Below are 42,258 nucleotides of genomic sequence, written 5' to 3'. Positions count from 1 at the left end.
ATGGTACTACACTTGTTGTGGGAGAGTATGTCGCCGCCTTCTTATAAAGAGCAATTCTGATAAAGAATTGCTCTTTTTTTATTGTTTGAAGTTGTAGGACTGCTTGGAAGGGAGAAGGACGAGTTGGAGGGAGAGTAGGAGAATTAAAAAGAGCGGACTAAAAAAACAATATCTTGATTGCTAATTGCTAATAGTTTTGTATCTTTGCCCCAAAATCAATTATGCAATAATGTTGAAGATTAAATTACTTATTATATACTTACTTTTAGTTATCTCTCAGGCAGTAGCACAGGTGACCTCTCCTAATGCTACCTATAACAATGTGGATATCACTACTGTGAATGTGGATAACTTGAGTGATGCACAAATTAAAAATTATTGGGATCGCGCTCAAGCACAAGGTTATTCATTAGACCAATTCGTTGCTTTGGCTCGCAGTCGTGGTATGCAAGAAACGCAAGTAATGAAGCTCAAGCAGCGCATTATGCAACTCAGCACTTCTTCTGATATTAAAAACAAACTTAAAGAAAACACAAAAACAGGTAGACGCCCGGCTGAAGGTGATGATATTTTTGGTTATACCGGCAAAGAAAATAAAGATTCTATCACTACTAAACAGAAAAAGGATTCTATATTTGGAATGAGTTTCTTCAAGAATCCTAAAATATCTTTTACTCCTAATCTCAATATGGCAACTCCCGACAACTATCAAGTAGGTCCGGGTGATGAACTACTCGTGGAAGTTTGGGGGGCGACAGAAGGTTCTTTTAAGCAAAAAGTAGATGCTGAGGGGAATATATTCCTAAATGGTATCGGGCGCATTCACGTGGGAGGACTTTCGTTCAGTGAAGTGAAGGCTAAGATTAATTCACAGCTCAAGCGCATTTATTCTGGTATTTCGGCTCCTGAGGGTAGTTATGCGAAAATTTATACAGGGGTAACCATTAGTCAGGTGCGTACAGTAAAGGTGAATATCATAGGCGAAGTGGCAGTTCCTGGAACTTATTCGCTTAGTTCGCTTTCAACAGTGCTTAACGCATTATATGCTTGTGGAGGCCCTTCAGAAAGTGGTTCGTTTAGGGAAATAAACATCTTTCGTGGAGGTAAAAAAGTTGCTACTTTTGACGTGTATAATTTCCTAATAAATGGTTCAGAAAAAGGCAATATAGGTCTTAAAGACCAAGATGTGATTATTGTACCCCCATATAAAAACCGCGTATGGGTGGACGGGAAAGTAAAACGACGTGGTTTTTATGAGACTTTAGACAATGAGACGCTGGCGAACCTTATCACCTTCTTTGGAGGTTTTACCTCTGATGCTTTTACCAATACTTTGGTATTAGAGCGCATTAAAGATGCTAAACGAGAAGTAAAAGAGATTCCTTTTGCTGATATTTCAAAAGTAAAAATGCAAAATGGTGACCGCCTAAATGTACACGCTATTACTGATGAATACCATAATAGGCTCAGTATAGGCGGAGCGGTATATCAGCCTGGGGTATACGAGTTTAAAGAGGGGATGACGGCTTACGACTTACTCAACAGAGCTAACGGTGTGAGAAAAGATGCTTCCTTGAATAGAGGTCTTATCTTCCGCACTGAAAACCGTGTAGATTACCAAACACTTAGTTTTTCGGTAAAAGACCTCATAGAAAAGAAAAATGATATTCCACTAAAAGACAATGATAGTATTCATATTTTCTACAGAGATTCTCTTCAGTACAAACGCTTTGTAAAGGTAGAAGGAGCTGTAAATAAGCCTAAAGAATTACCTTTTATGGACAATATGACAGTGGAAGACGTGATTTCGTTGGCAGGAGGTTTGGCTAATGGTGCAGACCCTTCGATGATTGAGGTATTTAGAGAAACTAACGATGGTAATTTTCAGAAACTAAGTCAAGCCTTTAAAGTATCGTCTAACCACCAGTTAGAGCCCCAAGGAGAACGACTTACCTTGCAACCTAACGATGTAGTATCGGTACGTTATATCAAAGGATTTACTCCTATGCAAACTGTAACGGTAATGGGAGAAGTGCTCTACCCAGGTGTTTATAGTATTCAATCTAAAGACGAACGTGTTTCGGATTTATTAGAACGTGTGGGCGGTTTTACTCCCTTTGCCTATAAAGAAGGACTTACTCTTGTGAGAAAGAAGACAGATGAGGGTGATATTCAGCAAGAAGATTTCTTAAAAGAACTCATTGAGATTGAGAACGACACGAGCAGTAGCACTTCGAATAAAACACTAAGAAGAGTAGCTAAAAAAAGCAATGAGTATCGCATAGGGCTTGATGTAAAAAAGATATTAAACCGAAAACACAGCAAATATGACCTCTTGCTCAATGACGGAGATATGTTATTAGTCCCTTCAGAAAAACAAACTGTGGAAATTAGAGGAGAAGTATTAGCGCCTTCATTAGTGCGTTATGAAAAAGGAGCTTCTATACATCAGTATGTCAGTAGTGCAGGAGGCTTTGCCAGCAGAGCGAAGAGGAGTGCTATTTATGTGATGTATGCCAATGGAGATATAAAGGCAACACGCACCTCTCTATTCTTTAAAAACTACCCAAAAATAGAGCCTGGGGCTATTATTATAGTACCTTCAAAACCCGAAAAACAACGTCTTACAACCGGAGAAACGGTGGGTATCATTTCGGCTATTACTACTATGGGAGTGTTAATTTATAGTGCTTTTAAAAAATAAGTATGGAAAATAATCATCACAATACGATAAGAGAAGAAGATGAAATTGATTTGTTACAGCTTATCAATAAGCTTTGGAGGGCTAAGAAATCAATTGCTGTATTTACGTTGATATTTATGGTTATAGGGGTATTAGTAGCCTTATTTTCGGCTAAAGAATATACCGCTACCACTATTATGGTACCACAAGCAACTGATAGCAAATCGACAGGAGGATTGGGGGGACTTGCAGCTATGGCAGGGATTAATTTAGGAGGAAACAATGCAGATGCTATTCCACTTACTACCTACTCCAAGATTATTGAAAGTGTTCCGTTTAAAAAGAAATTAGCACAGACGAAGCTTACATTTTCAGGTATTCCTAATCCAATTACCTATGAGCAATATTGTAAAAACTATGCGAAACCGAGCATTTGGAGCAGTGTGATGAGTATTTTCCGTTCAAATCCTTCTGAACCGTCTATTAAGATACAAGACACCACTCATATTACGAGTATTAGTAGAGAGGAGAGGGCTATTCTAAATAGTATCGATAATAATATCAAGTTGAATTTAAACGAAAAAGAGGGTTATATTACGCTATCGTATGCAATGCCTGAAGCACTTCCTGCGGCACAAATGTTGCAAAGTGCGCAACAGTTATTGCAAGAAACAGTAACTGAGTTTAAATTGCAAAAAGCAAAAGAAGAGTTCGACTTTGTACAACAACGTTTTATCGAAGCTGAAAAAGATTTTAAGGCAAAACAATATGCTGTGGCAGGTTTTCAAGACCGCAATCGTGACCTTTTTAGCAATTTGCCTCAAACGCGTTTGCAACAACTACAAGCTGAGTATAACTTAGCTTTTAATGTATATACTGAATTAGCTAAGCAACTTGAAACCAAACGTATTAAGATGAAGGAAGACCAACCAATATTTACCATTATTGAGCCTGTGAGCGTACCTAACGAACGTTCTAAACCTAAACGAATGATGATTATTGCCATTTGGACGTTTGTAGGACTCATTATAGGAATAGGTAATGTTTTTCTAAAAGACTTTAGACAACAACTTAAATCTAATAACGACTAATGACTAACAACTATATTATCTTTGATATGGACGGGGTGCTATTAGACAGTGAACCAATGCACCAAGAGATTATTTATGAGACTTTTCAGCTGAAAGGTATTCCGTTAGACAAGGCGTATATACAAACTCTCACGGGAATGTCGGCTTTTCCAATGTGGGAAAAGGTAAAACGCGATGCCCAGCGAACAGAAAGTGTAGAGGAGCTAATGCAGTTTCACCGCGATTACTTTTTTAAACGATTACCCGAAATGAAAGTACCTTTAGTGCCTCACATAAAAGAAGTGTTAGAGAAATTTAAGAATGAAGGAAAACACCTATCATTAGCTTCTTCATCTGGACGCAAACTCATTGATATTTTTACTCAACAAACAAATATAGCACACTATTTTGAAGTGATAATGAGTGGCGATGATGTGCAATACAGCAAACCTAATCCCGAAATATTCCTAAAGGTAGCCCAATGGTATGGATTACCAGCAACACAATTTACAGTGATAGAGGACAGTACCAATGGCGTGAAAGCTGCCAAAAGTGCTAATATGAAATGTATAGGTTTTGACAACCCGCTATCTGGCGGACAAGATTTAAGTCAAGCTGACCTACTTATCCATTCAATGCAAGAACTTTTATGACAAACAGTAATATACAACTCATAGAATGTGTAACGATAGCCAATGAGGATTATTTACAATCTTTATTGGCTGTTGGTTTTTATGGTCTTGCCCTCAGAGCCGAGCTACACCCTTTAGTTTGTCATTTAGATTTTTCAAATACCCAAACTAAAATTCTGCTCTTAGACGACGAACTGCCTGCTATTGCAAAACAAGGTATTACTATTAGCAGTTTAGCTACTGCCTACCGATCTGGTACTACGCGTTTTTATAGTGCTATCAAAGGTTATGGTGGCTATCTTCCTACTGAAAAACTCCTCACCTTCTTCCAAGCCCAACACCTCCCTACGGGTATAAACCTGCTCGCTTTTGAGAGTGCTTATAACGAAGCGCTACATCAGGTAACAGGTAATAGGTAACAGATAACAAGTAAAGCTGGATATGAGAGTAAGTTTAATAGCTTTTATCAATTTTTTTTACTTTCTCCCTAAAATCGAAATCCCTATAGCACAATCTAAACAGCGTTTGGATAGGCAATAGTGTTTGTATTGTTGTAGAAGTACTTGGGTATCGAAAGCAGTGGCAACAGAGACTCCTAATTGTTGGTATTGAGTGATAATGCTGTTGCTCTCAGCTGTCATTGTTTTAAGTTCTTCGATGAGAGATTCACTCACGTCCTTGCCTAAACTTTGGTAATAGGTATATTTGAGTGGAATGAATACATTTATCCAAATAAGTGTGATGAGACTCGTACTGATAGGCTTTTTTACTTTTTTAGAAGTCTTGGTAAAGGTATAGTGGGTTTCCCAAAATTCGGAGACCCCTACGGCAAAGAGTTTTTGGATACTTTTGAAATCATTCACTTCAAGGATTTGTGAAAACAAACCTTCATTTAGTTCGTATAGCTGTGCGAGTTGCGAGAGTCGGATAGTGGGAAAGCCTTGCGGACGCAAACCGGTGAAATGTATTTTTACTACGGGTGCAGAAAGGTTGTATTTCTGTTGTAGGTAGTGATAATTTTGCAATAGCTCACGTGGATAGGTGAGTTCAGTTTCTTCGGGGAGTAAGCCTGCTTGCCCCAATAGTAGTGCTTCTAAATACAAGGGGTGTGAACGCTCTTTGCGGATAATAGCAAAATCGAGATGTTTGCCCAATTGCAGGAAGGCTTCGCCGTTTACAGTACCTCCAAAAGACTTGAGAAGCATACAAAAAAGTACTTTCTCCCAATCGAAATTGGCAGCTTTCCACAACTCGTTTACAACAGTGGCTTTTTCTTCTAAACGTTCCACTAACAAACGCTCATTCCACGAAAGCAAAGTAATGGCAGGTATAGTGGTATATTCTTTTTCACAAGGAATAAACTGGTAGTGTGAGGCTACAGTCGTATTGTATCGCTCTAAGAGTTCGGGGGAGATAAGGCCTCGGAGTTCTAAAGTGGGAATAGGCTGGTTGTTAGCATCGAATACTTCTATATCGTGTTCCCAAACTACGTGCAGAATCACATTGCGATAGGCAGGATCACTCTCGTGACCGTGCACATACCAATGTGATGATTTGAGATGCATTTCTACATTACCTGCCCATTGCTGCTCACCTATAAGCAGTTGGGCACTTTGGAAATCGGGACCTGAAAGAGAATTATACTCACCAAATGAGAGAATTTGCAAGCGCTCTCCTGTAGTAAGTACAGTGCTGAGAGGTACTTTTTTGTATTTCCATAGGTAGTGTAAGAAATCTTCTTTCATTTTGTTTAGGTAAGAGATAAGAGATAAGAGGTAAAGCCAGCGAGAACTCAGAGTTGGATATGTGAGTAATAGATAACAAGTTTAGGTAGCTTTTGAGGATTGTCCCCTTTCGGGGGTTCGGGGGTTTTTTAACTTCTTTTCCACAAATAGAAAGAGAAAATAATAAAGAGTAGCTAAGAGTGTACCGAAAATCCAACCTACCAATACATCACCTGGGAAATGCACGCCTAAATAAATACGGCTATAACTTACAATAATTGACCAGCAGAGCAATAGAGTGACGATATATCGGGCGTTTTTTCTAAGCAAGTAACTAAAAAATACGGCTATTGCCATTGTATTGGCAGCGTGTGCTGAAAAGAACCCATACTTACCACCGCAAATCACCATTCGCATTTGTCCGATAAGACTCTCATCGTGACAAGGGCGCAAGCGCTGGAATCCGTACTTGAAAACGTTCGCCAACTGGTCGGTAGTGGTGATGAGAAGGGCGATGAATACCAAGATGAGCAACACTCGTTTCCAATGGAAATACTTGAAACACAAGTATAACAAAAAAGCGTAGAGGGGGATAGACGAGAGTTCATTGGTGATTACTAACCAAAGGCTATCGACTTCGAGTGTCCCCCAACTATTGAGGGAACAGAGCAATTGCTTATCCGTTTCTATAAGGTATTCTAACATTATTTACGTTTTTTCTTCTTTTTAAAAGCTTGTTGGAGAGCTTCAGCAGTCTTTTGTTTGCGACTTTCTCTTTGTCCTTTTTTGCGATTTCTACTCTCATCGTTGCCGTGTCTTCTACCGTCATCATTTCCGCGTTTGCGTCCGCCACGGTCTCTGCCAGCTCCTTTGGTAGAGAGTTCTACATTGATAAAGCGACCGTCCATTTGGAAGTCGGTAAAGGTGCTCATCACCAAATCGGAGAGGTCGGCATCGGTATTGAAGAAAGAGAAACTGTTCTTTACATCTACTTTGAAAACATCATCACGACCTAAATTAAGGGTTGCTTTGAGGAAATCTTTGAGAGATTTCCAGTCGTAGCCATCGCGTTCACCTATGTTGATGAAATAACGCACTTCATCGCTATTACCCCCACTGCGACTTTCGCGCTCGTTCTCTACCGATAAGTTTTCGGCATTTTTATAATAATTGAAGAAACGCGTAAACTCTACTGAGAATATTTTCTTGATGAGCTCTTCACGATTTACTTCTTGCAGTTCTTTATAGATAGCTGGCAAATAATCGTCAATGGCAGGATTTACTTCTGTATTTTTGAGGTTGTTAGCCAAGTGATAGAGCTGTATTTCACAGATTTCCATACCCGACGGCAATTGTTTCTGCTCAAAAGGTTGCCCTATCATCTTTTCGATAGTTTTTATTTTCTTCACCTCACTTTTTGGCAAAATTACCATCGAAATTCCCGATTTACCAGCACGACCTGTACGTCCACTGCGGTGGTTGTAGGTTTCTATTTCATCGGGCAATTGGTAGTGAATTACGTGAGTGATATCGTCTACATCAATACCGCGGGCTGCTACATCGGTAGCGACGAGCATTTGTATTTGGCGTGCGCGGAAAGATTTCATCACCAAATCACGTTGATTCTGACTCAAATCACCGTGAAGGGCAGCAGCATTGTAGCCGTCTTCGATGAGTTTTTCGGCTACTGCCTGCGTATCACGTTTGGTTCGGCAAAATACTACCGAGAAGATATCAGGATTAGCATCGGCGAGGCGTTTTAGGGCTTGGTATCTATGGCGACCGCTCACTATATAGTACTCGTGTTGCACGGTGTTAGTAGCCTGATTGCGAGTTCCTACTGTTATTTCGATAGGTTTACGCATAAACTTGCGCGCTATCTTAGCCACCTCGTTAGGCATAGTAGCCGAAAAGAGCCAAGTACTTTTTTCTTGAGAGGTATGCGATAGAATTGCGGTAATATCTTCATAGAAGCCCATATTGAGCATTTCGTCGGCTTCGTCGAGCACACAATAGTTGATATGACTGATATCTACGAAGTTACGGCGTATCATATCTTGCATACGCCCAGGAGTAGCCACGATAATTTGTGCGCCTTTTTTGAGGCTACGCGCTTGTTCCTCAATACTTGCGCCGCCATATACCGCCACTACGTTCACCTTAGGGAGGTACTTAGCATAATTGCGGAGTTCAGAAGCGATTTGCAAGCAGAGTTCGCGTGTAGGCGAAAGGATAAGCCCTTGGGTTACACGGCTATCAGTATCGATAAGTTGGAGGAGAGGAAAGCCAAAAGCGGCTGTTTTACCAGTACCTGTTTGGGCTAAAGCTACCATATCAGCACCATTTGCCAAAAGAGTAGGAATGGCTTTTTGCTGAATTTCAGAAGGAGTTTCAAAGCCCATATCGCTGATGGCTTTGAGGATAGGTTCATCAAGACCTAATTGTTCAAATAAATTCATTAATACAATTTGTAAATTAGCAAATTGGCCAATTTGCTAATGTATTTTAAAGCGCAAAGGTACAACAATATTTTCAATTGACAATTGATAATTGACAATTAAGAAGAAAAAACTTTGCCAAAGGTGCGAGCCGCACAGGCAGGAAACTTTGGCAAAGTATAATAAATAATTTATATTGTGTTTCTGCTTATTTTTTTATGAAAAAGGAAACAATCAAGAGAATTATTGCAATGGACATTATTGCAAACCCTGCTACGCGAAACCCCTTATAAAAAAACGTTTTATCTTTATCGTCTACTATCTGGTGTTCACTGGGAGTTTCGGGCAAATAAGCTACTGTAATACTCTCGCCTGCTCGATAATTGGTTTGACGGCTACCACTATGAGCCCCAAAATAGGTTACACAAAAAGTATGAGCCGAATTAGCATATTTCAAGTTTATAGGGGCGTTTGAGTTTAGAACAAGAGGTTTTACAATATAAGTATTTTCTCCTACAGTATACTTATAGACTACATAAGTCCTATTATTAAAACCAATACCCCCTATACCTTGACTGCCTGATTTGACAATTTCTAATACTTCTCCTTGTGCTTTCCCTTGATATAGTTTTTTGTTCTTTTCGGTAATTCTTTTGTTAATCTCAGCAGTAACCAAGAATACAAGCGCAAACAGAAAGAATATGCCAGAGCTTAGCAACATTCCCATTTGGTTGTTCATTTGGTTGTCCATTACCTTAGTGATCTATTTATTGGATACTAAAATCCACTCTCCGCTGTTTATTAGGGGATCAGCTTGTTTGAACTTGAGCTCTTTGCGTTCACCGGTGCGGATGTTTTGGATTACTACCTTATCGTTACGACCAATTTTAGGTTGTTCGCGTACGATGGTTTCTACTACCGAACGGCGCTGTGAGGCTTGTTGCCCTACTTCACGGGCGCGTTGCGCCATTTCATCGCTGTTGAGGGCTTCTTCCTTATTGGTTTGATAGCGTTCACGAGTGCGTTGTGGCGCGTGGGCTTCCTGTACGGGTGGATTTTGAGTAGGCAATTCGGCTTTGAACAAGAAAGAAATAATCTCTTTGTTTACCTTATCGACCATAGCTTTGAACAACTGATAGGCTTCGAACTTATAGATGAGTAGTGGGTCTTTCTGTTCGTGTACCGCTAATTGTACAGATTGTTTAAGCTCGTCCATACGGCGGAGGTGCGTTTTCCACTCCTCGTCGATGATGCCAAGGGTAATATTCTTCTCGAAATCGCTTACGAGTTTCTTACCTTGGGTTTCGTATGCCTCTTTGAGGTCGGTTACGATGTTGAGCATCTTTTCGCCATCGGTGAAAGGCACGACGATGCGCTCGTAAGTATTATTAGGATTTTCGTATACCTCTTTAATCACTGGAAAGGCTTGAGCGGCACTGCGTTCAGCTTTTTCCTGATAGTGTTTGAGCGCTTCGTGATACAAGGTGAAAGTAAGGTCGTTTGGCGATTGTTTAGCAAATTCGGCTTCTGAAATTTGTGTTTTCAGTGAGAAATATTTGATGAGCTCGAAAGTGAAATTCTTGTAGTTATTTCCACCTTTGTTGTTTTCTACTATATTCTCGCAAGTATCAAATATCATATTTGCCAAATCCACTTTTAGGCGTTCACCTTCAAGAGCGTGGCGACGGCGTTTATAAATTTGCTTGCGTTGTGCGTTCATCACGTCGTCGTACTCTAACAGACGTTTACGCATACCGAAGTTGTTTTCTTCTACCTTTTTCTGAGCTGCCTCGATGCGTTTGGTCATCATAGAGTGCTGAATTACATCGCCTTCTTTGTGACCTAAGCTGTCCATTAGTCGGGCGATACGTTCAGAACCGAAGAGACGCATTAGGTTATCTTCGAGAGAAACGAAGAAGAGTGAGCTACCAGGGTCACCTTGACGACCAGAACGACCGCGCAACTGACGATCGACACGGCGAGAGTCGTGGCGTTCGGTACCTATAATTGCCAAACCTCCTGCAGCTTTTACTTCGGGAGTTAACTTGATATCGGTACCACGTCCCGCCATATTGGTTGCGATGGTTACCACACCACTATGTCCGGCTTCGGCTACGATTTCAGCTTCTTTTTTATGCAATTTCGCATTCAACACATTGTGTTTCACCTTGCGCATTGTAAGCATACGGCTGAGGAGTTCGGACACTTCTACAGAAGTGGTACCTATCAACACAGGACGACCTGCTTCGGATAGTTTTACTACCTCATCGATTACGGCGTTGTATTTCTCGCGTTTTGTTTTATAGATAAGGTCGTTGTGGTCTTTACGAGCAATAGGACGGTTCGTAGGGATTTCCATTACATCGAGTTTATAGATTTCCCAGAACTCACCTGCCTCGGTGATAGCAGTACCCGTCATACCCGCTAACTTGCTATACATACGGAAGTAGTTTTGCAAGGTAATAGTCGCATAGGTTTGGGTAGCTGCCTCAATTTTCACATTCTCTTTGGCTTCAATCGCTTGGTGCAAACCATCGGAATAACGACGACCGTCCATAATACGACCTGTTTGTTCATCGACGATGAGCACTTTGTTATCAATTACTACATACTCTACATCTTTTTCAAAGAGAGTGTAGGCTTTGAGCAATTGGTTAAGCGTGTGAATGCGTTCGCTTTTTACGCTAAAATCTTGGAATAATTTATCTTTTAGTTTAGCTTCTTCTTCAATAGGAAGACCTTGGTTCTCGATATTGGCAATTTCTACCCCAATATCAGGTAAAACAAAGAAATCTTTATCGCCATCGTAGGCAATATCAGCAAAACCTTTATCAGTAAGCTCGATTTGGTTATTTTTCTCATCAATCACGAAGTACAATTCGGCATCTACCTTTGGCATTTCGCGATTGTTATCCTGCATATAGTAATTTTCTGTTTTTTGGAGCAGTTGTTTTACCCCTTCTTCGCTGAGGAACTTGATGAGCGCTTTGTTTTTAGGCAAACCACGATACACGCGCAAGAGTTGGAATCCCCCTTCTTTGGTATCCCCTTCGGCGATGAGTTTGCGGGCATCGGCTAATACTTTGGTGAGGTAAGTACGCTGTTTGTTTACCAAATTTTCTACTAAAGGTTTCAGTTCGTTGAACTCGTGCAATTCGCCTTTAGGGGTAGGACCTGAGATGATGAGCGGTGTACGAGCATCGTCTATCAATACAGAGTCGACCTCATCGACAATGGCATAGTTGTGAGCGCGTTGTACCAAATCTTCGGGGGTGTGCGCCATATTGTCGCGGAGGTAGTCAAACCCAAATTCGTTGTTAGTTCCGTAGGTAATATCGGCGTTGTAAGCACGGCGACGGGCTTCGGAGTTAGGTTGGTGATTGTCGATACAATCCACGCGCAAACCGTGGAATTCAAATAAAGGTCCCATCCAAGCACTATCTCGGCGTGCCAAATAGTCGTTCACGGTTACCAGGTGCACTCCATTCCCCGTTAGGGCATTGAGGTAGACTGGCAAGGTAGCCACAAGGGTTTTACCTTCCCCTGTTTGCATTTCGGCAATCTTGCCTTGGTGAAGGGCAATACCTCCAATGAGCTGTACATCGTAGTGTACCATATCCCAAGTAACATCTTTACCAGCGGCGTCCCAGTGGTTTTTCCACACGGCTTTATCACCCTCAATCGTCACATAGTCGTGGGTAGCCGATAGTTCGCGGTCGTGTTCGGTAGCTGTTACGGTAATTGTTTCGTTATTAGCAAAACGACGGGTAGTTTCCTTCATAGTAGCGAAGGCTTCGGGAAGAATCTCGTTCAATACCTTTTCGGAGACTTGATAGGCTTCGCCGTTGAGTTTATCTATTTCGGTATAGAGGTCTTCTTTAGCGTCGATATCGTCGGTAGCGTTTGCTTGGACTTCGAGTTCGGCTATTTTATTATCGAACTCGGCGCGAGCGTCTTTTATTCTTTGTTTGAACTCAATAGTTTTTGCGCGCAACTCATCATTAGAGATATTTTCTAACTGAGAGGCGTAAGTTTTTATCTTTTCAACGATAGGTTGGATTGCTTTTAAGTCGTTTTTGGCTTTGTCGCCAACGAAAATTTTAATAAGGGAATTGATAATGCTCATTATAATGATTAATGATTAATAATTAATGATTAACTTTGCCAAAGGTCGTAGCACGACAGGCAATTTAAAACTTTGGTAAAGGTGACCCTACAAGTTTGTCAATAAATATACCAAAAGGCGAGAACTGACAATTTGTCACTATATTGATTTGCTAATCTGCTACTTTGCTGATTTGCAAATTAAAAAAAGTCTCCTCAGAGAGACTTTTATTTTTGTTTTTAATATTCATCTTCATTCCATAGGTAATCTTCCTCCGACGGGTAATCAGGCCAGATTTCGTCGATAGATTCATACATATCACCTTCGTCTTCTATTTCTTGAAGGTTTTCCACCACTTCCATAGGAGCGCCTGTACGGATAGCATAATCGATAAGCTCGTCTTTAGTAGCAGGCCAAGGAGCATCACTTAAATAAGATGCAAGTTCTAACGTCCAATACATAAACTAATAGAATTTTATAAATTTTGCGCAAAAGTAATACTTTTTATTTATTATACAAAATAATTTGCTAATTTGTCACGGTGTGTATAGCCTTTCTTCATTTTGTGCTACTCACAAAATATCAGAGCAGGTTCTTTCAGATATACATTTAGCACTACCGAATCTTTCTCTTTCATCTTTATATTATTTATATACACACCTTTATACCCTGAAAAAGTAGTGACTTGCACATCGTATTTTCTATTAGGAAGAAGATAAAAATTAGCTTCTTTATAATTTGAAATAATAGGCAGTCCATTAATATGTAAATACAAATTACTAGTTGACAAAGAGCCGTCTCCTTCAAAAATTTTAATATTTAAAATACTTTTAACCGACGCCCTTTTACTTTTATAATAAGACAATGAGTAATCATCGCCTTTCTTGCCAATTTTCTCTTGATAAGGATCTATTTGCCTTTTCATAGAATTGCAACTACTAAGAAATATTAGAAGACTAATTACAAAGATTGTTAGGATTTGCTTCACGTTCATATTTTGCTATTTTAAATATTTCTTCTTTCTCTTCGTCAGATAGTTTTTGATATTCTACTGTTCTTTCTAATTTGATAATTTGTTAACTTTTTCATTATTCTTAAGAGTCTTAGATATCACATTATAAGGTCCGGTGATAATAGTCTCGTCTTTGGCTACACCTGAAAGGATTTCGATATTCACATTGTCTTGAATGCCAGTAGTTACCGCACGGAGTTCGGCTTTACCGTCTTTGAGTACAAACACCGCTTCCTGCTTTTTGTCGGCTTCTTCCTTAGGAGTTTTAGGGTCGATTTCAGATTTCTTCCTTACAATAATGGCACTGATAGGTACTGCAACTGCGTCTTTTTTGGTTTGGGTGATAATGTCTACCGTTGCGGTCATACCTGGACGGAAGGGCGAATAGCCAACCGGTTTGTTTTCCGAGAGGTCTTTATACGATGCTTCTTCGATGTGTATCTTGACTTTGAAGTTCGTTACTTGGTCTGCGCTGGTGGTGGCATTGGCGGTATTGGCGATATTGGTAACGGTACCTTTGAACACGCGTTTTAGGTAAGCATCTACTTCGACATTCACCGAGTCGCCTACGCTTATTTTTACGATATCGTTCTCATTTACATCTACTTCCACTTCCATATTATGAAGATTTGCCACACGCATAATCTCGGTACCCGTCATTTGCATCGTACCTACCACGCGCTCGCCTAACTCTACGCTGAGCTTAGAAATGGTGCCATCGGTAGGAGAATAAATAATCGTTTTTTTGAGGTTGTCTTGGGCTTCGGAAACACTTGCCATTGCACTCTGTACGTTAAAACGAGCTGACTCGCGAGAGGCTTTGGCTACCTCGTAGGCTGAAACAGCTTTATCCCAATCGGATTTTGAGATTACGCCCTTATCGAACAACACTTTGTTGCGCTTATAACTCTCTTCGGCTTCTTTGAGGGTAGCGCTGGACTGTTGTAAGCTGGCGCGTACGGTTTCTAAACTTGCAGCACTACGTTTTACTACCGATTGGTAAATATCGGGGTTGATGCGCACCAAAAGGTCGCCTTTTTTTACCATTTGCCCTTCTTTTACAGGGAGTTCTATAATTTCGCCTGATACTTCCGACGATAACTTGATTTCTAATTCGGGTTGTATTTTTCCTGTAGCCGACACTTTTTGGATGAGTGTTGTAGGAATTACTTTTTGAGTTTCGACGTTTATGGCAGAATTTTCTTCGCCAAACCAACCAGCTTTTTTACCAATAATCAAAATGATAATTAGCAATATAACGGCTAAAATAATGAGAACGGTTTTTCTTTTCATAATAGTGAAGTTGTTTTCAGGTGCAAAAGTATAAAACAATTAGTAAATTAGCAAATTTGAAAATGAGAAAATGAGAGAATGAGAGAATGGGAGAATTAGAAAATGAGAGAATTAACAGATTAGAAAATGGGGTAAATGCCAATAATGCCAATAATACCAGAAATGCCAATAATACCACCAAGGGGAATAGACAAGTCGAACTTTTCGGACGGGTCGGACAGGTCAGAGGAGGGGTTGTAGTATTCGGAAAGAAACGAAAAAGAGCGGAAGAGAGAAGGGTGGGGTTTTGATAAAAAAAGACTGTAAGGAGGGTGGGGTTAGCTTATAGAGAGCTTATAGGAAGCTTATACGAATCTTGGACGATTGGTATAGAAAGGATATATAAGTTATTGATTCATATTGTGATACAACAACGCTAAAAATGTTAAAAACGGGGTTTCGAGGCGAAAGAAAGAGGAAGAGGTGATAGGCTATAGTCCATAGGCACTAGGGGGGAAGTGTGACAGAAAAGATAATTGTTATATATCAAACAGACATCTATTTATCTATCGCCTACAACAAAGTGTTCCCACACAATGGATTTCTTTTGGTAATAATCAGTGATAAGTTGAGAAGGACGCTTCTTTTTAAAGAAGTGAAATCTTTTATAGAAATGAAGATGTGCCTTCACAATCGCCCACATAAAACGCGGCTTGCCCTGCAAAAGGAAACGCACTCCTGCAATGCCGTCCAACACCATACGGAGGAAGAGCGTAGTGTAAAGGCTTTTGGAAGGGAGGTTTTTCAGTAACATAAAAAGACTGTTACGGAAGTTGAGGTAGGTTTTCTTAGGGTTGGTAGCCGTGAGTGTTGCCCCTCCCACGTGATAGACGGTACTCTCGGCGCAATACACTACCTGCTTGCCGAGGTGATGTACCCGCCAACACAAGTCGACTTCTTCTTGATGTGCGAAGAAATCTTCGTCGAAGCCACCTAATAGGTGAAATATTTCTGCGCGAATAAAAAACACGCCCCCGATGCCCAGAAGATAGGGGAGGGGGAAGGGGTGTTGTACTGACCTTTATCTTCTTCTACGCGCTCAAATACTCTCCCCCTGCAATACGGAAACCCGTACTTGTCGATAAAGCCCCCAGCCGCTCCTGCGTACTCGAAATAAGAGGGGCGTTTTTCATCTTTTATCTTGGGTTGTACTACGGCAATGCGTTCGTCTTCAAAAGTGCGTAATATGGGAGTGAGCCAGCCTTCGGTTACTCGTACATCGGAGTTGAGCAGACAGTAGATATCAGCTTCAATGTGTTGTAAAGCGTGATTATACCCCCCTGCATACCCACTATTAGTAGGGTTTTTTAGGATAGTTACTTCGGGGAAGTGTGAGCGTAGAAAAGCGACGGAATCGTCGGTAGAAGCATTGTCAATCACATAGATTTGCCCTTCGGAAGTATATTGTACTACCGAGGGGAGGAATTGTTGCAACAGTGTTTTGCCGTTCCAGTTGAGTATTACGATGGCGAGAGTCATAGTGTGAGGTCGTTATAATGAGGAAGGTCTGCTAAGAATATATATTTGTATTGGTTATAGTCTGTTTGGCAATAATAATGAGTAATGCCATTAGTGACCATTAGGTATTGGGCATTGAGGCTGAGGTTATAGCGTGCAATCTGGTCGAATGTTTGTTGGGTGATAGTCACGCTAGGCGCTTTGCATTCCACTACCAAGAACACGACTCCTTTTTTGGAATAGACTACCACGTCGTAACGCTTAGTGAGTCCGTTTACAGAGAGCTTTTTCTCGACATTGATGAGCGATTTTGGATAACCTTTTTCTTCTATGAGGAAATGTACTACGTGTTGGCGCACCCATTCTTCGGGTTGTAGTACCACGTACTTGCGACGAATAAGGTCGAATATCCACAGCTTATCGTCAGCTTTTTTCAGGCGAAAAGAGTAGTTTTTGAAATTTAGAGCTTCCATACTGCAAAAGTAGAATATTTTTTGTATTTTTGCACTATGAATGAAGTAAAAACTATTGTAGCTAACATAAAAAAAGGAATTATAGCCCCTATCTACTTCCTGATGGGGGAGGAACCTTATTTCATAGATATCGTTTCTGATTACATTGAAGACCACGTATTACAAGAAGACCAAAAGGGATTTGACCAGATAGTGCTCTATGGTCAAGATGTGAGTGTGCCGACTATTATCGACTATGCACGTCGGTTCCCGATGATGAGCGACCACCAAGTGATTATCGTAAAAGAGGCGCAAAACCTTAAAAGCACTATCGACCAACTCGTGCCTTATGTAGAGAACCCTACGCCTACGACCGTACTGGTGTTCTGTTACAAATACGAGAAGTTAGACGCTCGCAAGAAATTGTTGAGAACCTTGCAAAAGAATAAGGATTGCGTGCTCTTGGAAAGCAAAAAACTCTACGAGAATCAGATAGCTACGTGGTTACCTGATGTGTTGAAGAAGAAACATCTCAGCATTCAGCCTAAAGCAATACAGATGTTAGTAGATTTCTTGGGTACCGACCTGAGTAGGATACAAAACGAGGTAAACAAATTGGCGCTCATCGTCCCCGAAAATACAGAAGTAACGCCTGATATTATAGAGAAGAATATAGGGATTAGCAAGGAGTTTAATAATTATGAACTCAAGAATGCTATTGCAGTTCACGATATGTACAAGATAACGCGTATTTTGAAACACTTCGCCGATAATCCTAAAGATAACCCTTTGGTGATGACACTCACGGTGCTTTACGGTTATTTTCAACAGCTCTTAGGCTTTCACGGTCTTACCGACCAAAGTGATAAGAATGTAATGGCGACCCTAAAAGTACCTATCTTTGGTATCAAAGACCTTCGTTCAGGCGCTCAACATTACCCAATGAAGCGCGTAAGCGCTATCATAGCTACCTTACGTGAAATAGACCTAAAAAGCAAAGGATTAGGTGCTACTAATAACCTCACAGAAGCTGACCTCCGCAAAGAACTTATTATAATGCTTAGTGCTCAATGATAAATCGTTACTGTGGCGTACACCAGTAATTTGTACATATAAAAAAGGCTGTCGAACAAACTTATCTGTTCAACAGCCTTTTTATTCTATGTCACACTGTGACTGCCTGCCACGCTATAGCCTACCAACGGATGATAGCACTTGCCCAAGTAAAGCCACTACCAAAGGCAGCAAGTACTACGAGGTCTCCGTCCTTGATTTTGCCTTGTTGAACTGCTTCGGTAAGGGCGATAGGTATAGAAGCTGCGGTAGTGTTACCGTACTTCATTATATTGTTGAATATTTGTTCATCAGTGAGTTTGAATTGGTGTTGTACAAACTGTGAGATACGCAAATTAGCTTGGTGAGGAATCAACATATTAATATCTTTGTGAGAAAGACCATTGCTTTTCAATCCCTCTTCTATCACTTCCGCAAAGCGAACCACAGCATTTTTAAATACAAACTGACCGTTCATATTAGGGTAATAACTCACATCGTTAGGGTCGTTTTCTGCCAATAATTCGGTTACCCATTTGGTACCTACCCCTGGGGTAATCATTGCTAATTGTTCGGCGTATTCACCTTGGCTATGCAAGTGAGTGGAGAGAATACCGCGTTCGGAATCATCAGAGCGGGAAACAATAGCAGCACCTGCACCATCGCCAAAGAGCACTGCCATATTGCGACCGCGAGTGGTCATATCCAGCGCGGGCGATTGGGTTTCAGCTCCTATCACAAGGATATTTTTGTACATACCCGTTTTGATATACTGGTCGGCTACTGAAAGAGCATAGATAAAGCCCGAACATTGGTTGCGGATATCGAGAGCTCCCACAGTAGGCAACCCCAATTCTTTTTGTACCAATACCCCACAACCAGGGAAATAGAAGTCGGGACTGAGGGTTGCAAACACAATAAAGTCTATTTCTTCTTTATTGATTTTAGCGGCTTCAATAGCTTTCAAACTTGCTTTTACACCCATTGAGGTAGTAGTGTCACTACCTCTTAGTGCGTGATGACGCTGCTGAATACCGGTGCGCTCTTGAATCCATTCATCGCTGGTATCCATTAGTTTGGATAGGTCGTCGTTAGTAACTACGTTTTCAGGGACGTAAAATCCTAATCCCTTAATTCTTGAACGATATAACATATTTTTAGTTTTTAGTTGTCTAAATATATACTTCCAATAAATCCATTCCTTTGGTTTTTACCTCTAATTGGTGGCAAGAAGCAGGGAAAAGCACTGTTTCACCTTGCTTGATAGGCAATTCGGTAGTGCCATCACCGATGGTTCCTTCGCCTTTTACGCACATATAGATATGGAAAGAATCGTCTTGTGAAAGTTGTTTTTCATAATCGGCGGTAAGCGGTAGCAAATTGGTAATAAAATAAGGACAATTCACCACTTTGTTTACCGTGTTAGAGTCTTTGGTATAAGCCACTTTAAAGTCGTCTTTCTTCTCGTAGTCGATAGCATCAAGAGCGAGTTCAGTGTGGAGTTCGCGCAGGTTACCATTTTTATCGCGACGGTTGAAATCGTACACGCGGTAGGTGATGTCGCTGGTTTGTTGTATTTCGGCAATGATAATTCCCTTACCTATGGCGTGTACTTTGCCCGTATTGATGAAGAAAGTATCGCCATCTTTCACTTTTTCGTAATTGAGAATATTTGTGAGTGTACCGCTATTGAGGTGCTGCTCATACTCCTCTTTGGTTACTGTTTTGTTGAAGCCTACAATCAGTTCAGCTCCTGCATCGGCGTGAAGCACATACCACATTTCGGTTTTACCAAAAGAGTTGTGGCGTTCTTTTGCCAATTTATCATTAGGGTGTACTTGTATAGAGAGGTCTTCGCGTGCATCTATAAACTTAATAAGGATAGGGAAATCGTGACCAAAACGCTCGTGCACGTGTTTGCCTAATAGTTCATTAGAGTACAAATCAATGAGTTCCTGCAGACTTTTACCTTCAAGAGCCCCATTGGCTACTACCGAGATATCACCAGGTACGCCTGATACTTCCCAGCTTTCGCCTGTAATATCGCTTTCAATAGGTTTGTTGAATAATGTTTTTAGTTTAGTACCTCCCCAAAGGCGTTCTTTGAGGATAGGTTTAAATTTTATTGGATACATTTTTATTAAGGTTGTTAGTTAAAGTGCAAAGATACGAATATTTTTTTAATTAGCCAATCAGTTGTTAGCACATTTACTAATCATTTTAAGTTTTTCAGCATAAATTGTGTCATCATCTCTGCTGCTTGCGCTTCTTTCGAGGTAAACAAATGGTCTCCCTTTTCAATGAGACTTACTTTACAATGTTTATAGAAATAAGGCAGATTTTCACTGTAAGTATAAGAGAGCATCCTATCGCCTGTACCGTGAATTACCAATACATTGCCTTTATATGCTCTCGCTTTCTGAATGAGTTTGCACCGTTGTGCTGAGAGGATATAGTCCTTCCCTACAGTTACTTTCCCTCCAAAAAAGGAAAGCTCCTCAGGTACATTCAATGGGTCGAAAGTGGCATCGAACAGTACCCCTTGTGATAGTATGTCGTGAATTGTAGAAGCAGGTGCTAATAAGCCTAATGCTTTAACGTTTTTCTTTCCTAATTCTGCACTCAAAAGCATCGCTATAGCCCCTCCTTGCGAGTGTCCTATCAAACCTATTTTTCCTACGAAAGGGAGTCTTTTAGTAAATGCCATTATGCGCCGTGCATCTTCTAACTCATTATCTAACGACATTTTCTTAAAATCTCCTTCACTTTCGCCGTGTGCGTTAAAGTCAAAGCGTACTGAGGCAATACCGTGTGCCGCTAAGCTATCTGCCAAAGTAGCATATAGCTTTTTGTCTTTATTGCTAGTCAGTCCGTGGAAGATAATCACAGTAGGGATTTTCTGTGACTTTTTCACAGTATCAGGAGTGGTTACCACTCCGCGAAGTGTTCCTACAGCTCCCTGAATAGTTACAGGCTCTGTTTTGGCATTTACCAAGTTAATAGCAACTAAAAAAGTAAAAATTATGTTCCTAAGTTTCATATATTTGAATTATTAAACAGTTATTATATCTAATCATTATTCATTAACCATTAATCATTATGTCTGTACACTTCCTCAAACGGCAATCTAAACCTTTCGCCCCAGATACCGCGCTGTTCACGAAGTCCACAAGTAATCACCATATTCACTTCTGCTCCGCAAGGCAAGTGTAACAACTTCTTAATGCGCCTGCTATCGTAACCCTCTAACGGACACGTATCGTAACCCTCCTCTGCCATTGCCAGCATAAAGGTCTGCGCTACGAGTCCACAGCTTTTGTGTACACTTACGCGAATATCGCCTTCCGAGAGCTGTTGCATCATAGGACGAAACCAACTGGTAACCACCCCAAACGCTTTGCGGAAGAGTCCTAGCAACCCGAAAAATCTACTATACACAAAAGGCATCAGTTTACTGTAATATGCCTCTTTATCTTTAATACGCTTGGCTTGCCTTTCGGGCGGACTGTTCCGCTGTACATTGCCACGCTCAAACTCCAAGATAGCACGAGCGTGAGCGCGGTGTTTGTCTTGACGAGTAACGAAAACCACCATTTGTTGTGCCGTGGTAGCCGTACGCTGTTCGAGGCAGGCGTGTGCTAATTTCTCTAACAAAGCCTTATCGGTGATGTGGTAGAGCTCGTACAACTGCATATTAGAGCTGGTAGGTGCCAGTGTGGCGAGTTTAAGACATTCGCGCACCTTCTCCTCACTTATGGGTGTAGGCGCATAATAACGCACTGCTCTCCTAAAGTTCAATATATCTTTTAACATAGTTCGTTAGTTTTTAGTCATCGTAAAGGCGAAAGGCAATTCGCTCACATATAATTAGTTCGCCAAAGACAAACCCTTCTGAATCGTTCACCTTGCCCGATTTGACTCTATTACTAAAATACAAAAGTACAACTTTTCCTCAATATAAACAATAGTAATATTTCTTCCATATTATTTCACATACATACTATCTATTACTGTCTTTGCCTTTTCTCTTTTACCTCCTTTTCCCAACTCCTCCGATTTTCTCCGAAAGTACACGACTAAACACCTCCCCATTTTACAAAGCACAGCCTTATTTTTCTAACTTAGGCTCGCACCCCATTTTCTAATTCTCTCATCTTCTAATTTGCTAATTAATCTGTCTCTGCGGTTTCCACCTTTTACCTAACAAAAAAGAGACCACCTTCTTGGCAGTCTCTCTTTGTTTATTAAGTAAAATAATAACCTATGAAAACATTTCTTTTACTTTCTCAAAAAACGATTTCTCGTTCTTGTCGGGTTTAGGAGCGAAGTTCTCGTCTTCTTGCATTTCCTTAAAGAAGGCTTTTTGCTTTTCAGTGAGCTTTTTAGGCGTCCATACATTCACGTGAATGATAAGGTCACCGGCACCCCGTCCTTGCAAGTTAGGTACACCTTTACCACGCAAGCGCAATATCTTCCCTGACTGTATTCCCTCGTCTAGTTTAATGCGCACCTTTCCTGTAACCGTTTCAATCTCTTTAGAAGCACCTAAAACCGCTTCAGGAAAACTAATATAAAGGTCGTAATGCAAGTTGTCGCCTTCGCGTTTTAAGGTTTCGTGTTCTTGTTCTTCAATGAGCACAAGCAAATCACCCGCTACACCATTTTTCGTAGGCGCTTCATTACCCTTGTTGTTTATCTTTAACTGAATACCATCTATCACTCCTGCAGGAATTGTGATAGGGATAGTCTCTTCTATGGTTTTTAATCCTTGCGAATCGCTGTCAGCACCACGTTTGTCAATCACTTCGCCCGAGCCTCCACAAGCAGTACAAGTAGTAGCCGTTTGCATTACGCCTAGCATCGTATTCATTTGGCGTACTACCTGTCCGCGTCCGTGACAAGTAGGACAAGTTTTATAAGTAGTATCTTCAGCTTTTACCTTACGGCGTACTTTTACTTTCTTCTCAGTGCCTTTTACGATATCTTCAAGCGTAACTTTCACCCGTATACGCAAGTTTTCTCCTTTTACGTACACTTGTTGCTGACCGCTTCCTCCTCCGAAACCACTAAAACCACTAAAGCCCGAGAAATGCCCACCAAAAATATCTCCAAACTGACTGAATATATCGTCCATCGAGAAGCCTCCGCCTCCCATACCTCCTTCAAAGGCAGCGTGACCAAAGCGGTCGTACTGGGCGCGTTTGTTATCATCGCTGAGCACTTCATAGGCTTCGGCAGCCAATTTAAAGTTCTCTTCAGCTTGTTTATCACCAGGGTTCTTGTCTGGGTGATATTTCAAGGCTTGCTTCCGATATGCTTTTTTTATTTCAGCAGCGGTAGCCGTTCTCTGTACTTCTAATATTTCGTAGTAATCTTTCTTCATTCCTTCCTCCTTATTGTGCTACTACTACTTTGGGGAAACGTATTACTTTATCGCCTAATTTGTAGCCTGTTTGCACAACATCTACAATTTTGCCTTTGTCTTCAGGAGTAGGGGCAGGAATTTGGGTAACTGCATCGTGATGTTCACTGTCAAAAGTATCGTTAGGGGCAACTTCTATTTTCTCTAATCCTTTTGATTTGAGAGTGTTTATTAGTTTATTATAGATGAGTTCCACCCCTTTAAGAGTATGTTCATCAGCCGATTTAGCCAATTCTACCAAAGCACGGTCAAAATCGTCTATTATAGGTAACAAGGCTGACAAAATGTCTTGTCCAGCAGTTTTAAAGAGTTCTGCACGTTCCTTCGCAGTGCGCTTCTTATAGTTTTCGAACTCAGCAAACAAACGCAAAAACTTGTCCTTCTCTTTCGCAAGAAGGTCTTCTGAAGTTTCTTTAACGGGCTCTTCGGGCTCTTCAACAGAAGTAGGTTCTTCAACTTCTTCCGAAGGAGTGTTATCAGTTGCCTCTTGTTCAAGTTCTAAGTCATCGTTTTTAATATCTTCGGTAATCATAATGATTCATTTTTAGTTTATTTCGTTAGTAGGTAGCAAATAATTTGCCAAAGGCTAAAAAGGTGACAATTTGACAGAAGCCCCCCAATGAGCCTCTCCTCATTCCCCCTTTGAAGGTAGCCAGCGATAGCTGGGTATGTGCCCCGCGACAGCTGGGTATGTGCAAAGGGGAATGTTACCTCCCTAGTGCCTATGGCCTAAGGCTTATTGCCTATTCCTTTTCTTTCGCCTCGAAACCTCTTTTTTAACATTTTTAGCGTTGTTGTATCACAATATGAATCAACTACTTATACACCCTTCCTATACCAATCGTCCAAGATTCGTATAAGCTTCCTATAAGCTCTCTATAAGCTAACCTCACCCATCTTACACCCCTTTTTCACCAAAACTTCTCTTAACCTTCTTTTGAATCTCTCCGTTATCTTCCGAATCCTCCAACCCCTTCTAACACATCGCTTTTTCATCTCAAACTTTGGCAAAGTTTTAAACTTTGCCAAAGTTGAATAAACTAACAATCCCTCTGCTAGTTCAAGCTTGTAACTCGCGCCCAATTTGCCAATTTCCTCATTCTCCCATTTTCTCATTTTCTAATTTGCTAATTTTCTTACCTGGCTCACCACTATCGCTCCCGCCATTGCCACATTTAAACTTTCCGTCTGTTGCAGTTTGCCAAAACGCGGAATGGTGATAATGCCATCAGCCAAGGCGCGTACTTCGGGGCTAATACCGTTAGCTTCGTTGCCTAAGATTAGCACACAATCTTCGGGAAATTCGGTAGTGTAGAGGTTCTCACCGTCCAAATCCATTGCGTATAAAGGTAGCGCACAAGTTGCCAAGAAGCCTGCTAAATCCACGTAATGCACGGCAACCCTTGTGAGAGAACCCATAGAGGCTTGTACTACTTTCGGGTTGTAGCAATCCACCGTTTGGCTATTGCAGATAAGCGTTTCGATACCGAACCAATCGCAGAGGCGGATAAGCGTACCCAAATTACCAGGGTCTTGCACGTTGTCTAAGGCGAGGATTACACCCTCTTGCAAGATGCCCTTATGTTGGCGTTGGTGGAAAATCGCCAAGCCCTCATCGGGATTTTTAAGGCTACTCACCTTCCGCAGTTCCTCTTTGCTCACTAAGGTAATAGGCTGACCGTTCAGCGCTGTGCCAAACACTTCGGTAGCGATAAGTAACTCTAAACGGTAACCCGCTTGCAGAAATTCCACAATGCTCTTTTTTCCCTCTACTATAAAGAGATTCAGCTCATTGCGGTATTTCTTCTGTTGTAATTTCTGAATTAATTTTACTTGATTTTTGCTAAGCATAAAATAATTGTGTATTTTTGCCAAAAAATGATAAGGCTTGCACCTTAGAAATTAAATAAATCTATTCAAATCAAACAAATAAATGGTTGCTTTTTGTTTGATTTGTTGTGGTTTGCTCGATTTCTCTCCCTTTAGGGAGATTCTTTTAATTTGTTCAATTTCTCTCCTAAAAAAGAGATTTGTTTCTTTGAAAATTCTTATTATTGAGCCCTAAAAACAAAAACTTGTGAGAAAATCTCTTTCCCAACTAAGCGTTATCAGTCTGTTATTCGTGTTAGCCATTGCTCTCTTTTCGTGCGATGCTACCAAGCGTGTCCCTAACGACCGCCATTTGCTCCGTGAAAACCTCGTATATGTGAATGGCACTAAGACCGACGATGCAAAGATAAACAATTTTGTATTACAAAAGCCCAATTCGTATGTTTTAGGAATGCCTATCAGTCTATATATCTACAATTTAGGAAACCCTAATGCCGAAAAGGATTTTGTCCAATGGCTCGATACACACCCTCGTTGGCATAGGTTTTTAGATGGTTTTCTCTCTAAAAAACAAGTAGGTCGCTTACAGAAGTCGTTTTTCGTTTCAGGCATCGATCACCAGTTGCAGAAGATAGGCGAAGCCCCATCGGTTTTAGATACAGCACGCGTACACAAATCCACCAAGCAGTTGGGAGCTTATTTCAGAAGTATAGGCTATTTCAATAACAAAGTAACTGATAGCATCTTTATTCTCCCTAATGAAGAAAAACAACAAGCCAAAGTGGGCTATTATATCACTACCGGCGAGCGCTATTATATCGATAGCTTAAAGACCCATATCACTTCCCCTGAAATAGATTCAGTTTACCAACAAAACAAGGCAAAAACGTTCCTAAAATCAGGAGCTCCTTACCAGCTTACCGATTTTAGCAATGAACGTTCACGCCTATACGAGCTCTTTCGCAACAACGGTTTTTATACCTTTCAGCAAAGCTCTATCAACTTCCAAATCGAGCGCGATACGGTTAAAACTCAAAAAGACAACAAACTGCAAGTAACTACTGATATAGGCGACCTTATAGAACGCGATGGCGATGTAATTACCGCCAAGAAGTATAAGATGCACTACATCAATAAAGTACGTCTGTATACCGATTACGACAACAAGGTAGATAAGAGCTCTTTAGATTCTTTGGAGTACCGCAATATGATTATTTATTACAAGGACAAGTTGCGTTATCGTCCACGGGTGTTGTATCACGCTACAAGCCTCAAAAAAGGACAAATCTACTCCGATTTAGAGCGCGGAAATACTTACCGACAGTTCAACAACCTGCGCGTCTTCCGCTACCCAAATATGGACTTCAAATACGCTACCAATGACACCTTGCAAAACAAACTCGATGCGAATATCTACCTTTCGTCCTTAGATAAGTTTTCATTGCGACTTACCAATGAGGTAAAGCGTTCTGAGATTGAGGCGATAGGTTTTGGGGTAGGAACTTCGTTTGCAGCACGCAATGTCTTTCGTGGAGCAGAAACCTTAGAACTGAACTTGCAAGGTACTTTTGCCTCACAACCTACGCTTAAAGATACACGCTTTTTCAATACCTCAGAAGTCAGTGGTGATATACGTTTCATCTTTCCTTCTATCGTTTTCCCGCTGAATACGCGCAAGCTCATCCCCTATTATATGACCCCACAAACTATCTTGCAAACGGGTATGAGCTACCAAACAAATATAGGGCTCGACAAACGTACCACTTCGGGTTTGTTGCGCTATGTATGGAATCCGCGTAAGCAAAAGAACAAAGTCATTTTCGATCTGATAAACGTACAATACGTAAACAATATCAACCCAGGTAATTTCTTCAATATTTACCAAAGTACTTATGAAAGGCTGAACGATATTGCTAAAAAATACAGTTTAGGTAGCCGATATGTAGACGACAAAGGCAATCTTACCCCTACTGAGGGGACTTTTAACTTTATAAATGATGTATTCGAAAGGAATTTGGTAGTTCAAGGTGAAGATATTTTGCCTATATATGCTATTTCTGAACGCTATCGTCGTATTACAAATAATGACTTTATTGTATCAAGTAGTTTTACTTATATCATCAATAGCAAATCACAGTTTTTTGAACGCAACTTCTCACAATTGCGTTTCAAGATAGAAGGAGCGGGGAGTTTGCTCAATGCTTTGACAGCTACTTATAAAGTGGTCAATACCGAAGGTAGTACTAAGAATAAGATTTTTGGGGTAGAATACGCTCAATATGCCAAAGCTGAGGTCGATTTTATCAAGCACTTCCCCATAGCCAAACAGAGTTCATTAGCATTCCGTTCCTTCTTAGGGATAGCTATCCCTTATGGTAACTCCGATAATATTCCGTTTTCACAAAGCTACTTTGCCGGAGGTACTACCGATAACCGTGGTTTTAAAGCCTATCGTTTAGGACCTGGTTCAAGTGGTTCAATTTTAGATTACAACGAAGCCAATATGAAGATTACGCTCAATCTCGAATATCGTTTCCCTATCTTAGGAGCACTCAAAGGCGCCCTCTTCACCGATGTGGGAAATATCTGGAACGTAGCCGATAATACTCGTTTTGATGAATATAAGTTTAAAGACCTTTCTTCATTAAAAGATGTGGGGTTAAGTACCGGATTTGGCTTGCGTTACGACTTCAACTTCTTTGTAATTCGCCTCGATATGGGTATACCTACATATGACCCTGCCGAAGAAATGAGCAACCGCTGGATAAAGAAATTCAGAATCAAAGAAACCGTGTTCAACTTCGGTATCAATTATCCGTTTTAAGTGTAGTATGAGTACAAGCTGAGTAAAGAAGTGTCCAAAAAGTCTAAAAATCGTCACATACCCAGCTACAAGTATTCGCTGGCTTTGCATCGCAAACTTTGCCAAAGTTTTAAATTTTGGCAAAGTTGAAAACTAACTTAATCAATCATATTTTCGTTACATTCGTAGGGGTGTTTTGCAAAGACTCTTCAAAGCAAAACTTTCCGAACAAGCTCTTTTTACCTTTTAAGAGAGTCCTGTGATAACTCCTTCGTCATCTATATCCATACCTTCGGCGGCAGGCACACTGGGGAGTCCCGGCATACGCACAGTATCGCCCAAGATTGGGATTACAAAGCCCGCCCCTGAGGCAAACTCAAACTCTCGCACGGTTACCTCAAAATCGGTAGGACGGGCGAGTTTCTTCTCGTCATCACTGAGCGATTTAGGCGTCTTCACTATACAAATAGGCATTTTATCAAAGCCTAATGTTTTGATTTGCTTCAACTGACTTACGGCTTTACTGTTGTAATTCACTTTGCTCGCTCCGTAAATCTTAGTAGCTACTGCCGTTATTTTTTCTTCTATACTCGCTTCATTGCTGTATAGCGGACTAAAATGACTCTCACCACTTTGGGCTATAGCGACCACCGCGTGGGCGAGCTCTTCAGTACCTTTACCTCCTTCACTAAACCCTTTGCTCACAATAGCTTCTATCCCTTTTTGAGCACATACTTCTTTTACATAGGCTATCTCTTCTTCACTATCGTTAGGGAAATAGTTAATCGCTACCACTGCTTTGAGACCAAAAAGTTGCACATTCTCGATGTGTTTTTCCAAATTGGCAATACCGAGTTTCACTTTTTGCAAGGAAGGAGTGTTGTATTCTTCTTTTTTAGCCCCTCCGTGATGACGCAAGGCGCGAATAGTTGCTACAATCACCACTGCATCGGGAGCTAATCCTGCTGAAGTACATTTGATATTGAGGAATTTCTCAGCCCCAAGGTCAGCGCCAAAACCTGCTTCGGTAATCACGTAGTCACTTAACGATAGTCCCATTTTGGTAGCCAATACAGTGTTCGTACCTTGGGCAATGCTAGCAAACGGGCCTCCGTGCAAGATAGCAGGATTGTTTTCGAGCGTTTGCACGAGGTTAGGCTTGATGGCTTCTTTGAGCAAAAGCGCCATAGCCCCTACCACCTTCAAGTCGCGCGCAAATACAGGGGTACCGTCAAATTTCTTGCCTACATAGATATTGCCAATACGTTTTTTCAGGTCAGAAAAACTTTCGGCAAGACATAGTATTGCCATAATCTCAGAAGCAGGGGTGATGTTAAAACCGTCTTCGCGAGGTACTCCGTGAGTAGCACCGCCTAAACCTACCACTATATGGCGTAGCGCACGGTCGTTCATATCCATTACGCGCTTCCAAACTACGGTGCGTGGGTCGATGCCAATAGAGTGTGTTTTACTTTGGATATTATTATCAATGACAGCCGCCAATAGGTTGTTAGCCTTCTCAATAGCCGAAAAGTCGCCTGTAAAATGCAAGTTAATGTCCTCCATAGGTACTACTTGTGAGTATCCTCCACCAGCTGCCCCTCCTTTGATACCAAAAACAGGCCCTAACGACGGTTCACGCAATACGGCAATCGCTTTTTTGCCTATTTTGTTAAGTCCTTCCGTCAGACCAATACTCACCGTTGTTTTTCCCTCGCCAGCAGGGGTAGGAGTAATAGCCGTAACGAGCACCAACTTACTGTTTTTCATCTTCTCAGCGTCGATGAGGTGCAACGGTAGTTTAGCCTTGTATTTCCCGTAAGGGTCGAGGTCGTCCTCACTGATGTTTAATTTTTTAGCTACCTTTCTGATAGGGAGCATCTGTGCCTTTTGGGCGATTTCTAAGTCGGTCATAAACAATGAACAATTGAGAATAATTAATAATTTTGTGGAATAGAACTTATTTTATTGGCAATTCTTTGGTAAATTGCAAAAGATGTTGTACTTTTGTACCCGGAGATGAGTTAAAGTCATAGACTCGCTGGGCTAATAACCCAGAAGCGTTATCGGGCGTGTTGAGTAAGGATTTTAACTCATCTTCTATTATTTTTTCTTCTGACTTAACACTATTATACATACTTTTTAGCCGTAATTTATTATTTTTACTACCAAATACTTCGATAATTACAACTGTATTATCTTCATTCTTTTTCAAAAACAAATAAGTTTCAGCTTGATGTTTTTCTATATACCCTAATGAAATAAGTTTATCAGGTTTATCCAAAACATCTACCATAAGAGCAATATCTGTATCTGTAAGAGGCTTCCCTTGTTGTGGTGCCTTTTCATTTTCACCATAATGTCTATCAAAAATATGTTTTAGTTCTGAAGGGTTAACAGATACATAAGCTATGTTATACCTAAACTGAATATCTGATATTGATTGTAACACCACCATAGCATCTGGTGTAAGTTCTGCAATAAGGTAGTCTTTAGAAATTATCTTGTTTTGTTTTACACTGTCAAATAAATACATTATAAAGTCTTTGACTTTATCTTTTAAAGATTTCATTTTTTTGGTTTGTTTAATTTTGTGTGACAAAAGTACTGATTTTAGTTCAATTTTGCAAACGCCACACAAGTAGGTTTATCTACACTGATATTAAGCGACGTATCGGTGAGCTTACCAGTTGCTTCGTCACGCCGAAACACTTGTATTTTATTATCATCTCGGCAAGCTACTAAAAGATATTTACCATTGGGGGTAATCGCAAAATTGCGGGGGTGAATACCTGTGAGTTGGTATCCTACTTTCGTGAGAGTACCCTTCTCAGGGTCGATAGCAAAGATAGCAATGCCGTCTTTCTTTAATCTGTGTGAGGTATATAAAAAATGCCCATCTGGACTGATATGTATATCGGCACTGTCTCGTCCGCCACCTTCATCAGCCATTAAGCGTTGCACTTCTTTCAGTTTGCCCTTGTGATAGCCGAGCACAACACACTCTCCGCCCAATTCGCCTATCAAATAAGCAAAACGTCCATCTTTACTAAACGTAAGATGACGAGGTCCTTGTCCGTCGCTCATCTCATAAGCTACTCGCTGAGCGGTGAGTAACTCAGCGTTTTTACGTGCTTTTTTGTTGTAACGAAAGCGATACACGCGGTCGTTGCCCAAATCAGTTGCTAATATATACTTTTTATCAGGGGTGGGAATAATGCAGTGGATATGTGCCACGCGCTTGGGTGTCTTTCCTACAAAAGCAATATGCTGTGTCTCTGCTTTTAATTTACCTTCTGCATCTAGCGGGAAAACACTGATGTCGCCCCCTGTATAATTAGCCGTAATTACATAGTTCCCGTCAGTAACAATATGACAAGGGTCAGCACCCGCCTGTTTCGGCTCTTCCTTAGAATCCTCCTTAGGGACGGTAGATTGAAAAACGGGATAACTCAAATGCGCTTTATCTTGACTCAAATCAAACGAATAAGCTCCTTGTCGCCCGTCGTTATATTCGCTTACTGCGTACAGATGTTTTCCATCGGGGGATAACGTCAAGAAAGAAGGATTGGCTGCGGTGGCACTGCTCAGCAGTTCGAAAGTTCCATTCTCCTGATTAAAACGGTAGGTATAAATACCTTTAGAATTGCCTCCTTCGGTATAAGTGCCTACAAACATCGTCAAGTTATTAGGTTTTTCGCCTTGTGCAAATATATGAAACGCAAACATCGATAATACCAAAGAAAGAACAGTTTGTAATTTCAGCATAACTTTTTAACAATTAAAATTGAACAATTTTGCCCCAAAGATATGAATTAATTATCAATTATTCATTGTTCATTTCAAAAAACCTTATTGTGTGCTCTATTTGCTTCTTGAGGGTAGTTACTTCCTCTTCTGCCATAAAAGAGAGATATTCCTTAAATAAAGCTGAATGATGCTCAAATTGTTTCTTTTTCCACAGTGAAGTAGCCAAAATGAGTTCAATAGCTAATATTTCTTCTATATTTTTCACTACTTGATCGCATTTAATAGCCGAACTACCACCCATTCCTTTAATGTCTATTGTTTTTTCAAATAAAATCGGACTCTCGATGCTCGCAGGAGTGGAAAGACGACGGTTTTCGTTCAATATTCCTTCAATAATTCGTTGAAAAATGGGGTAATCTATTTCAGTTTCTATCTCTTTACCGATATTAGAAAGCAGGTAGAACACGCGTCGCTCGCTGATATTGCCTAAGCTGGTGAGGGTAATCGCCAAAAAGTCCATTGCCAATGAGAGAGGCAGAGTATGTGAATTACCTCCGAAGATAACTTCTTGAGTTTCGGGGAAGAGAATAGGGTTATCGGTAACTGAGTTCATCTCGGTTTTAATTACCTTACGAATAGCCGCAATCGACTCTCGGACGGCTCCGTGTATTTGAGGGATAGAGCAAAAAGCTTCGGGCATAGACGAGAAGGCTTGTGGGTGCTCAGAGAGGACACTGTCTTTCAGAAGCATACGAAGGTGCTCGGCAGTTTCTACAAGTCCTTTGTGCGGACGTACCACTTGCATTGCTTCCGAGAATGCCGAGAGGTTACCTCCAAATACTTGTGTGGAAACCGATGCTACAAAATCAGCCCACTGAATAAGTTTGAGCGATTTGCTAAGGTTGTAGATGCCATAAGCGGTGGTGAGCTGGGTACCATTCAGCAGGGCATCGGCTTCGCGTCCTTCTGACGATAGAGGTTGCCAACCGTATTTGCCTTCTAACTCTTGAGCCGAATAGACTTTGTGCTGTATGCACACTTCGCCTTCACCAAACAGAGGCAAGGCAAGGTGTGCTAAGGCAATGCGTTCATCGGGGATATCTTTGGAATAAACTACAGGGAAGACCCCCTGATTATAAAAGTCAATGAGACGTTGTACCAAAGCTAATCGCACCCCACTATAGCCGTAGGAGAAGGATTGTATTTTTAGGAAAAGCATCAGCTTGACAATCTCGTTAGGAATGCGCTCTCCTATGCCACAAGCATAATGGCGCAAGAGTGACATAGAATCTACCGAAAGATTGTTCAGAGCTTTGGGGTCTTTTTGGAGATAATCACTGAGAAAACGGTGACAAGTTTCGATATTAATTACCGCTTCTTCTGAGAGTTTCAGTTGTGTATCGCCTTCTATAATAGCCGTTAGTTGCTCAAGCAGAAGGACTTCGTTTGAAATGTAGTGTTCCATACGATTTACTACTCGTTAGTTTTTTAGTCGTTAGAAAAGTGATGCAAATAGAGGTTATTCAACTTTACCAAAATTTTTAATTGCCCGTCGTGCTACGACCTTTTTTCACGTTTCCTCAATACCGCATACAAGAAAACAAAAAACGCCAAGAAATACGCAATGCGAGCGATGTAGTCGCCCATTTGAACGTAAAATGTGAGTTCGTCGTTTAAGGCGATGGTACCTTTCAAACTACCTCGGGTGCCGTAAGGAAGGGTTTTGAGTATATCTCCCCTACCATTGATAAAAGCCGAAACGCCTGTATTAGCACTGCGGGCTACGCTGCGACGGGTTTCAATCGCACGCAAGCGGGTGTAACTGAGTAGTTGTTTGTAACCCTGTGTATCGCGCCACCACGCATCGTTGGTAAGGATAGCCAAGAAGTTAGCCCCTTTCTTAATATAGCCCGTTACAAACTCACCATAGATAGTCTCATAACAAATGATAGGTGCTGCCTTGCCCTCGGTGTCTACTCCTGCAAAGGCAGTGCGTTCAGGCTGGGTAGTTTTCAGGGCTACCGTACCGCCAAGGTTGATAAGGGTTTCGCCTAAAATAGGTTTTAGCACCTGCTGATAAGGGAAATTTTCTACTGCTACCACCAGTTTGCTCTTGTGATACAATGGTACTTCGGCATTGCGATTGAGCAAGAAAGCCGAATTATAATCGTTGTACCAAAAACCATAGTCGGGCAAGTAGTTGCTTTGTGAGGTTGTCTGGGCTTTGTCTCTTACAAACTCAATCATAGAAGCTCCTGTTATCCAGTTTACATTAGGATAGTGACTGAGTAAAGTACGCAAAATAGATACTTCCCACGAAACAGGTAAATCTTGTAACTTAATATTCTCAGCAAAAACCGTTTCGGGAGTGATGATAAAATTCACTTGGTCGTCTATATTTTCAGCGGCAAGTTGTACCAAGAGTCTACCTACTTCTTGATTGGAAAGTGCGTATTTTTCTTGATAAGGATCAATATTAGGTTGTAAAACAATAGCATTGATTGTCTTTTTGCCTGCTTCGCTATAATTGATATACTGGAAATACGAAATCACCACAGGAATAGCAAAAAGGAGCATTGCCACCCCTACTTTTCGAGCAAATGCTTTACGGTTTTTAGTAGAAAGATAATTAGTTAAGCCTATAAAAAGTACGATATTCACAAGCCATACCCATAGTGAGCCCCCGAAGGTGCCCGTATATTCGTACCACTGTATCCACGTAACTTGTTCGGAAAAGACGTTGCCCAAATTGAGCCAAGGCCAAGAAACGTCCCACGTGAGGTGGAATTTCTCAAAAGAGAGCCATATCGCTACTAAGAAAACGAGCGACACTTTGCGGTTCATACGTTTCGCTACGATATGGTAGAGGAAGAAAGTGAGTGTCATCAAGAGAGTGTTTGCCAAAATAGCAAAAATTGCTCCTATTTGGGTAGAGTACCATATCCACCAGGTGGTAGGGATATTCCAAGTGAGAAAAGCCAAATAAGAGAGTGCAAACACCTTGCGTTTGGTATGTTGGTAATCACGCCTAATACGCGCTTCCATTAGTAAGAGAGGCACTAAGGCAATGAATATAAGGGCAGTAATGCCGTAAGTTACCCACGCACAAGCGAGTAAAGCCCCTGAAAGCAGGGCGAGGAGTATGTTTTTCTTCATTATAGACACTTAATAATGTGGCAAAGATAAAAAACAATTGCGAATGATAAATGATAAATGATGAAAAAATGTTGTCGCCAATCCAACTTTGGCAAAATGTCTCAAGCTCCTTTAAGCAAAAAAGCTTGAAGTCCACAAGACTTCAAGCTTTTTTCATATGAAAAGTAAAAAAAAAATTATTCTAAGGTGAAATCTACTGTGCTTTTAATGTCGCCTGAAGAGGTGCCTACTAAGGCTTTGAAGGTGCCTTTTTCGGCTACCCAAGCGTGTTGCTCAGGATTGAAGAAAGATAGGTCTTGCTTGGTGATGTGGAAAGTTATAGTTTTAGTCTCTCCTGCTTTCAAGAATACTTTCTCAAAACCTTTGAGTTCTTTGTACGGACGTAATACTGAGGCTTCTTCGTCATGCAAATAGAGTTGTACTACTTCAGCGCCATCGCGTTTGCCGGTATTCTGTACTGTTACTGAGAAGCTGATATCGCCGTTGGTGGTTTTCTTGTCGGCGGTGAGTTTGCCGTATTTGAAAGTAGTGTAAGAAAGTCCGTGACCGAAAGGGAATAGCGGTTTTACACCTTTGGTATCGGCGTAGCGGTAACCTACCAAAATGCCTTCGTTGTAGGTAACATCTTTGTCCCCAGGGTATTCGCCTAAGGCTACAGCTCCATTATCTTCCAAACGCACTGGGAAAGTGAAAGGCAATTTTCCTGAGGGGTTCACATCACCGAAGAGTACATCGGCGAGGGAGTTACCTGCTTCGGAGCCTAAATACCAATCTTGTACGATAGCCGGTACGCTTTTCACCCAAGGCATCGCCATTGCATTGCCGGAAATAAGCACTACTGCTAAGTTTTTATTGGCTTTTGCCAAAGCCTCAATCACGGCATCTTGTCCGTAAGGTAAGCCGTATTGTTTACGATCGTTCCCCTCACAATCCTGACCATCGTGTTTGTTAAGTCCGCCTATAAAGATGACTACATCAGCTTGTTTAGCGGTTTTAACAGCTTCGGCGAGGAGTTCTTGCGCAGGACGTTTGTCGGTAATGTCGTTGGCAGCAAGCCCGTCTTGGTCTTTGTAATCGTCACTGGCATAGCCACGTGCATAGAGCACTTTGGCAGTATTGCCCACACGATTTTTAATTCCGTCTAAGGGGAGTATCTCGTGAACAGCTTTCAGTGAGGAACTTCCTCCACCTACAGTCATCATTTTGATAGCATTTTCACCTATTACGGCTATGGTTTTCGCTTTTTTAACATCGATAGGGAGTACATTTTTATCGTTTTTGAGCAGTACGATACCTTCTTGTCCTATCTTGCGAGCTACAGCAAAGTGTTCTGGTGAGGCGAATGACCCAAAGGGTCGATTGGCTGCCATATTGGTGCGGAATATGAGTCGGAGGATATTGCGCACCTTTTCATTTACTACTTCTTCTTTTATTTCTCCTGATTTCAGTTTTTCGAGAAAAGGTTGTGCAAGGAAGTAATGGTCGTAAGTATTCGAGCGGTTTTCAGCCATTCCGTCAGTCCAAGTACCAAATTCCATATCCAATCCGTGGAGGGCAGCACCATCGGTGTTGTTCACTCCACCCCAATCGGATACTACGGCACCGTCGAAGCCCCATTCTTTGCGCAAGATGTCTTGCAATAGATATTGGTTTTGGCAAGCCCATTGGTCTTTGTATTTGTTATAAGACCCCATTATGCTCCACGCTTTTCCCTCTTGCACAGCGGCTTTAAAAGCGGGGAGGTAAATCTCATACAAGGCGCGGTCGTCTACCTTTACATTCACTGTATGGCGGTTGATTTCTTGATTGTTAAGTGCATAGTGCTTCACACAAGCGGAAACGCCATTGGCTTGCACGCCTTGTACATAAGGCACGACCATTTTGGAAGTCAAATAAGGGTCTTCACCCATATACTCGAAATTGCGACCGTTGAGAGGAGTGCGGTAGATGTTCACCCCAGGACCTAAGAGTACGTTTTTGTTGCGATAGCGGGCTTCTTCACCTATGGCTTTTCCGTAGGCTTTGCTGAGAGCGGGATTCCACGTGGCAGCAAGGCAAGTGAGAGCGGGGAAAGCGGTGCATTTATCATTTGTCCATCCTGCTTGATTCCACTCGTCCCAGAGTACTTCCGGGCGTATGCCGTGAGGACCATCGGTCATCCAGTTTTCGGGAATACCCAAGCGGGGCACGCCAGGGGCACTGAACTTAGATTGAGCGTGGCACATAGCTACTTTTTCCTCTAAGGTCATTCGCGAGAGGGCATCGTCTATACGTTTCTCAATGGGTTGCGAAGCGTCTAAATAAACAGGCGTTTGCTGGGCTGAGAGCGTACCTACGACACAGCAAAGCAGTAAAGTTTTTATATTTTTCATATTAGTCATTTTTAGTTGTTAGTGTTCTTAGAATTGAGCAAATAGAAATACTACCTCTTAATAAAACAAATTTCATTTTTTTTCAGAGATAATATTTTTGCGTTTTTTTCGTCAAAAACTAATTTTTAACATATTTTCTTCAGATTTTCATACCTCTTTTTAGCCAATTGATTTTCAGTTTAGTAACGCCTTATCTTCGGTTTAGCTTCGCCTTACCTTCGCCTTAGGTTCGCTTTAGGTTCGTCCAAAGTGGCTGAAAAGTAAAACATAAAAAGTAATGTAATAAAATGATTATTAGTATTTTAGTTATTTAAGGTGAAAAATGAGTACCTCCTAAAAAAGTTTGTCTTTTTCTTGTCCTTTTAGCATACTTTAACATTTTTTCAGCAATCTAAAATATTATACGTCTCACTCTTCATTTACAAATCTGTTAATCGGTTAACTTGCTAATCTATTCTCCTCTCACTTTTTTAATAAGAAGCGGTTTGAGAATGGCTGTCCAGAGCTTATAACCTTCGGCATTCATATGTAGGTTGTCTTCTTTAAAGATATCAGTGCGAAGATTACCCGCTTCATCGTACATTACTTTGGTAATATCTACATAAGTATAGCCTTGTGCGGAGGCGTTTTCCTCTAAAAGGGCGTTTACCAATAGCTGGTCTTTCAGCTGGTCGGCTTTGTGTTGTGAGGGTTTTAGCGATACTACAATCAGAGGCGTATTGGGGTAGTCTTTTTTGAGTTTGTCGATAAATATACGGAAAAGATCAAAGCACTTCACGGCATTTACACCTTCCTTATGATTGCCCAAATCGTTTTCCACGTATAGCAAAATGCTCTTAGGGGTATAGCCTTTGGCGATAGTGTTGTAATTGTAAATCATATCGCGCAAAGTAGCCCCTCCGTAGGAACGACGAATGAGTTTCAGTGGAGCGAAATCTTCATAGATAGTATCCCACAGATTGATAGATGAACTCCCCAGAAAGAGTACGTCGCAAGAGAGGTCTTTTAAGCGTTTATTCTCCTTTTGGTAGTTGGTAATATCCTTTTGATAACGGGTAATCCAAGAAGTTTCGTCGCGTTGTTCAAATGGAATAACGGTTTTGATAAGGGTTGTAGGGGTTGCGGTTTGCGCACTCGCAAAGGTTGTTACTAATAGGAATAACAACAGTAATATTCTTTTCATTTGCTTAATTAATTTATTGATGTTCAACTTTGCCAAAGTTATTATAGCCTCTCGTGCTACGAGCTTTGGCAAAGTTTACAATTTCTGTTTATATTTTAGGTATCAAAAAGGATACCACGCTGTTAGCGGGTGCTTCATAAGAGAAATAGTGCTTGCCGGTGTTTAGAGTCAGATAGGTTGCTTCTTTCTTTTTATTCAACAACACACAAGCCAAAGAGCCATCGGGGTTCTCGAATGCGGTACATTGCACGTTGTCGTCGGTGGTTTTCTCAACGCCTATACGGGTCGCTCCCTGCTTGATGACTGCCGAAAGATGACTTATCACATAGTAGTGTGAATTGCGTTGCATCGTCTTATAATCAGATGTTTGGATATCGACCGCACCAAAACAAGTTTTGCAACCGCCTTCACGATTGGGAGCTCCGTGCTCGTCTAGCATCAAATTCCATACAATCACCGCCTTGCAATGATTGTTGAGGGTTTTGATACCGAGCTCTTGCATATCTTCGGTGAGACGGCGTTCAAGATTGCGACCGTCATTCCAAGTACCTATGGAGCTTTCGGTGAAAATAAGTTCTTTATTGGGATATTGGTTATGAATGTTGCCCAATTCGTTAGGATTTCCCCCATAGTTATGGTAAGCAGCCCCCGCAACGTACTGAGAGGCATCGGCATCTTTATAGATATGCAAGGGGTATTGCTGTTGTGAAGGCTTATTATCGTAGTTGTAATTATGGTCGAAGAGGTAGATTTTAACCTCAGTGAAACCTTTGTCGCGCAGAGTTTTCCCTAAGGCGTTTTTGATAAAGGCGAGCTGCTCGTCCCATCCCATATACATAGAAGCCGAGTTGCCTCTGTTGAGAGGTTCGTTTTGTATAGTGATGGCTTTGACGTTCAATCCATTGTCTTTCATCGCTTGCAACCATTTGGCGAAATAGAGCGCATAATCCTGATAGTGGGCGGGGTTCAGCTGACCGCTTGTCCATTGGTTATGAGGTTGCAAATCGGTAAGGTTATTGACCTTCATCCAGCGCGGAGGTGTCCAAGGAGAGCCAATGATTTGCACTTTGGGGTTGATAGCGAGAATCTCTTTGAGTATAGGAATCACGTATTTTGTTTCCTCTTGCGTAAGGGCAAAGTTATCAATTCCTTTGGTATCGCAAAGAGTGTATTCACTTAGAGAGAAGTCGGAACAGCCGATGGATATACGCACAAAATTTTGTCCAAAGCCTTCGGTTTCGGAGAAGGTTTGAATGAGGAAATTTTTTCTATCGGCGGGGGACATCTGCATCAAGTTATAACAGGTAGAACCTGTAATGGCAGCCCCGAAACCATAGATAGTTTGGAATTTTTCAGCAGGTTTTAGGGTGATACTATAAGATGCGTTAGGGTTTTTGATGAGCTTTAGGTCGGTTTGCTCTTTGTAGAATTCTTTTTGGCGATTGGCTGTAGTCAGCAATACGCTCACTTTACCTACCGATGGCTCAACAACAGGGGGAGGAGTAGGTTCCTCCCCTGTGTTGGATTTTTTCTGGCAGCTGCAAGAAGCGATGCTCCAGAGTATTACAAGTAAAAAAGACGGGAATAATTTCATTAGTAACCAGGATTTTGGGTAAGTTTTTTATTGTTTTCTAATTCAGTTTGTGGGATAGGATAAAGCACTGTGTTCTCGTTGAGCGGGTAGGTTTGTTTTAGTCTACCAGTATCTCTTGCGTTGAGAGAGTTCATTGTTTCAATGGCTTTATCGTTACGCACCAAATCGAACCAACGGAAACCTTCAAATGCCAATTCAAGGCGACGTTCTTTGAGTACGACTGCTTTCATTTGTTCTTGTGAAAGAGAGGCGGAAATAGCAGCAAGTCCTACTCTTGCGCGTACTTGATTTACTAAGACAGCCGCCTGAGCGGTTTGACCTAAAGCGGCATAAGCTTCAGCTTTTAGCAAGAGGATATCGGCTAAACGCAGCTTGATGATACTACTGCCTCCTGAACGTATTTTGTACATAAAAGGATAGTGTTCAGAAGGGTAATAATTTTTCCAAGAAGGTTGCCCCCAAACGATAGCTTGATCTTTGCGCACGGTATCACCTTCGGCATCGAAAGCAGCTATGAGGTCGCGTGAAGGGGTTACCCATTTTGCCCAGTCGTAAGTGCTATTGGGGTTGGTGTAGTTTAAGCCGAAGAGCCCTGGTAACCAAGTTTGTCCGCCTTGAGAGTAGGTAATCTCGAAGATAGACTCGGCAGAGTTACGCACTTTTACATCGGTTTTAGCATCGTTGATTTGAAATAAATCGGCGTAATTAGGCAAGAGAGTAAAACCATCGGCTTCTACGGCTGCGCAATACTGAATGGTTTTGTTGTAGTCGCGTATGGGTTTTTCGGCATATACGTGAGCTAAGAGTGCATTGGCAACCGCGCGACTAAAGAAGAACTTATCGTTAGCCTTCACAGCAGGAGCATCGACGAGAGCCTCCTCAAGGTTGGTGCGAATGATGTTGTACACCTCGGCAACTGAAGTGCGTTCAGGAAAGAGCAATTTGTAGGTTTCTTCTACATTTTCAGATGATATTTCAGGGACTTCGATAGGAGGAATAGGGACTGCTCCCCAAAAGCGTACCATATCGAATAAAAGCCACGCTTTGAGTATTTTAGCTTCGGCTTTCCACTGTTTGCGTTCAGTTGTTGTAAGCGAGGCATCGGGCACTTTATCTACATTGGCAATCACTACATTAGCTAAGTTGATACCTTCTAAGTATTTTTGCCAATCACGTTTGATATTTCCGTTAGATGCATCTTGGCTGTTCTGTTCTATAGAAGTAATCTCGACGCCAGAAGTACCTGCATAAGCGTTATCGGCACGAGTTTCGGTATTTTGGAGGAAGTCTAACGTCCAGAACTCTTGCGCGCTACCTCGTACGAAAGCATAGATAGCCTCGTAGCGGGTTTGCATTTGTGCTTTGGTTTCTATGGCAGAAGAGCTTTTGCCCTCGGCAGTTGTGTTTTTCTCGTTGAACTCCGAAATAGGGTCTTTATCTAAACTGCACGCCGTTAGTGCTACTAACGAGAGTGCAAGGTATATATATCTTTTCATTTTTGTATAGTTTTATTAGCCCCCGAACCCCCGAAGGGGGACAATCCGCAAAGGCGAACTATTAGGGTAAGTTATTAATAAATGAAAGTTTCTTCTTAAAAATCAATATTTAAGCCAAAGATAAAAGTTTTGGTTTGAGGATAAGTACCCCAATCGATACCCATCGTAGGACCTGAAAGCCCTTGGTTTACTTCGGGGTCAAATCCTTTGTAGTTAGTGAGTGTCCAAAGGTTTTGAGCTGTGAAATAAGGTTGTATCTTGCGAATACCATATCTCAACAATTCCTCATTGGAAAGGTTATAAGCCAGAGTAAGCGTTTTGAGACGCAAATACGAACCATCTTCTACCCATCGCGAAGAGGCTTTGATGTTATCGGTACTTCTTACAGCACGAGGAATGTCGGTAATGTCACCAGGTTTTCTCCAACGGTTGAGTACCGCTGTTGATTGGTTTTTACCATCGTACATACCTTCAGTTTCTATACGAGAAGCGTTGTAGATATCATTACCATAAGAACCTTGGAAGAAAACACTCAAAGAAAAGTTCTTATAAGTGAAGTCATTGGTAAGCCCAAAGGTGAAATCGGGGTTAGGGTCGCCTATATAAGTTTTATCGGACACTGAGATTTTACCATCACCATTAAGGTCTTTGTATTTGATATTACCTGTTTGAGGGTCTACTCCTTCACTTATA

General features: G+C 41.3%; 32 protein-coding genes, 1 rRNA gene and 1 pseudogene (2 of these 34 cut by a window edge). 7 read left to right on the top strand and 27 right to left on the bottom strand.

The window, feature by feature from the left end; translation table 11 throughout:
• The 5 genes from rrf to AM608_RS05885 all read left to right on the top strand — a co-directional run.
• A 5S ribosomal RNA gene (gene rrf, locus AM608_RS05905) occupies positions 1 to 42 on the top strand; it begins 69 nt to the left of the window's first position.
• Positions 43 to 229: 187 nt separating this feature from the next.
• Entirely contained in the window at positions 230 to 2,704 is a 2,475-nt protein-coding gene (locus AM608_RS05900; protein WP_053581080.1) for an SLBB domain-containing protein, read from the top strand.
• Between the two features lie 2 nt (positions 2,705 to 2,706).
• Complete coding sequence (locus tag AM608_RS05895) at positions 2,707 to 3,774, top strand: Wzz/FepE/Etk N-terminal domain-containing protein (RefSeq protein ID WP_053581079.1); 1,068 nt, start codon at positions 2,707 to 2,709, stop codon at positions 3,772 to 3,774.
• Entirely contained in the window at positions 3,774 to 4,406 is a 633-nt protein-coding gene (locus tag AM608_RS05890; RefSeq protein WP_053581078.1) for an HAD family phosphatase, read from the top strand. The genes AM608_RS05895 and AM608_RS05890 overlap by 1 nt, the downstream gene beginning before the upstream one ends.
• Entirely contained in the window at positions 4,403 to 4,804 is a 402-nt protein-coding gene (locus tag AM608_RS05885; protein ID WP_053581077.1) for a pyruvate carboxyltransferase, read from the top strand. Before AM608_RS05890 ends, AM608_RS05885 begins: the two co-directional genes overlap by 4 nt.
• 57 nt (positions 4,805 to 4,861) lie before the next feature.
• Here AM608_RS05885 and AM608_RS05880 read toward each other — a convergent pair whose 3' ends face one another.
• From AM608_RS05880 to AM608_RS05830, 10 genes and pseudogenes are all read right to left on the bottom strand, one after another.
• A complete protein-coding gene (locus tag AM608_RS05880) occupies positions 4,862 to 6,130 on the bottom strand; it encodes a DUF2851 family protein (RefSeq protein ID WP_053581076.1) in 1,269 nt (422 codons plus the stop codon).
• A gap of 81 nt (positions 6,131 to 6,211) precedes the next feature.
• The gene (locus AM608_RS05875; RefSeq protein ID WP_053581075.1) at positions 6,212 to 6,814 is read right to left on the bottom strand and encodes a phosphatase PAP2 family protein; all 603 of its coding nucleotides are present in this window, start codon (positions 6,812 to 6,814) and stop codon (positions 6,212 to 6,214) included.
• Positions 6,814 to 8,568 carry a DEAD/DEAH box helicase gene (locus AM608_RS05870; protein WP_053581074.1) on the bottom strand — a complete coding sequence of 585 codons (1,755 nt, stop codon included), beginning with the start codon at positions 8,566 to 8,568 and terminating at the stop codon, positions 6,814 to 6,816. Before AM608_RS05870 ends, AM608_RS05875 begins: the two co-directional genes overlap by 1 nt.
• Before the next feature lie 187 nt (positions 8,569 to 8,755).
• Positions 8,756 to 9,298 carry a DUF3592 domain-containing protein gene (locus AM608_RS05865; RefSeq protein WP_053581073.1) on the bottom strand — a complete coding sequence of 181 codons (543 nt, stop codon included), beginning with the start codon at positions 9,296 to 9,298 and terminating at the stop codon, positions 8,756 to 8,758.
• Positions 9,299 to 9,310: 12 nt separating this feature from the next.
• A complete protein-coding gene (gene secA / locus AM608_RS05860) occupies positions 9,311 to 12,673 on the bottom strand; it encodes a preprotein translocase subunit SecA (protein ID WP_053581072.1) in 3,363 nt (1,120 codons plus the stop codon).
• 218 nt (positions 12,674 to 12,891) lie between these two features.
• Entirely contained in the window at positions 12,892 to 13,113 is a 222-nt protein-coding gene (locus AM608_RS05855) for a DUF2795 domain-containing protein (protein ID WP_002673751.1), read from the bottom strand.
• A gap of 107 nt (positions 13,114 to 13,220) precedes the next feature.
• Positions 13,221 to 13,577, bottom strand: a complete 357-nt coding sequence (locus AM608_RS05850) for a hypothetical protein (RefSeq protein WP_232207512.1) — start codon at positions 13,575 to 13,577, stop codon at positions 13,221 to 13,223.
• A 135-nt stretch (positions 13,578 to 13,712) separates the two neighbouring features.
• On the bottom strand, positions 13,713 to 14,957 hold the full coding sequence (locus AM608_RS05845; protein ID WP_053581842.1) for an efflux RND transporter periplasmic adaptor subunit: 1,245 nt from the start codon (positions 14,955 to 14,957) through the stop codon (positions 13,713 to 13,715).
• A gap of 541 nt (positions 14,958 to 15,498) precedes the next feature.
• A pseudogene (locus tag AM608_RS05835) lies at positions 15,499 to 16,475 on the bottom strand (glycosyltransferase family 2 protein).
• On the bottom strand, positions 16,472 to 16,927 hold the full coding sequence (locus tag AM608_RS05830) for a type I restriction enzyme HsdR N-terminal domain-containing protein (RefSeq protein ID WP_053581070.1): 456 nt from the start codon (positions 16,925 to 16,927) through the stop codon (positions 16,472 to 16,474). Before AM608_RS05830 ends, AM608_RS05835 begins: the two are co-directional and overlap by 4 nt.
• A 36-nt stretch (positions 16,928 to 16,963) precedes the next feature.
• Here AM608_RS05830 and holA point away from each other — a divergent pair, with 36 nt between their 5' ends.
• Positions 16,964 to 17,980 carry a DNA polymerase III subunit delta gene (gene holA / locus AM608_RS05825; protein WP_053581069.1) on the top strand — a complete coding sequence of 339 codons (1,017 nt, stop codon included), beginning with the start codon at positions 16,964 to 16,966 and terminating at the stop codon, positions 17,978 to 17,980.
• A gap of 121 nt (positions 17,981 to 18,101) precedes the next feature.
• Here holA and AM608_RS05820 read toward each other — a convergent pair whose 3' ends face one another.
• The 7 genes from AM608_RS05820 to AM608_RS05785 form a co-directional block, all read right to left on the bottom strand.
• Positions 18,102 to 19,112 carry a 3-oxoacyl-ACP synthase III family protein gene (locus tag AM608_RS05820; protein ID WP_053581068.1) on the bottom strand — a complete coding sequence of 337 codons (1,011 nt, stop codon included), beginning with the start codon at positions 19,110 to 19,112 and terminating at the stop codon, positions 18,102 to 18,104.
• A gap of 19 nt (positions 19,113 to 19,131) precedes the next feature.
• Positions 19,132 to 20,094 (bottom strand): type I phosphomannose isomerase catalytic subunit, encoded by a 963-nt coding sequence (locus AM608_RS05815; protein WP_053581067.1) that lies wholly within the window; start codon positions 20,092 to 20,094, stop codon positions 19,132 to 19,134.
• A gap of 80 nt (positions 20,095 to 20,174) precedes the next feature.
• Positions 20,175 to 20,999 (bottom strand): alpha/beta hydrolase, encoded by an 825-nt coding sequence (locus tag AM608_RS05810; protein ID WP_053581066.1) that lies wholly within the window; start codon positions 20,997 to 20,999, stop codon positions 20,175 to 20,177.
• A gap of 50 nt (positions 21,000 to 21,049) precedes the next feature.
• Positions 21,050 to 21,772 (bottom strand): nitroreductase family protein, encoded by a 723-nt coding sequence (locus tag AM608_RS05805; RefSeq protein ID WP_053581065.1) that lies wholly within the window; start codon positions 21,770 to 21,772, stop codon positions 21,050 to 21,052.
• A 448-nt stretch (positions 21,773 to 22,220) separates the two neighbouring features.
• Entirely contained in the window at positions 22,221 to 23,342 is a 1,122-nt protein-coding gene (gene dnaJ, locus AM608_RS05800) for a molecular chaperone DnaJ (protein ID WP_053581064.1), read from the bottom strand.
• A gap of 10 nt (positions 23,343 to 23,352) precedes the next feature.
• Positions 23,353 to 23,913: a nucleotide exchange factor GrpE gene (locus tag AM608_RS05795; protein WP_009416985.1), complete on the bottom strand. Its 561-nt coding sequence runs from the start codon at positions 23,911 to 23,913 to the stop codon at positions 23,353 to 23,355.
• Positions 23,914 to 24,500: 587 nt separating this feature from the next.
• Complete coding sequence (locus AM608_RS05785; RefSeq protein WP_053581062.1) at positions 24,501 to 25,232, bottom strand: RNA methyltransferase; 732 nt, start codon at positions 25,230 to 25,232, stop codon at positions 24,501 to 24,503.
• Positions 25,233 to 25,458: 226 nt separating this feature from the next.
• Between AM608_RS05785 and AM608_RS05780 the strand changes: the two genes are divergently transcribed.
• Entirely contained in the window at positions 25,459 to 28,035 is a 2,577-nt protein-coding gene (locus AM608_RS05780; protein WP_053581061.1) for a BamA/TamA family outer membrane protein, read from the top strand.
• Positions 28,036 to 28,260: 225 nt separating this feature from the next.
• On the opposite strand, the gene AM608_RS05775 is transcribed toward AM608_RS05780, so the two are convergent.
• From AM608_RS05775 to AM608_RS05730, 10 genes are all read right to left on the bottom strand, one after another.
• Positions 28,261 to 29,928, bottom strand: a complete 1,668-nt coding sequence (locus tag AM608_RS05775) for a formate--tetrahydrofolate ligase (RefSeq protein WP_053581060.1) — start codon at positions 29,926 to 29,928, stop codon at positions 28,261 to 28,263.
• A 46-nt stretch (positions 29,929 to 29,974) separates the two neighbouring features.
• Positions 29,975 to 30,586, bottom strand: coding sequence for a hypothetical protein (locus AM608_RS05770; protein WP_053581841.1), 612 nt, complete (start codon positions 30,584 to 30,586; stop codon positions 29,975 to 29,977).
• A gap of 41 nt (positions 30,587 to 30,627) precedes the next feature.
• Complete coding sequence (locus AM608_RS05765) at positions 30,628 to 31,782, bottom strand: lactonase family protein (RefSeq protein WP_053581059.1); 1,155 nt, start codon at positions 31,780 to 31,782, stop codon at positions 30,628 to 30,630.
• 58 nt (positions 31,783 to 31,840) lie between these two features.
• On the bottom strand, positions 31,841 to 33,229 hold the full coding sequence (locus AM608_RS05760; protein WP_053581058.1) for an aromatic amino acid ammonia-lyase: 1,389 nt from the start codon (positions 33,227 to 33,229) through the stop codon (positions 31,841 to 31,843).
• A 92-nt stretch (positions 33,230 to 33,321) separates the two neighbouring features.
• Positions 33,322 to 34,920 (bottom strand): apolipoprotein N-acyltransferase, encoded by a 1,599-nt coding sequence (gene lnt / locus AM608_RS05755; protein ID WP_053581057.1) that lies wholly within the window; start codon positions 34,918 to 34,920, stop codon positions 33,322 to 33,324.
• Positions 34,921 to 35,096: 176 nt separating this feature from the next.
• Complete coding sequence (locus AM608_RS05750) at positions 35,097 to 37,301, bottom strand: glycoside hydrolase family 3 C-terminal domain-containing protein (RefSeq protein ID WP_172672748.1); 2,205 nt, start codon at positions 37,299 to 37,301, stop codon at positions 35,097 to 35,099.
• Positions 37,302 to 37,743: 442 nt separating this feature from the next.
• Positions 37,744 to 38,475 (bottom strand): GDSL-type esterase/lipase family protein, encoded by a 732-nt coding sequence (locus AM608_RS05745; protein ID WP_053581839.1) that lies wholly within the window; start codon positions 38,473 to 38,475, stop codon positions 37,744 to 37,746.
• Between the two features lie 88 nt (positions 38,476 to 38,563).
• Positions 38,564 to 40,069 carry a glycoside hydrolase family 30 beta sandwich domain-containing protein gene (locus AM608_RS05740; RefSeq protein ID WP_053581056.1) on the bottom strand — a complete coding sequence of 502 codons (1,506 nt, stop codon included), beginning with the start codon at positions 40,067 to 40,069 and terminating at the stop codon, positions 38,564 to 38,566.
• Complete coding sequence (locus AM608_RS05735) at positions 40,069 to 41,565, bottom strand: RagB/SusD family nutrient uptake outer membrane protein (RefSeq protein WP_053581055.1); 1,497 nt, start codon at positions 41,563 to 41,565, stop codon at positions 40,069 to 40,071. The genes AM608_RS05740 and AM608_RS05735 overlap by 1 nt, the downstream gene beginning before the upstream one ends.
• Before the next feature lie 95 nt (positions 41,566 to 41,660).
• Positions 41,661 to 42,258: the final stretch of a TonB-dependent receptor gene (locus AM608_RS05730; RefSeq protein ID WP_053581054.1), read on the bottom strand. 2,372 nt of this gene lie beyond the right edge of the window; only the last 598 of its 2,970 coding nucleotides appear in the window; its start codon lies off the right edge, out of view; the stop codon is at positions 41,661 to 41,663.

It is taken from the genome of Capnocytophaga sp. oral taxon 323 (assembly GCF_001278825.1).
GTDB lineage: Bacteria > Bacteroidota > Bacteroidia > Flavobacteriales > Flavobacteriaceae > Capnocytophaga > Capnocytophaga ochracea.
Note: the sequence above shows the minus strand (reverse complement) of the source record. Positions and strands in the feature narration are given on the sequence as shown.

Bases quoted from the DNA above. Each gene is read 5' to 3' on its own strand.
- AM608_RS05900 (WP_053581080.1), top strand. From the start codon at position 230: ATGTTGAAGATTAAATTACTTATTATATACTTACTTTTAGTTATCTCT.
- AM608_RS05895 (WP_053581079.1), top strand. From the start codon at position 2,707: ATGGAAAATAATCATCACAATACGATAAGAGAAGAAGATGAAATTGAT.
- AM608_RS05890 (WP_053581078.1), top strand. From the start codon at position 3,774: ATGACTAACAACTATATTATCTTTGATATGGACGGGGTGCTATTAGAC.
- AM608_RS05885 (WP_053581077.1), top strand. From the start codon at position 4,403: ATGACAAACAGTAATATACAACTCATAGAATGTGTAACGATAGCCAAT.
- AM608_RS05880 (WP_053581076.1), bottom strand. From the start codon at position 6,130: ATGAAAGAAGATTTCTTACACTACCTATGGAAATACAAAAAAGTACCT.
- AM608_RS05875 (WP_053581075.1), bottom strand. From the start codon at position 6,814: ATGTTAGAATACCTTATAGAAACGGATAAGCAATTGCTCTGTTCCCTC.
- AM608_RS05870 (WP_053581074.1), bottom strand. From the start codon at position 8,568: ATGAATTTATTTGAACAATTAGGTCTTGATGAACCTATCCTCAAAGCC.
- AM608_RS05865 (WP_053581073.1), bottom strand. From the start codon at position 9,298: ATGGACAACCAAATGAACAACCAAATGGGAATGTTGCTAAGCTCTGGC.
- secA (WP_053581072.1), bottom strand. From the start codon at position 12,673: ATGAGCATTATCAATTCCCTTATTAAAATTTTCGTTGGCGACAAAGCC.
- AM608_RS05855 (WP_002673751.1), bottom strand. From the start codon at position 13,113: ATGTATTGGACGTTAGAACTTGCATCTTATTTAAGTGATGCTCCTTGG.
- AM608_RS05850 (WP_232207512.1), bottom strand. From the start codon at position 13,577: ATGAAAAGGCAAATAGATCCTTATCAAGAGAAAATTGGCAAGAAAGGC.
- AM608_RS05845 (WP_053581842.1), bottom strand. From the start codon at position 14,957: ATGAAAAGAAAAACCGTTCTCATTATTTTAGCCGTTATATTGCTAATT.
- AM608_RS05830 (WP_053581070.1), bottom strand. From the start codon at position 16,927: ATGGAAGCTCTAAATTTCAAAAACTACTCTTTTCGCCTGAAAAAAGCT.
- holA (WP_053581069.1), top strand. From the start codon at position 16,964: ATGAATGAAGTAAAAACTATTGTAGCTAACATAAAAAAAGGAATTATA.
- AM608_RS05820 (WP_053581068.1), bottom strand. From the start codon at position 19,112: ATGTTATATCGTTCAAGAATTAAGGGATTAGGATTTTACGTCCCTGAA.
- AM608_RS05815 (WP_053581067.1), bottom strand. From the start codon at position 20,094: ATGTATCCAATAAAATTTAAACCTATCCTCAAAGAACGCCTTTGGGGA.
- AM608_RS05810 (WP_053581066.1), bottom strand. From the start codon at position 20,999: ATGAAACTTAGGAACATAATTTTTACTTTTTTAGTTGCTATTAACTTG.
- AM608_RS05805 (WP_053581065.1), bottom strand. From the start codon at position 21,772: ATGTTAAAAGATATATTGAACTTTAGGAGAGCAGTGCGTTATTATGCG.
- dnaJ (WP_053581064.1), bottom strand. From the start codon at position 23,342: ATGAAGAAAGATTACTACGAAATATTAGAAGTACAGAGAACGGCTACC.
- AM608_RS05795 (WP_009416985.1), bottom strand. From the start codon at position 23,913: ATGATTACCGAAGATATTAAAAACGATGACTTAGAACTTGAACAAGAG.
- AM608_RS05785 (WP_053581062.1), bottom strand. From the start codon at position 25,232: ATGCTTAGCAAAAATCAAGTAAAATTAATTCAGAAATTACAACAGAAG.
- AM608_RS05775 (WP_053581060.1), bottom strand. From the start codon at position 29,928: ATGACCGACTTAGAAATCGCCCAAAAGGCACAGATGCTCCCTATCAGA.
- AM608_RS05770 (WP_053581841.1), bottom strand. From the start codon at position 30,586: ATGAAATCTTTAAAAGATAAAGTCAAAGACTTTATAATGTATTTATTT.
- AM608_RS05765 (WP_053581059.1), bottom strand. From the start codon at position 31,782: ATGCTGAAATTACAAACTGTTCTTTCTTTGGTATTATCGATGTTTGCG.
- AM608_RS05760 (WP_053581058.1), bottom strand. From the start codon at position 33,229: ATGGAACACTACATTTCAAACGAAGTCCTTCTGCTTGAGCAACTAACG.
- lnt (WP_053581057.1), bottom strand. From the start codon at position 34,920: ATGAAGAAAAACATACTCCTCGCCCTGCTTTCAGGGGCTTTACTCGCT.
- AM608_RS05750 (WP_172672748.1), bottom strand. From the start codon at position 37,301: ATGACTAATATGAAAAATATAAAAACTTTACTGCTTTGCTGTGTCGTA.
- AM608_RS05745 (WP_053581839.1), bottom strand. From the start codon at position 38,475: ATGAAAAGAATATTACTGTTGTTATTCCTATTAGTAACAACCTTTGCG.
- AM608_RS05740 (WP_053581056.1), bottom strand. From the start codon at position 40,069: ATGAAATTATTCCCGTCTTTTTTACTTGTAATACTCTGGAGCATCGCT.
- AM608_RS05735 (WP_053581055.1), bottom strand. From the start codon at position 41,565: ATGAAAAGATATATATACCTTGCACTCTCGTTAGTAGCACTAACGGCG.